The following is a 48834-nucleotide window of genomic DNA, read 5'->3' as shown; positions in this document are numbered from 1 at the left end:
ACCGCCCTACGAACTGCCCAAGCACAAGACGCGCATGACGATCAAGAGCCAGACCCACAAGGGCAAGGGGTTCAATGAACTGCGCTTCGAGGATGAGCTGGGGCAGGAGGAAGTGTTCATCCATGCGCAGAAGGACCAGAACAATGTGGTCAAGCATGATGAGACCACGCAGATCGGCCATGACCGCAACGAACAGGTCGATCACGACGAGACGATCAGCATTGGGCATGACCGTAGAGAGACCGTGGGTAATGACGAGCGAATCCGAATTGGCCAAGACGCATTCTTCGATGTTGGTCGCAACCAGACAATCACCGTTGGCAAAGATCAGACGTTGGAGGTAGGCAACAATCGTTTTGACAAAACAGCTGTGAATCACACTATCGAGATAGGTGGGCATCTGGAGCAAGTGGTTGAGGGGCACGCCCACCTGACCACAGGGGAAGAAATACACCAGCGTGCCAGGAAATTCATCCTGCAGGTTCAGGACGAGATTGTCCTGGAGGGTGTGGGCGGCACCCTTCTGATCGATGCCAATGGGATAACACTCAAAGGCGTCGGAGTACATATCCAGGCCCCGGTGTATGCCGAGCCGACGGGCGCAGGAAACAACCATGCGTTGTCCGGTACGCCCGCCCAAGGAAGCGGCCTGGACCGTGTGTGCGGCATGCGAAGCGACGGGCGCTGCACACGCTCTCCCTGCCCGTGCAGCAAGGAGAGCGCCTGATGAACGACCCGTATGTCGATGCAGGTTGGCCTCGTCAAAACGTCTCTACGGTACCTCAACCTGCCTGGCCACTGACCGATGCCGAGCCAGCTTGGCTTTTGATCAATGGCGATCTCGAGCCACGTTTGCCAGAAGACATCCGTAGCCTGTCGGGTCCCTGTGGCTATCACTGGGTGTGGCGTGGCACAGCAGCGGAATATGCCCCTCCCGGATATCAGACGGGCCCGCTGCTGACACGTCTCAATGAGCCATTACTGGAAAGGTTCATCCACGATTGGGGGCCGCGCCAAGCGGGCCTGATGCTGTTCGGCCCTGCTCAAATTTCTCCCCTGCTTCAGCAACTCAGAAGCATCACCCACCTCAGCTCTGCGGACGACAACTCGCTAGCCTTCCACTGGAGCCGCCCGCGCACGCTAGAGGAACTCTGCGAAGCGCTGCCATCACACTACCTGAGCAGGCTATTCAGCCCCATCCGGAGCATGCTCTGGCATAGCGGTCTGGAGCCGGATTCGTGGCTACGAGCCGATATACCCGCCAACCCATCCTCCTCCACGCTCGAAAGCCCGCCCCTGACATTGACGGTCAACGATGAGGCCGCTTTGAACAGGGCCTCCCACGCCTGGTTCATGCGCCGGACCTGTCATTTGATGAGCCAGGCACTTTCGACGCTCGGCGAGCAGCTCGCCCCCCTGAATCTCCGTCGCCAGCTCGCCAAATTCGATAAAGAGAGCGACCTCTGCGGCTTCCACCTGGAACGTGACCGTCGCTACTACATGGAGCTACGCCTGCTCTTTCCAGAGCATCCATTCGTAAATGACCAGCCTCTCTTCGACCTGCTGGTCCAATCGGAAATCCAGGGCCTGCAACGCCTGCACGAGATCAACGACCGACTCAACCAGATCTCTGCGCCGATACGACCGAGGAACACCCCATGACCATCACCTACAAACGCGCGTTGCAACCTGACCATCCCAGTGCCAAACGAGTCGGCGAGGCCATCTCGCCACCGCCATGCGAGCGCGGCATCCCTGTCTACCCCATGCGCTATGGCATCGCCGATCACCCCCTGGACCGCGACGCCTTCCCAACCCTGAGCGTGGACCACTACCCCGCCCTGCAAGGTGGCAAGTCCTATGGCTTGAGGCTGCTGCGCCCAGGCAGCTACCTTTACCTGTTCTATTTTCAGCACGGGCGGATGAAGACCCGCCATTACCTGGTCACCGAAGACATCCGCTTCGCCCATCTGTGGTGGACACCGACGGACTACAGCAGCCAGGCCCCCGGCAGCCATGCTCGCCCGGACATGGCGCGCGCTACCCACTATGTGCTGGCACCGGCCCCCAGCGTTGCCGATACCCTGTACCTGATGGTCAGCGAGACCCTGCTCAGCCATGCCACCTTGTGGCAGATCGAGCAGGACGAAGGTGGTCTGCGCAGCCAGCTCGCGACCACTCTCCTGCCCTCGCAGGCCCCGACGCACCCCCATGTGTTCGATTCCGCCCACGTGATCAGCGCCATGGCCGAACTCAAGATCTCCAGCCTCACCGGTGTATTCCCCACTTTCCCCGGGGCATCACAGCGGCCTGAGTTCATGCCGGTATACCGCCAGGCACTGAGCAACCTGGCCCGGCACCTGGGCCCCGGTACACGGCCCCTGGCCGTCGCGCTCCATGACCCACTCGGGGTGGTCAGTGAACTTCATCACCTGCTTACCCTGTCGGTCGAGAAGAAGACCCGTTATACCGGCCAGCATGCCCATCGGCTGCAGAGTGCCAACTTCATCGCGGGCTATTTCAATACCGCCAGCAAGGAAGCGCCACCAGGCTCCGACACGGCCAGCAGCCTCGACCGGCAACGCAAGCTGGTGGACTACCAAGGCGCCATGGACTTCCCTGGCCTCTATGCCAAGGAGGTGGCCAGGCTGGATGCAACCATTGAGGTATTGGTCCAAGACATCATCGCCTGGACCCGACTCATCGGGTCAGACCACTTGCTGGGCAAGGCGCTCGGTTGCTTTGACCTTGAGGTGACGGCAATCGCCAATGCCTACGAAGACGCAGTGTTCGACTGCATCGGCGGGTTGGTGCATTCGAAGGCGGGCCAGCAGCAGCTGGAGCAGGTGGTCATGTTGCCGCCCGGGCAGAGCCCATTCTGGCGGGCGCTGAGCAATGGCAACAAAACCCTGGCCACGCGGCTGAAAGACGCGACCGGCGATATAGCCAAGAACCTGTTCTCGGTCGTGGACAACTACCTCGAAGAGCATGTCGCGACACCTGCGACCAATGCACTGATCGGCCTGCTGCAGGCCCTGCCAGCCACTCACCAAGCCGACGTATTGGTACGCAGGCTACGCCATGTGATGGAAATCCGCTTCAACGCCACCATCGTCATGTACGACATCAGCCTGGCAGACCTGATGCGTTATTCACGGGAGTTCCAAGGGCATCAAGCGCCTAGGGGCGAGTACCTCAAGACCTGGAAGCTGCCTGAGCCCAAAGTCAGCCACATGCAATTGACTACACGGGTGCGGATCTATGATTGGGTCAAGATTGGGGAAACGACTTACCAGAAGATGGACGGTGCATCAACTGGGCAGTCCTCATTGCCGCCGAGTCGTTCTATTCAGGTAGAGGGTAACCTCTTCATCAAAATGCTAAATAAGTTGCGCTCCGCAGGAGGTTATTTATTCACCGGAGTTGGAGGATACTTAGCTATCAGCGGATTTACTAATGCGCTTCGACAGTTCCAGCGGCAGGATGAAAAGATGTTTCATCTGGGTTACCTTGCTGGAGCAACACTTTCACTTGCCAGTGCAATCATTGAAACAGGAGCGCTAGGAACTACAGCCTTCGCCACATTGCATAATAACGCAAACCTTAAAATCACTGCAAAAATACTCTCCGCAAAATTTGGAATGGCAAGATTGGCAACTGCAGGAGCAGGAGTAATTAGCTTTCTGGATGCTCTACGGGCTGCCGACTCACTTTATAATAAAAATCCCACTCAAGCGGCGATGTACTTAGGCGCAGCATTTTCTAGCGGGTTAATGGCTCTTGCCTCTTGGGGTGGGGGAACAGCGTTAGCTATAGGCCTGACCAGCGCTGCAGTTCCTGTAACAGTGCTAGGTCTCACCCCAGTGGCATGGGCAATAGTAGCTCTTGCCGCTTTTGGCCTTGGCATTGCTTTTATGGTAGGTGTAGACACAACAAAGCATGGCGCTATAGATATCTGGTTAAAACACAGCGCATGGGGAATACATCATCGCCAGTATACAAACTTACAAGAACTGGAAGCAGTTCATAGCCTATATTACCGCCCACGACTGTCAGCACAATGGAACCAAACGTTCGGATCTACAATAGGAACACTACACATTCAATGCCACCTCCCTGAAACTCAAGGAACTTTACAGGATCAATTTCAAATTCGACTCAAAGTAAAACTAGACAGTAGAAACCTCAGACAAATTAATGGCCCCATCGCCTATGCGCCAGAGGTTAGATTCATAGATTATCGATTCGAATGTATAGTCTCTAGCATCGTTCACTCTGAAAGCTTACGAAGCTGGTCGATCCAAATGCATCAAGATAGCCAGGTATCCCTTGAGTTTATGTTTATGCCGAACATAGATCAGCCTGATCTATTAATATTTCAACACGACGCCCCTACACCACTAACATTCACGTCATCCGGTTTGCTATCAGAAATCATTGACCCGGCACGCTTAGAACCAGTGAGGCCGCCCAAATGAGAGCTAAACGACTTCCTAACAAATTGAGATTGGGCGGAACGCCGCTAAGCCGACATCGAACTGACACCATCGCACCAGAGCCCGACGGTGTCAGACGTATCAACAACAAATGTATTGAACTTGAAACCTATTCAAACTTCATCTTGGGCAACAGTGCAGGATTCATCGGAATCACAATAGTGATAACGGCGTTGACAATGATTTTAGCAGCCAGCGTAAGCGACTTAAACGACCCGCAAATTATCTTAGCCATACTGGTCATAAGTCCAATAGCGCCGTGCATAGCTTGCATTCTATATTTTGCCAATGGCGCCCACCGTTGCCGTGGCACATACATCCGCATCCATCGTGGCACTCGCAAACTCTATTTCATCCCCCCCAACGATCGAAAGCGTCTTCATATAATCGACTGGGACCAGATTGAAGCAGTGGCAGGCTACATCCCTATCGTTTCGACGAGCGGCTCCGCCTCACGCCATCCGCTCTATTTGTTCGGTATTGATTACACCATGAACCCACCGATAGAAATATGCGCAGCCTGCGGCAATCTTGGTTTATACGATGGTGACCGCTCGGCTCGCTCGCTTTGGGCATACCTTCAAGCCTTCATGGCCCACGGGCCGGAAGGCTTGCCCACTCCACCTCCACTCCCTCCCCGCCTTTCCCGACGCGACGCCACTCTTCAGCCCTACCGTGACTGGTATGCGAGCCTGTGCCGCCAACTTCATAAACCTTATGGTTGGTTATGGGCCCCTATCACCATCCCCGCGTGGATCATCTGGCTGCTTATCAATGCTTACCCCGACAGCGTCGAAGCCTGGCTGCAATACAACGTTCCCTACGCCACCTTTCCTGCTGAAATCGACGTGCTATGCGGCTTCGCAGAAAAGCGCAAACCAGTGATCCGGGTGAATGGCAAACGAATTGAGCCGTGAACGAGCTCAAACTTCACGTCCGTCTCGCTGCCACTCTTACACGGCTCTTAAAATATTAATCAATCCAGCTCTCCTTGAACCTGCGAGGTCACCAGAGTGACTGAACATATTAAGCGCCTTCCCCATCGCCTAAGATTTGGAAGCACACAACTACACCACGGCCAGATTGACTCCCTCCCACAACCCGACGGTGTACGACGTATCAGCAAAAACTGTGTAGAGCTCGAAACATACACAAATTTCGGTCAAAGCGGTGCCGCTGGGTTCATTGGAATATCATTTCTAATCAGCATCATCGCAATTATCTTTGCAGCGTACATTATTGGCCCTAAAAACCTACAGGCCGAATCAATTTTTAAACTAATATTGTGGCTACCCGCACTACCGACAATAGCTTGCGTCTTTTATTTAGCAAGTGGCGCTCACCGCTGCCGTGGAGCATTTATTCGTATCCATCGCGGTACCCGTAAGCTCTATTTCATTTATCCTAACGACCGAAAACGCTTACACATCCTCGATTGGGACCGGATTGAAGCGGTCGCAGGCTACATCCCCATTGTCTCGACGGGTGTCTACACCTCACGCCATCCGCTCTATCTGTTCGGCATCGATTACGCAATGAACCCACCGACAGAAATATGCGCGGCTTGCGGTAATCTTGGCCTGCACGATGGCGATCGCTCGGCTCGCTCGCTTTGGGCATACCTTCAAGCCTTCATGGCCCACGGGCCGGAAGGCTTGCCCACTCCACCTCCACTCCCTCCCCGCCTTTCCCGACGCGACGCCACTCTTCAGCCCTACCGTGACTGGTATGCGAGCCTGTGCCGCCAACTTCATAAACCTTATGGTTGGTTATGGGCCCCTATCACCATCCCCGCGTGGATCATCTGGCTGCTTATCAATGCTTACCCCGACAGCGTCGAAGCCTGGCTGCAATACAACGTTCCCTACGCCACCTTTCCCGCTGAAATCGACGTGCTATGCGGCTTCGCCGAAAAGCGTAAACCAGTGATCCGGGTGAATGGCGAGCGTATCGATCCGTGAATGGGCTCAAGTCTTGGATGGCCATCAATCTCAAAAATCAAACACAGGTAAAAAATCAATCACCCGTTATCACTCCCACCCCGAAAACTCCTTCCCCAAAAACATTTCAAGCCAGGGAGCAAAACATGTCAGTGGTTTGGCTATTCACCCCCAACAACAAAACAGGAACAAAGCCTAAAATCTCAAGCCAAATATCCAGCATAAATAACGAGATTCTAATCCTACGCAACCCATGGGTAACCGATTCGGTCTTCATGGGCAAACTTTACACAGCGCTGACAGCAGCTCTGACACTCTTGATATATCCTGACATTTTCAACGAAGACTATCGCAACCTCGTATTAACAGACGGACACTCAATAGCGATATACATATTCACACCCCTCATCCTAACGCCCTTTCTGGCATATCGAATTTACTACATAAAGAATCTTTCAAACTTCTTCCTCAATCGAGCCACAAAAAACATCTACTATAAGCGTCTAGGAAAACTCTTCGTTTTCGATTGGCGCAACATGGGAGGCGGCCTATTCAAACGTACTGAATTCGGCGGTGCGTCCTTCAGTACCAGCTATGCACTCGCCTTCGCTCCCCGCAGAGCAGACGGCACCCTCCATCAGAAAGACTGCCTCTGGGTCGACAGCAACGAACCGACCGAACCCGACATCAAATACGTCGCCGAAGTCTGGGAATACCTCCGCCACTTCATGGACCACGGCCCTGACAAACTACCGCCCCCCGGTGAACCCAACTGGTGGTACAAGCCCCTGCATCAGATCTGCCTGACACCCGCCGAAGCCTGGCAGCACTACGCTCCCTGGCGAACCGGCGAGCCTGGTGAAATGCAGGGCAAGAAAAACTGGCAACTGCCGTTCTGGGCCGTGTTGTTCCCTTACAACCTGTCCGTTGCCCTCTGCTGGTACGTCATCTGCCGCCTCTTCAACGTCCGCGCGGCACCTCCACCTCCAGAAGCCTTCGAGGAAGATCGGTAAGCGAAGCGGCCCCAAATCACCGCTGACCGTCTTAAGTAAGCGGCATTGGGGCTTGGCGTGCTCTGGAACAAGGGTGAGCCCTTGCCATACACCGGTGGTGTCAGGCCGGTTTCATCACCAGCACGCCCAACGGCGGCAGATTCAGCGCCAGCGACAACGGCTGTCCATGGCTGGGCAACGGCTCGCTGGCCACCGCCCCCAGGTTCCCCACATTCGACCCGGCATACAGCTCGGCATCGCTGTTGAGCAACTCCGCCCAGCGCTCGCCGAACGGCACGCCGATGCGATACCCCTCCCGCGGCACGGGGGTGAAGTTGGCCACCACCAGCAACGGCTCGCCGTCGGCGCTCCAGCGCAACCAGGCGTATACGCTGTTGCGCGCATCGTCGCCGATCAGCCACTGGAAGCCCTGGGGCTGGCAGTCCTGCTCGTGCAGGGCCGGCTGCTCGCGGTACAGGCGGTTGAGGTCGCTCACCAGGCGCTGCACGCCCTGGTGCTCGGAATACTGCAGCAGGTACCAATCCAGCTGGTGGTCGTGGTTCCACTCGCGCCACTGGCCGAACTCGCAGCCCATGAACAGCAGCTTCTTGCCCGGGTGGGTCCACATGAAGGCCAGGTAGGCGCGCAGGTTGGCGAACTTCTGCCAGCGATCGCCCGGCATCTTGTCGATCAGCGAGTGCTTGCCGTGCACCACTTCGTCGTGGGAAATCGGCAGGATGAAGTGCTCGGAATAGGCATAGATCAGCCCGAAGCTCATTTCGTTGTGGTGATAGGCGCGGTGCACCGGGTCGTTCTGGATGTAGTGCAGAGTGTCGTGCATCCAGCCCATGTTCCACTTGTAGGCGAAGCCCAGGCCGCCCTGCTGCACCGGCTGGCTGACGCCGGGCCAGGCGGTGGACTCCTCGGCGATGATCAGCGCCCCTGGGGCCTCGTGGGCGGCCACGGTGTTGAGTTGGCGGATGAAGTCGATGGCCTCGAGATTCTCGCGCCCGCCATGGCGGTTGGGCACCCACTCGCCGGCCTTGCGCGAGTAGTCGCGGTAGAGCATCGAGGCCACCGCATCGACGCGCAGGCCATCGATGTGGAAGTGCTTGAGCCAGTGCAGCGCCGAGGCCAGCATGAAGCCGCGCACCTCGTTGCGGCCAAGGTTGTAGATCAGTGTGTTCCAGTCCTGGTGAAAGCCCTCCAGAGGGTTGTCGTACTCGTACAGGGCAGTGCCGTCGAAACGCGCCAGGCCATGCTCGTCGGTGGGGAAATGCGCCGGTACCCAGTCGAGGATCACGCCGATGCCACCCTGGTGGCAGGCGTCGACGAACGCGGCGAAATCCTCCGCGCTGCCGTAGCGTGAGGTGGGCGCGAACAGCGACAGCGGCTGGTAGCCCCAGGAGCCGCCGAACGGGTGCTCCATGATCGGCATCAGCTCGATATGGGTGAAGCCCAGGTCCTGCACGTAGGGCACCAGGCGTTCGGCCAGCTCGCGCCAGTCGTAGAAACGGGCGATCTCGCCGCTGTCGTCCAGCTCGCAGCGCCAGGAGCCGGCATGCAGCTCGTAGATCGCCAGCGGCGCGTTGTAGGCATGGCGCTGGGCGCGCTGGGCCATCCAGCCGTCGTCGCGCCAAGCGTGGCGCAGCGCGCCGGCCACCCTGGAGGCCGTGCTCGGCGGCAGCTCGGTGGCGCGGGCCAGCGGGTCGGCCTTGAGCGGCAGCACGCCGCCCTGGCCGAGTACTTCGAACTTGTAGGCCTCGCCGATGCCCAGGCGCGGCACGAACAGCTCCCATACCCCGGCATCGTGGCGCAGGCGCATGGGGTGGCGACGGCCGTCCCAGTTGTTGAAGTCGCCGACCACCGAGACCCGCCGGGCATTCGGTGCCCAGACCGAGAAGCACACCCCGTCGATACCGTCGGCCTGGGTGGGCTGGGCGCCGAAGCGGCCGGACAGGTCGCGGTGGTTGCCTTCGGCGAACAGGTACAAGTCCATCTCGCCCAACTGCGGGCCGAAGCTGTAGGGGTCTTCGGTGATCTGCTCGCCGCCGGCCCAGCCGATCTGCAGCAGGTAGGGATGGGCTTCGTCCAGATGCGCGGTGAACAGGCCCGGCAGGCTGCCCTGCACCATTTCGGCCAGCACGCGTCCATCATGGCGCGCCAGCACTCGCGCGCTCAGCGCGTTGGGCAGGAAGGCGCGAACGAACAGGCCGCCCGCACCATCGGCGTGCGGCCCCAGCACGGCAAAGGGATCGGCGTGCTCGGCGCGGGCCAGGGCGTCGAGGTCCCGTTGCCGAAGGCCGCCGTTTTCACGCGTGGTTGCATTCATCTATGGCTCTCCCCAGGTACTGATCAGTCCATGCAGGCCATGCAAGGGCACGGCCAGCCAGCTTGGCCGGTTCTCGGCTTCGTAGGTGATTTCGTAGGCGGCTTTTTCCAGGCAGAACAGCTCCAGCGCGGCGCGTTCGCCCTCGGCCTGCTGCCAGGCGTGGGGCATGGCGGCGGTGGCCAGGCCATAGGCTTCGACGAAGGCATGGCGCGCCTGGTGCAGGTACTGCCGGGCGACCCGCTGCCGGGCCTGACGCGCGGCGTCGGACAAGTCCACCGCCGAGGCGCTGCGCAGGATCATCGCAGCAGCATAGTCGAAGGAACGCAGCACGCCGCTGACATCCTTGTACGGGCTGTGCCTGGCCCGGCGCTCCTCTAGCGGACGTGCCGGCTCCCCTTCGAAGTCGATCAGGTAGGCATCGCCCTGCACCACCAGCACCTGGCCCAGGTGCAGGTCGCCGTGCACGCGCATCAGCAGGCCACCTTGGGCCTGGTGGGCCAGGGTGTCGATGTGCTGGGCGAGGCCCGCGCGCTGTTGCTGCAGGTCGTCGACCAGGGCCTGGCTTTCGCTGTCGAGGCTGTCGCGGTGCTGGGCCAGCAGGTCCAGGGCATGCGCCAGCTCGGCGCTGATCTGCCGGCTCCAGCGCTCGCTGTCTGCGGCCAAGCTGGGCCGTGGCTGGAAGGCTTCGTCGTCGCTGGGCGCGGCCAGCAGCAGGTGCATCTCGCCCAGGCGCTGGCCGAGCAAGGCGGCGAAGCCGGTGAGTTCGGCCAGGGCGTCGGTGTGCGCCTCCGGCTCGACGGTCGTCGGCTCCATCTCGTCGCGGATCGCCCGCTCCAGGGTGTTCTGGGTCCATGCCCAGGCATCGCCCTGGTTGTCCAGGTAGCCCTGGGCGATCATCAGCAAGTGCGGTTGCTGCTGCTCGTCGACCCGGCTGACCCACCCCAGCAACGGCGAGATGTTGGCGAAGCCGGCCGCGGTCAGGTAGGTGCTCATCTCCAGTTCCGGGTGAATGCCGGGGTTGACCCGGCGGATCAGCTTGAGCACCAGGCGCCCACCCACCACCACCGAGCTGTTGGATTGCTCGGCGCTCAGGTAGCGCACTTCGCTGTCCTCGTCCAGCGCCAGCTCGGCCAGTTGTTCGGTGCACTCGAAACGCAGCTCGCCCGCATCGCTCGGCAGCCGGGTGCGCTCCTGGCAGGCACGCAGCACGGCACGGATGAACGGCTCGAGGACGAAGGCGTCGGTGATCAGCCCCACCTGGCGGCCCCGGCGTACCCGAGACAGCGCCAGTTGCTGCGGCAAGGCGCTGTTGATCTGCTCCTCCGGCAGCAGGCCGAAAGGCAGTTGGTAGTGATCGACCACGCCGTCGCTGTGCACCTGCAGTTCGCTGAGCAGCACCGGGCTGGCCGCCGTGGCCAGGCGTACGCCGTAGCTCAGGCGCACCTGGTCGATCGGCCCTTCCTTGCCGGCGAACCAGCGCCGCTTGGGCAGGTACTGGGGCAGGATGGTCGTTTGCAGGGTGTCGCTGGAGGGCGCCTCGAGCAACTCCTCCATGCGCTTGCGCAGCACCAGGGTGGTCAGCTCCGGCAGGCCCTCGGTCGGCTCGATGTGCCAGCTGGGCATGCGATCGCGCGAGGCCAGGAGGAACCAGTAGAAGCCATAGGGCGGCAGCGTGAGCAGGAACGGCAACTGGCCGATGGGCGGGAAGGCGCTGCCGCCGAGCATTTCCACCGGCACCTTGTCGGCATACTGGGACAGCTCCAGCTCCGCGGCCTGGGCGGCGCGGGAAACGTTGGCCACGCACAGGACGATTTCGTTGTTGCCCTCGGCATCGGTGTACTCGCGTACATAGGCGAGAATGCGCCGGTTGCTCGGGGTGAGCATCTTCATGCTGCCACGGCCGAAGGCCTTCTGCTGCTTGCGCACCGCCAGCAGGCGGCGGTTCCAGTTGAGCAGCGAGTGCGGGTCGTGGGATTGGGCCTCGACGTTGACCGTCTGGTAACCGTACAGCGGGTCCATGATCGGCGGCAGCACCAGGCGCTGGGGGTCGGCGCGAGAGAAACCGCCGTTGCGGTCGGGCGACCACTGCATGGGGGTACGCACGCCGTCGCGGTCGCCCAGGTAGATGTTGTCGCCCATGCCCAGCTCGTCGCCGTAATACAGCGTCGGCGTGCCGGGCATGGACAGCAGCAGGCTGGTGAGCAGCTCGATGCGCCGACGGTCACGCTGCAGCAGCGGCGCCAGGCGCCGGCGGATGCCCAGGTTGATGCGTGCGCGGCGGTCCTCGGCGTAGTAGTTCCACAGGTAGTCGCGCTCGCGGTCGGTGACCATCTCCAGCGTGAGCTCGTCGTGGTTGCGCAGGAAGATCGCCCACTGGCAGTTGGCGGGGATCTCCGGGGTCTGGCGCAGGATGTCGGTGATCGGGAAGCGGTCCTCCATCGCCAGGGCCATGTACATGCGCGGCATCAGCGGGAAGTGGAAGGCCATGTGGCACTCGTTGCCGTCGCCCTCGCCGAAGTACGGCCGGGTGTCCTCGGGCCACTGGTTGGCCTCGGCCAGCAGCATGCGGTCGGGGTAGTTGGCGTCGATCTCGGCGCGGATCGCCTTGAGTACCTCGTGGGTCTCGGGCAGGTTCTCGTTGTTGGTGCCGTCGCGCTCGATGAGGTAGGGGATCGCGTCCAGGCGCAGGCCGTCGACACCCAGGTCGAGCCAGAAGCGCATGACCCCGATCACCGCCTTCAGCACCTGGGGGTTGTCGAAGTTCAGGTCCGGCTGGTGGGAATAGAAACGGTGCCAGAAGTATTGGCCGGCGACCGGGTCCCAGGTCCAGTTGGACTTCTCGGTATCGAGGAAGATGATCCGCGTGCCGTCGTACTTCTGGTCGTCGTCCGACCACACGTAGAAGTCCCGTGCCTTGCTGCCGCGCTTGGCACAGCGGGCGCGCTGGAACCAGGGGTGCTGGTCGGAGGTGTGGTTGATGACCAGCTCGGTGATCACCCGCAGCCCGCGCTTGTGCGCCTCGGCGATGAAACGGCGGGCATCGGCCATGCTGCCGTAGTCCGGGTGCACGGCCTTGTACTCGGCGATGTCGTAGCCGTCGTCGCGCCGTGGCGAAGGATAGAACGGCAGCAGCCAGAGGGTGTTGACGCCCAGGTCGGCGATGTAGTCGAGCTTGCCGATCAGCCCGGCGAAATCGCCGATGCCGTCGTTGTTCGAGTCGTAGAACGACTTCACGTGCAGTTGGTAGATCACCGCGTCCTTGTACCACAGCGGGTCGTCGATGAAGGCTGCCGGGCGGGAACGCTTGGCCATGTGCGACTCCTTTCTGTTCGGGTTCAGCTTGCGACGGTGTTGCCGGCGATGGGGCGCTTCGCGGCCCCCGATTCTTCGCCTAACTTGCCCGCTCGATGCGCCAGATGCCGAATGGCAGGTGCCAGGGCTCGATGCGCATCCATTGGGTCTTGCCGTGCCAGGTCCAGCGGTGGCCGTTCATCAGGTCCTCGCCGAGGGTATCGGCGCCGTCGTCCAGGCCCAGCTCCCAGAGGGGCAGTTCGAAGTGCGCTTCCTGGGCATTGTGCGGATCGAGGCTCACGGCCACCAGGATGAAGTTGTCGCGCTCGGGCGTGCGCTTGCCGAAGTACAGGATGTTGTCGTTCCAGCAGTTGTAGAACGCCACCCCCAGGTGGGTCTGCAGGGCACGGTTCTGCCGGCGGATGCGGTTGAGCTGGGCGATCTCGGCGACGATGTTGCCCGGCTGGGTGAAGTCGCGCGGACGGATCTCGTACTTCTCCGAGTCCAGGTACTCCTCCTTGCCTGGCAGCGGCGTGCCCTCGCACAGTTCAAAGCCCGAGTACATGCCCCACAGCCCCGAGCCCATGGTGGCCAGGGCGGCGCGGATCAGGAAGCCTGCACGGCCGCTGGTCTGCAGGAAATAGGGGTTGATGTCCGGCGTGTTGACGAAGAAGTTCGGCCGGTAGCAGTGGCGCCACGGCGGCTGGTTGAGTTCCTCGAAGTACTCGCGCAGTTCCTGCTTGGTGTTGCGCCAGGTGAAGTAGGTGTAGCTCTGCGCATAGCCGACCTTGCCCAGGCGCGCCATCATCGCCGGGCGAGTGAAGGCCTCGGCGAGGAAGATCACGTCCGGGTAGCGGCTGCGCACATTGGCGATCAGCCACTGCCAGAACGGCAGCGGCTTGGTGTGCGGGTTGTCGACACGGAAGGTCCGCACGCCCTCCTCGACCCAGCCGACCACCACGTCGCGCAGGGCCAGCCACAGGGAGGGCACGGCATCGGCGGCGTAGAAGTCGACGTTGACGATGTCCTGGTACTTCTTCGGCGGGTTCTCGGCGTAGCGGATGGTGCCGTCGGGGCGCCAGCTGAACCAGCCGGGATGCTCGGTCAGCCAGGGGTGGTCCTGGGAGCACTGGATGGCGAAGTCCAGGGCGATCTCCAGGCCGTGCTCGGTGGCGGCGGCCACCAGCCGGCGAAAATCCTCGCGGCTGCCCAGTTGTGGGTGGATGGCGTCGTGGCCACCCTCCGGGCTGCCGATCGCATAGGGGCTGCCCGGGTCGCCCGGCTCGGCCCGCAAGGCGTTGTTGCGGCCCTTGCGGTGCTTCATGCCGATAGGGTGGATGGGGGGGAAGTACAGCACGTCGAAGCCCATGTCGCGGATCATCGGCAGGCGCTGGTGCACGTCGTCGAAGGTGCCGTGGCGCTGGGGATCATCGGTGACCGAGCGGGGAAACAGCTCGTACCAGCTGGCGAACAGGGCGCGCTCACGGTCCACGTCCACGGGGAACTCGGCGCTGCGGGTCAGGTAGCTGCGGTGTTCGGCCGCGATCATCAGCGCGGCGGTGTCGGGGTGCAGCAACAGCGCCACCTGGTCGTCCGCTGCCAGCGTCGACAGGCGCTGCTGCAACTGTTCGAGCTGCTCGCGCAACGGGCCCTGGCTGCGCTCGGCGCCCTGGCCCAGCAACAGCCGGCCCTCCTCCAGCTCCAGCCTGACCTCGACGCCGGCGTGGTATTTCTTCTCCAGGTCGTGGCAGTAGGTGGCGAAGGGGTCGATCCAGGCTTCGATGCTGAACAGGTGCGGGCCCAGCTCGGTGGGGGTGAAGTGCGCCAGCCACAGGTCGTTGCCCGGGGAGTGCATCGCCACGCAGTGCCAGCGCCGGCTGTGGGCCTGGCGCCAGTGCAGGGTCACCGCCAGGCGGTCGTGGCCGTCGCTGTAGACCTTGCTGCTCACCTCCACCGGCTGGCCGCGCACGGCCTTGGCCGCGAAGGTGCCGGCGTCGAGCACGGGCAGGGTGTCCTCGATCACGATGCGCGGCGCCAGCAGCGCCTGGGACAGGCTGATGGCCTGGTCCGGATGGTCGTTGGCCATGGGCACGCTTTCGAAGGGCTCGTTACCAGACATCGAACCTTGCTCCCTTTTGCTGTGGCGGTAAGGGTTCAGAGCCGTCGGGGCGGCGGGGGTTCAAAAAAATGAGCGAATGGCACAGGGCCCGGTCAAAGCCTGCGACAGCACTTCATTCATCCTGCGAGGCCAGGCCATGAGCATACCCATTGCGCCAGAGGCGCCCGATCCCAACGTCGACGACCCCACCCTGCCGCCACCGGTGCCGGAGCAAGAGCCGGACGATCCGCCGATCGAGCCGACCGTGCCGCCTCCGGTGGGGGACCCGCCGAGCGAGGAGCCGCCGGTCAAAGGCAAAGGATAGACAAGGATCATGACCGGCCCAGGGTGGCTGGCCGTGGCTTTGGGGGTGCCGCCTGGGGCCATTCGCGGGCAAGCCCGCTCCCGCAGGGGCCTGGGCGCTGCATGATGGGGGGATCGACTTGGATCCTATGGGGCATCTGGGGCCGCGAAGCGGCCCCAAATACAGTTGAACGGCAAAAACTACAGTGCGATCTCGGCGATGCTGATCTCGCGCATCCGGAACTTCTGCACCTTCCCGGTCACGGTCATCGGGAACGCCTCGACGAAGCGGTAGTGCCGCGGCACCTTGAAATGGGCGATGCGTGCCTTGCACCACGCTTGCAGCGCCTCGGCGCTGGTGCTGTGCCCGGGGTGCAGCTTGATCCAGGCGACGATCTCCTCGCCATAGCGGCTGCAGGGAATGCCGATCACCTGGGCGTCGGCCACCGCCGGATGGGTGTAGAAGAACTCCTCCAGCTCGCGCGGGTAGATGTTCTCGCCGCCCCTGATGATCATGTCCTTGTTGCGCCCGACGATGCGCACGTAGCCCTGCTCGTCCATCACTGCCAGGTCGCCCGAATGCATCCAGCCGGCCGGGTCGATGGCTTCCTCGGTGGCCTGGGGGTTGTTCCAGTAGCCGAGCATCACGCTGTAGCCGCGGGTGCACAGCTCGCCGATCTCGCCACGGGCGACGATGTTGCCGTGCTCGTCCACCAGCTTGGTCTCCAACTGCGGCTGGGTACGCCCGACGGTGGTCACGCGCAACTCCAGCTCATCGTCCGGGCCGGTCTGTAGCGATACCGGGCTGGTCTCGGTCATGCCATAGGCGATCTGCACCTGGGCCATGTGCAACTGGTCGATGACCCGGCGCATCACCTCGATCGGGCAGGTGGCGCCGGCCATGATACCGCTGCGCAGGCTGGACAGGTCCAGCTCGGCCCGGCCTGGGTGGTCGAGCATGGCGATGAACATGGTCGGCACGCCGTAGAGGATGCTGGCGCGCTCCTCAGCCACCGCGCGCAAGGTCAAGGCCGGGTCGAAGGCGTCGTTGGGGTAGATCATGGTGCAACCATGGGTGACGCAGCCGAGGTTGGCCATGACCATGCCGAAGCAGTGGTACAGCGGCACCGGGATCACCATGCGGTCGGTGTCGCCCAGGCCCAGGCTCTGGCCGACCATGTAGCCATTGTTGAGGATGTTGTAGTGGCTGAGCGTCACCCCCTTGGGCGCGCCCGTGGTGCCGGAGGTGTACTGGATGTTCACCGGCTGGTCGAACTGCAGGCTGCGCTGGCGCGCGGCATAGGCCTGCAGGTCGATCTGCCCGGCCCGCTCGGCCAGGCGCGCCCAGGGCAGGAAGCCGGCCGGTGGGTTGGCCGCCAGGCTGATGACGCCCTGCAGGTCCGGCAGGCGCTCGCTGGCGAGGCGGCCCGGCGACGGGGCGGCCAGTTCGGGCACCAGCTCCAGGAGCATGGCGTGGTAGTCGGAGGTCTTGAAGACATCGGCGCAAACCAGCCAACTGCAGCCTGACTGGCGCAACACGTATTCCAACTCGCCCACCCGGTAGGCCGGGTTGATGTTGACCAGGATCGCGCCGACCTTGGCGCTGGCCAGTTGCAGGATGCACCACTGGGCGCAGTTGGGCGACCAGATGCCGACCCGGTCGCCGACCTGCACGCCCAGGGCCATGAGCGCCCTGGCGTGGCGATCGACTTGCGCGGCCAATTGCCGCCAGCTGTAGCGCAGCCCCTGGTGCCGGGCCACCAGGGCCTCGCGGTCCTGGCAGCGGGCCACGGTGGCGTCGAAGGCCTGGCCGATGGTCTGGGTCAGCAGGGGCCGGTCCTGGCGCCCACGGGTGTAGCTTGGTTGACTCATGGATATCCCTTCTTGTGGTTGTTCTGGGCATGACTGAAGCAAGCGATGGCTACTCTGGCGCAGATTTACGTTAACGTAAAGGTCATGAGTCGATTGACAGCACCCAACGCCAGGTTTACGTTAACGTAAAGGTGAAAAACGACACCCTGCCATGGCCTCGCACAGGCTCGCCGTGAAACAGCCATGAGCTACGGTGTTACCCATTTCAAGAACAAGAAGGTGCCCCCGCATGCATTACCCCACCCTGAACTTCGCCCTGGGCGAAACCATCGACATGCTCCGCGACCAGGTGCGCACCTTCGTCGCCGCCGAACTGGCCCCGCGCGCCGCGCAGATCGACCAGGACAACCTGTTCCCCGCCGACATGTGGCGCAAGTTCGGCGACATGGGCCTGCTGGGTATCACCGTGCCTGAAGAATACGGCGGTGCCGGCCTGGGTTACCTGGCCCATGTGGTGTCGATGGAGGAGATCAGCCGCGGCTCGGCCTCGGTGGCCCTGTCCTACGGCGCCCACTCCAACCTGTGCGTCAACCAGATCAACCGCAACGGCAGCCACGAACAGAAGCAGAAGTACCTGCCCAAGCTGATCAGCGGCGAGCACATCGGCGCCCTGGCCATGAGCGAGCCCAACGCCGGCTCCGACGTGGTGTCGATGAAGCTGCGCGCCGAGAAACGCGGCGACCACTACGTGCTCAACGGCAGCAAGACCTGGATCACCAACGGCCCGGACGCCAACACCTACGTGATCTATGCCAAGACCGACCTGGACAAGGGCCCGCACGGCATCACCGCGTTCATCGTCGAGCGTGACTGGAAAGGCTTCTCGCGCAGCAACAAGTTCGACAAGCTGGGCATGCGTGGCTCCAACACCTGCGAGCTGTTCTTCGACGGCGTCGAGGTGCCCGAGGAAAACATCCTCGGCCAGCTCAACGGCGGCGTGCGCGTGCTGATGAGCGGCCTGGACTACGAGCGCGTGGTGCTCTCCGGCGGCCCGACCGGGATCATGCAGGCGTGCATGGACCTGGTAGTGCCCTACATCCACGACCGCAAGCAGTTCGGCCAGAGCATCGGCGAGTTCCAGCTGATCCAGGGCAAGATCGCCGACATGTACACCCAGCTCAACGCCAGCCGCGCCTACCTGTATGCCGTGGCCCAGGCCTGCGACCGTGGCGAGACCACCCGCAAGGACGCCGCCGGGGTGATCCTCTACACCGCCGAGCGCGCCACCCAGATGGCCCTGGAGGCGATCCAGATCCTCGGCGGCAACGGCTACATCAATGAGTTCCCGGCCGGCCGCCTGCTGCGCGACGCCAAGCTGTACGAAATCGGCGCGGGCACCAGTGAGATCCGCCGGATGCTCATCGGCCGCGAGCTTTTCAACGAAACGCGCTGACGGGGGGCATGCCGAGCTGCAAGCTTCAAGCTGCAAGAAAGAGCAGTTCGTGGCGTGCTGGAGATACGCGTTCGTCACTACAACACAGATCAGCTTGCAGCTTGATGCTTGGAGCTGAAAGCGAGCTGCGCCGGGAGCAATGATGATTCTGAAGTCACAGTTAAACCCAAGATCGCCGGAATTCGTGCAGAACGCGGCCGCCATGGCGGCCCAGGTGCAAGCGCTGCGCACCCTGCTCGCCCAGGTCAGCCAGGGCGGCGGGCCCAAGGCCCAGGAGCGGCACACCTCGCGTGGCAAGCTGCTGCCGCGCGAGCGTATCGACCGCCTGCTCGACCCGGGCTCGCCGTTCCTCGAGATCGGCCAGCTCGCCGCCCATGAGGTATACGGCGAGGACGTGCCCGCCGCCGGGGTGATCGCCGGCATCGGCCGGGTCGAGGGGGTCGAATGCATGATCGTGGCCAACGACGCCACGGTGAAGGGCGGCTCCTACTACCCGCTGACGGTGAAGAAACACCTGCGCGCACAGGCCATCGCCCTGCAGAACCGCCTGCCCTGCCTCTACCTGGTGGACTCCGGTGGCGCCAACCTGCCGCGCCAGGACGAAGTCTTCCCCGACCGCGAACACTTCGGGCGGATCTTCTTCAATCAGGCCAACATGAGCGCCCTGGGTATCCCGCAGATCGCCGTGGTCATGGGCTCGTGCACCGCCGGTGGCGCCTATGTGCCGGCCATGGCCGACGAAGCGATCATGGTGCGCCAGCAGGCGACCATCTTCCTCGCCGGGCCGCCTTTGGTGAAGGCCGCCACCGGTGAAGTGGTCAGCGCCGAGGACCTCGGCGGCGCCGATGTGCACTGCCGCACCAGCGGCGTGGCCGACCACTATGCCGACAACGACGAGCACGCCCTGGCCCTGGCCCGGCGCTGCGTGGCCAACCTCAACTGGCACAAGCTCGGCAAGCTGCAGTGCCAGGCGCCGGTCGCCCCGCTCTACGACGCTCAGGAGCTGTACGGCGTGGTGCCGGCCGACGCCAAGCAACCGTTCGACGTGCGCGAGGTGATCGCACGCCTGGTCGATGGCTCGGTGTTCGACGAGTTCAAGGCGCTGTTCGGCACCACCCTGGTGTGCGGCTTCGCCCACCTGCACGGCTACCCGGTGGCGATCCTGGCCAACAATGGCATCCTCTTCGCCGAGGCGGCGCAAAAAGGCGCGCACTTCATCGAACTGGCCTGCCAGCGCGGCATCCCGCTGCTGTTCCTGCAGAACATCACCGGCTTCATGGTCGGCAAGAAGTACGAGGAAGGCGGCATCGCCAAGCACGGCGCCAAGCTGGTGACCGCAGTGGCCTGCGCCCAGGTGCCGAAGTTCACGGTGATCATCGGCGGCAGCTTCGGTGCCGGCAACTACGGCATGTGCGGCCGCGCCTACGACCCGCGCTTTTTGTGGATGTGGCCCAACGCGCGGATCGGCGTGATGGGCGCCGAACAGGCGGCGGGCGTGCTGGCCCAGGTCAAGCGCGAGCAGAGCGAGCGCGCAGGCCTGGCCTTCAGCCCCGAGGACGAGGCCAGGCTCAAGCAGCCGATCCTCGACCAGTACGAGCGCCAGGGCCACCCCTACTATTCCAGCGCAAGGCTGTGGGACGACGGCGTCATCGACCCGGCGCAGACCCGCGACGTGCTCGGCCTGGCGCTGTCCGCCGCGCTGAACGCCCCGATCGAACAGAGCCGCTTCGGCATTTTCCGGATGTGACCCATGAGCGATTTCACAACCCTCGAGTTGATCCGCGATCCCCGTGGCTTCGCCACCCTGTGGCTGAGCCGGGAAGACAAGAACAACGCCTTCAATGCGCAGATGATCCGCGAGCTGATCGTGGCCATCGACCGGCTCGCCGAGGACGCCAGCCTGCGCTTCGTCCTGCTGCGCGGTCGTGGCCGGCACTTCAGCGCCGGCGCCGACCTGGCGTGGATGCAGCAGTCGGCGCAGCTGGACTTCAACACCAACCTGGACGACGCCCATGAACTGGGCGAGCTGATGTACAGCCTGCATCGCCTGAAGGTACCGACCCTGGCCGTGGTGCAGGGTGCGGCCTTCGGCGGTGCCCTGGGCCTGATCAGTTGCTGCGACATGGCCATCGGCGCCGAGGATGCGCAACTGTGCCTGTCGGAGGTACGCATCGGCCTGGCCCCGGCGGTGATCAGCCCGTTCGTGGTCAAGGCCATCGGCGAGCGCGCCGCCCGCCGCTACGCCCTGACCGCCGAGCGCTTCAGCGGCGTGCGCGCCCGTGAGCTGGGCCTGCTGGCCGAGGTGTACCCGGCCAGCGACCTGGACGCCCAGGTCGAGGCCTGGGTGGACAACCTGCTGCAGAACAGCCCCCAGGCCCTGCGCGCCACCAAGGACCTGCTGCGCGAAGTGGATGACGGTGAACTGAGCCCCGCTCTGCGCCGCTACTGCGAGAACAGCATCGCCCGCATCCGCGTCAGCGCCGAAGGCCAGGAGGGCCTGCGCGCCTTCCTGGAAAAACGCCGCCCCGCCTGGCAAACCCTGGATAAGGACCCACGCCCATGAGCCATCCCACGCTGACCACCCTGCTGGTCGCCAACCGCGGCGAGATCGCCTGCCGGGTCATGCGCACCGCCAAGGCCATGGGCCTGACCACGGTCGCGGTGCACAGTGCCACCGACCGCGACGCCCGGCACAGCCGCGAGGCCGACATCCGTGTCGACCTGGGCGGCACCAAGGCGGCCGAGAGCTACCTGGACATCGACAAGCTGCTGGCCGCGGCCAAGGCCAGCGGTGCCCAGGCCATCCACCCCGGCTACGGCTTCCTCTCGGAGAACGCCGGCTTCGCCCGTGCCGTCGAACAGGCCGGGCTGATCTTCCTCGGCCCCCCGGCCAGCGCCATCGACGCCATGGGCAGCAAGTCGGCGGCCAAGGCCCTGATGGAAAGCGCCGGCGTGCCGCTGGTGCCCGGCTACCACGGCCAGGCCCAGGACCTGGAGACCTTCCGCGCCGCCGCCGAACGCATCGGCTACCCAGTGCTGCTCAAGGCCAGCGCCGGTGGCGGCGGCAAGGGCATGAAGGTGGTCGAGGAGGAAAGCCAGCTGGCCGACGCCCTGGCCTCGGCACAGCGTGAAGCGCAGTCGTCGTTCGGCGATGCGCGCATGCTGGTGGAGAAGTACGTGCTCAAGCCGCGCCATGTGGAGATCCAGGTGTTCGCCGACCAGCACGGCAACTGCCTGTACCTCAACGAGCGCGACTGCTCGATCCAGCGCCGCCACCAGAAGGTGGTCGAGGAGGCCCCTGCCCCGGGCCTGACCGCCGAGCTGCGCAAGGCCATGGGCGAGGCGGCGGTGCGCGCGGCCCAGGCCATCGGTTATGTCGGCGCGGGCACCGTGGAGTTCTTGCTCGATGCCCGTGGCGAGTTCTTCTTCATGGAGATGAACACCCGCCTGCAGGTGGAGCACCCGGTCACCGAGGCCATCACCGGGCTGGACCTGGTGGCCTGGCAGATCCGCGTCGCCTGCGGCGATCCCTTGCCGATCAGCCAGGCGCAGGTACCGCTGGTCGGCCATGCCATCGAGGTGCGGCTGTACGCCGAAGACCCGGCCAACGAGTTCCTGCCGGCCACCGGCACCCTGGCGCTGTATCGCGAGTCGACGCCTGGCGAGGGACGACGGGTAGACAGCGGGGTCAGCGAGGGCGACAGCGTCTCGCCGTTCTACGACCCGATGCTGGGCAAGCTGATCGCCTGGGGCGAGGACCGTGAGCAGGCGCGCCTGCGCCTTTTGGCCATGCTCGATGAATTCGCCATCGGCGGGGTGAAGACCAACATCGGTTTCCTGCGCCGTATCCTGGCCCACCCGGCCTTCGCCGCGGCCGAGCTGGACACCGGCTTCATCCCGCGCCACCAGGCCGAGCTGCTGCCGCCTGCCCAGGCGCTACCGGCGGCGTTCTGGCAGGCTGCCGCCGAGGCCTGGCTGCAGGGCAGCCCCACGCCCCGGCGCGATGATGACCCGACTTCGCCCTGGGCCAGCCGCGCGGGCTTGCGCCTGGGCCTGCCGGCGCGCAGCAGCCTGCACCTGGTGAGCGGCGGCCATGCGCAAGCCGTGGCCCTGGAGCGCACGGCGGCATCGACCCTGCGCCTGGAAGGCGAGCAGTTGTGCCATGACCTGGACGGCGTGCGCCAGCGCCACCTGGCGATTCGCCGTGGCGGCACCCTGTTCCTGCAATGGGAGGGGGAAATGCATGCCGTCGCCGCCTTCGACCCGATCGCCGAGGCCGAGGCCAGCCACAGCCATCAGGGCGGCCTGGGCGCGCCCATGAACGGCAGTATCGTGCGCGTGCTGGTCGCGCCGGGCCAGGCCGTGGAGGCCGGCACCGCGCTGGTGGTGCTGGAGGCGATGAAGATGGAACACAGCATTCGTGCGCCCCATGGCGGGACGGTGAAGGCGCTGTTCTGCCAGGAAGGGGATATGGTCAACGAGGGAGCGGTGCTGGTCGAGCTGTTGGAATGAGCTGACCGTTCAACTGCCATTTCGGGGCTGCAAAGCAGCCCCGATGCCGCTCGACTGAGCGATGGCAGCTCGCCGAAGCCCTAGAGCACCCCGTGCACCCGCACGACAACCCCCAGGAACTCGCAGCCCTCCTCACACACCAACGCCGGATAGCTGCTGTTCAACGCCTTGAGGTACTGCTGCCCACCCTCCTCGGCCAGCTCCCGGAAGATCGCCGGCTTGCCAGGCTGGCGAGCGATCACCAGGCGCCCCGGCTCCGCCGCCACCCCCGGGTCCACCAGGATGCGCATGCCCTGGGGCACGCTGCGGCCGCTGGCGGCACTCATGGCGTCGTTCTCGACCGTCAGCCAGAACGCCTTGCCCTGGGCGAAATAATCGGTCTGCTCGAAGACAGTGCCTTGCTCGGGCATCGGCGCATCCAGCTCATCCCAGCCCAGTACCGGATAACGAAAGCACACGATGTATTTCATCAGGTCGACATCGTCGTCGTCATCCACCTCGTAAAGGGCGCTGTCTTCGCCAACCTGCCCCAGCACCCGCAGCTGCAGGCGGACCTGGTAATGGGGCATGCCGAGCTCGACGAACACCCGGTTCATCGAATCGACCCTCGGCTGGCGCCGTTTGCGTAGCCAATGGCCCACGCTGCCCTGGGAAACCCCAACGCGCTCGGCGAGCTGCTCCTGGGAGATATCGAGCTCCTCGATCCGGTCACGGACGAGGGCAATCCATTTATCCATATTCATCGCTGGCACGATACGGACTGCCTTCGGGGGCTCAATAAACATTCAGTATTATTTCTCATCGAGACATCGAATACTAAAAGTATTAACTTCAGCCTGGACCTTTTTCCATTGGCCTTCGCAGGTATCAGGATGAAACCACCGAAAAAAGACGAAACAGATCTCGACAGCGAAGCGGCCCGCCGCGCCCTCGACTACTACCTCAATCCACCACCGTCCCGCCCCAGCCTGGACAACCGCATCTGGACCCTGCACGACGGCGTTTCCTCCGAGCAGGCCCACGACCATGCCGTCGCCTTGCTGCGCTGCGCCGCCGCCACCGCCCACGAGACGGCCACCCACCAGCCCCAGGGCATGACGCGGGAGATCCTGTTCGCGCTGATGCACATGATGAACATGGCCAGGGCGCTGCTGGAGCACAAGCAATCGGTACAGGTGGGGGGAGAGTAGACAACACGTGAGGCCGACGAACGGCAAAGGCCCCAATTGCCGGGGACGGGGGTGCACCGGAAAAACTTTTTTACCGGATTACTGAAAATTCATTTGACTGGCAAATGATAACGATTATTATTGCACTCAGCTGATCGCGAGATCCGCTGGATAACCTGGAGCTTAGGTCGCTCTCAGATTATCTCCTCATCAGGCTAATCACGGTTTTTGACCCGGCTTTTTGCCGGGTCATTTTTTTTGGGGCTCTTCAGGCTAATGAAGACCGGGTACCGTTTGAATGGCCGCGATGATAGCAAAGGTGTGTCATTTCGTGAACGGGTGTTACAACGTTTTGCACAATTAGCACTTGAGAATCAATCTCGTTAAGATTAAGCTGTTTGCGCATCAGGGAAGATGCCCCCTCCCCCACCCCTTTCGCGCAAGGAGCCGTCCATGACCCGTCTGCTGCTGCCCCTCGGTCATGCCACCGATGCCGACCAGGCGTCTTCCGAGGATGCCCTGCTCCACGGCCTGAAGCGCCTGCCGCGTCGAGTGCAGCAGGTGTTCCTGCTCAACCGCCTCGACCAGTTGGATTTCGCCGCTATCGCCGAACGCCTCGACCTGCCCCTGCTGGCCATCGAACGCCACATGAACCAGGCGCTGCAGACCACCCATGCGCCTGGCGATGCCCTGGCCTGCGTGGCCGGGCATTGGTATGTGCGCCTGCAAAACCCGCAGGTCACTGCCAGCGAACGCATCGACTTCCGCCGCTGGCTGGATGCCGACCCCGCACACCGGGAAGCCTTCCACGAGACCGAGCTGCGCTGGCGCAGCCTGCTGGCCCCAGCACGGCAGTTGGGGCATGACGGCTGGTACCAGCAAGGGCGTGCGGCGCTTTCGTTGGGCGGCTGCTCGATTGCGATCGGGTTGGGGATTGTGGCCCTCCTGATGTTCGGGTACTTGGCCTGAGCCCTCACCTCCAGCGCTGACAGTCAACTCGATTGGGGCCGCTTCGCGCCCCAGAAATCCAACAGCATAACCAGAGGCGTCATTCGCAACGCAGCGACCCACCCAGCGGTGTACAGTACCCCCACAACAAAAGCCACAGGAGCCAGGCAATGACCGTGACGCTGTCCCCGCTGCACATCGACTGCGATTTCGATTCCGGCAACATCCAGGTGCTGGATGCCAGCAACCCGGCCCAGGTCCACCTGGCCATCCGCCCCGACACCCACAGCGGCCACTTCCAGTGGTTCCACTTCAAGGTCAGCGGCCTCACGCGGGGGCAGGTCCATCGCTTCAGCCTGGACAACGCTTCCGAGTCTTCCTACAAGAACGCCTGGAGCGGCTACAACGCCGTGGCCTCCTACGACCAGCAGACCTGGTTCCGCGTACCCAGCCAGTTCGATGGCAAGGCGCTGGTCTTCGAAGTGAAGGCCGAGCAGGAGCAGATCTGGTTCGCCTACTTCGAGCCCTACCCTCGCGCCCGCCACAACCAGTTGATCGAGCGCGCCCGGCAGATCCCCGGCGTCGAACTGCTGGCCAGTGGGCGCAGCGTGCAGGGCCGCGACATTCCCCTGCTGCGCGCCGGCGACGGTGCGGCGGGCAAACGCAAGCTGTGGCTGATCGCCCAGCAGCACCCGGGCGAGCACATGGCCGAGTGGTTCATGGAAGGCGTGATCGATTGCCTGCAGGCCAACGAGGCGTCCGTCCGGCAACTGCTGGCCAAGGCCGACCTGTACCTGATCCCCAACATGAACCCCGACGGCGCCTTCCTCGGCCACCTGCGCACCAACTTCAAGGGCAAGGACCTCAACCGCGCCTGGCAGGACGCCAGTGTCGACTCGAGCCCGGAGGTGTTCTTCGCCCAGGCACAGATGAAGCAGTATGGGGTGGATGCGTTCATCGACGTGCATGGGGATGAGGAAATCCCCCATGTGTTCACGGCGGCCTGCGAAGGCAACCCGGGCTATACGCCGCGCCTGGCGCAACTGGAGCAGCAGTTTCGCACGATGCTGTGCAGCGTCACGCCAGACTTCCAGACCACCCATGGCTACCCCCGCGACGAACCGGGCCAGGCCAACATGACCCTGGCCTGCAATGCCGTGGGGCAGGCGTACGACTGCCTGTCGCTGACCCTGGAGATGCCGTTCAAGGACCATGACGATGCGCCCAACGCCATGACCGGCTGGTCGGGGGAGCGCTCGAAGGCGTTGGCTGGGGCGGTATTGGAAACCTTGGCGAAGATGGTCGGGGACCTGCGCTGAGGGGCATTGGGGCTGCCTTGCAGCCCCAATGGGCATGGCGCCAGCCCTATACTGAAGCGTCCACAAGGACTCTTGCGGCACACAGGATTCGTGAGCCCTGAACGGCAAGCGATGACGTGGATGCTGGCCTTCGATCGCGGCCTGGGAAGATAAATAGAAAAGAAAAAATGGCAGGGGCGGCTGGATTCGAACCAACGCATGGCAGGATCAAAACCTGCTGCCTTACCGCTTGGCGACGCCCCTGTATCGGATGCGAGCAGTGCCTGGGCACCGTCGCTCAGACTGTTCGCTGACAACGCCGCGGGGGCGCTGTGCTGGAATGCGCGGCACTTTAGCAACATTCTTTTCGGCTGGGAACCCCCAGCGTGAAAAAAATTGCCTGAAAACAGAAACTTAGTGTCCGTGCTGCAGGTATGTAAGGTTACCTGCGCCAGAAGCCCCCCGTTCCTAAGACAACGGCATGACCGCCCGTCGTTTTTTCCCCGCCTCGCTTCAACACCAGCCCGATCGCCCATTCCAATCAGGTAAGCAATGCCTGCGCATCACAAGGAGGGCCCCATGCCAGTTTCCCATGACCTCTACCAAGACCTGCACTACCCTCGCGAGATCGTCCAGCAGCGCCGCCAGCAGGACAAGGAGCTGGACCGCCTGCTGGACGAATACGTGGACATCGACAACCAGGTTCTGGCGGCCGAGTCGATCTCGGCGGGCAATGTCACCGACGATGACCTGCATCGTCTCAAGGAACGACGCCTGGCGGTGAAGTACATGATCGAGCGCCAGCTCGAACGCAAGGCCTGACCGCCGTCACTGGCCGAGCAGCCCGAGCGTGAGCGCGTCGGGCTCGCCCTGGTAGAACTGCACCAGGGCCAACTGGAACAGCGGGTTACTTGGGTCGACCTGGGCGAACAGGGTCAGGCACGAGCGCAGCTTGAGATCATCGGGGCTGCCGAGGATCTGCCGGGCGCTCTTGTCGCAGTGCTGCATCAGCGCATTGACGCAGGCCTCCAGGCGCGGCCCCAGCACGGGATGGCGCAGGTAGGCACGGGCCTCGTCGACACCTGAGAGGGCGTAGCGCTCGGCCATGGCGCTGCGGCCGAGGCCATCGAGTTGGGGGAAGACGAACCACATCCAGTGGCTGGCCTTGCGACCGGCCTGCAGTTCCTGCAGCACCCGGTCGATCACCGGGTCCTGGGCTTCGACGAAGCGGGCCAGGTGGTAGGGATCGCTCATACAGGCCTCCCGATGCGGGTGGAATGTTCCAGCCTTCCAGTGTAGCCAGGGCGAAGGGACCGATCGCCTTTCACGATGATTGCCCGGCACATTCTCGATTGATCAAAATGCCCCGGCTCGCGCAAGCTGCCCCCTACCCTGCCATCCGCCCCGAGGAGCCTTCGTCTTGCCCGCCTGGATTCCCACACCACTACGTCACCTGCGCCGGCGCCTCGACAAGGCATCGCCCGCCGGCAACGCACTGCTGGCGTTGTTCCAGGACAAGGCCGTCAGCTGCGGCTACACGCTCAGCGACGGGCAGCGCCAGGTGATCCAGTGCATGGCCCGGCAGTTGGCGGTGCTGGAACATGGCCAGGCCCGCAGCCTCTACCTGCATGGTTCGGTCGGGCGCGGCAAGAGCTGGCTGCTCGATGGGTTCTTCCAGGCCGTGCCCGTGCAGGCCAAGCGCCGCCTGCATTTCCATGACTTCTTCGCCCGCCTGCACCAGGGCATGCACCGCCACCGGGCGCTGGACGACGCCCTGGGCACGACCCTCACCGAGCTGCTGGACGACTGCCGGGTGCTGTGCTTCGACGAATTCCACGTGCATGACATCGGCGATGCCATGTTGCTCACCCGGCTGTTCAATGCCCTGTTCGACCGCGGGGTGTTCCTGCTGGTGACATCCAACTACGCGCCCGAGGGGTTGCTGCCCAACCCGCTGTACCACGAGCGGTTCCTGCCGGTGATCCGCCTGATCAACCAGCGCATGCAGGTGCTGGAGGTGGCGGGCGACACGGACTTTCGCAGCCTGCCGACCAACCGCGCGTACCAGCGCTTCACCCGTGGGCATTACCTCTGGCCGGGCGATACCGAACAGCGCCAGGCACTGGCGGTGCCGGCCGCGCAGCCGGTCATGCTGGAGGTGAACAAGCGCAGCCTGCGTGCGTTGTACAGCGAGGGACGGCAGGTGATGTTCACCTTCGACGACCTGTGCGAACGACCCACGGCGGTGATCGACTACCTGGAGCTCGCCAACCGTTATGACCGCTGGATCATCGAGGGGCTGGACGACCTGGCCGAGTGTTCGCTGGCGGCGCAGCAGCGGTTCGTCAACCTGGTGGATGTGCTCTACGACCAGGACAAGGCAGTGACCGTGATCGGGCGACGGGCCTTGGCGCACAGCCTGGGCGGGGCGATCGCCGACCTGATGCGCACACGCAGCCGGCTGGGGCAGTTGCATCAGGTTGGGCCGGGGTGAATGCTGGGGCTGCTTTGCAGCCCCCGAATGTTGAAAGCCCTGACCGATCAGCCAGCCCTGGGCAGGTCCGCCAGTACTCCCTCGATTTCCCCCAGCACCGCCGGATCATCCAGGGTCGAGGGCGGCACGTAGTCCTGCCCGTCGGCGATCTTGCGCAGCACCGCCCGCAGGATCTTCCCGGAACGGGTCTTGGGCAGCCGCTTGACCAGGCGCACCCGACTGAAACACGCCAGGGCACCGATCTGCTCACGCACGCTGGCCACCAGTTCTGCCTGCAACTGCTGCTCGGCGATGCCCTCGCCGTCCTTGAGCACCACCAGCGCCAGCGGCACCTGCCCCTTGATCTCGTCGTGCACACCGATCACCGCGCACTCGGCCACTGCCGGATGCCGTGCCACCAGGTCTTCCATCTCGCCCGTGGACAGGCGATGGCCGGAGACGTTTATCACGTCGTCGGTGCGCCCCATGATGTAGACGAAACCTTCGTCGTCCAGGTAGCCGCCATCGCCCGTGTGGTAGTAACCCGGGTACGTGCGCAGGTAGGCCTGCAAGTAACGCTCGTGGTCACCCCAGAGGGTCTGGCTGCAACCGGGCGGCAATGGCAGGGCGATGACGATGGCGCCCTGCTGGTTCGGCCCCAGGGGCCGGCCGTCATCGTCCAGCACCTGGACGTGGTAACCCGGCACCGCACGGTTGCTCGAGCCCGGTCGCGCCGCGCTGCCTTGCAGGCCCACGCAGGGCGCGGTGACCGGCCAACCGGTCTCGGTCTGCCACCAGTGGTCGTGCACCGGCTTGCCGCTGACCCGCTCCAGCCATTCGTGGGTGCTGGAGTCGAGCTTCTCCCCGGCCAGGAACAACTGGCGCAGCGAGGCCAGATCATGGCGGCGGATCAGTTCGCCGTCCGGGTCTTCCTTGCGGATCGCACGCATGGCGGTGGGCGCGCAGAACAGGCCATTGACCTTGTACTGCTCCACCACCCGCCAGTAGGCCGAGGCATCCGGGGTGCGGATCGGCTTGCCTTCGTAGAACACCGTGGTGCAACCGCACATCAAGGGGCCATAGACGATCAGCGAATGGCCGACCACCCAGCCCACGTCGGAGATCCCCCACCACACGTCCCCGGCCTGCATGCCGTAGATATGCCGCATGGCATAGCACAGGGCGACCGCGTTGCCGCCGTTCTCGCGCACGATGCCCTTGGGCTTTCCGGTGGTCCCGGAGGTGTACATGATGTACAGCGGGTCACCGGCCTCCAGCTCCACCGGTGCCACCGGCTCGGCGCTGGCCAGCGCCTCGTACCAGTCCAGGTCACGGCCCGGTTGCAGCGTGGCACGCGCCTGGGGCCGCTGCAGCACCAGCACATGGCGCGGCTGATGGCGAGCCAGTTGCAAGGCGCGGTCGACCAGCGGCTTGTACTCGATCACCCGGTCGAACTCCAGGCCGCAGGAGGCCGTCAGCAGCAGGCTCGGCCGGGCATCGTCGATACGCAGGGCCAGTTCGTTGGCGGCGAAGCCTCCGAACACCACCGAATGCACCGCGCCGATCCGTGCGCAGGCGAGCATGGCCATGGCCGCCTGGGGCACCATGGGCATGTAGATGATCACCCCGTCGCCCTTGCCCACGCCCAACTGGCGCAGCAGGCCGGCCAGGCGTGCCACCTCGTCGTGCAGTTGCTGGTAGGTGAAGGTTTGCTGCACGCCGGTCACGGGCGAGTCGTAGATCAGTGCGAGCTGCTCGCCCCGGCCCTGCTCGATCTGGTGGTCAAGGGCCAGGTAGCAACTGTTCAGGCGGCCATCGGCGAACCAGCGATGGGTGCCGTCGGGGTTGTCCTGCAGGGTCAGCGAGGGTTTGCGGTGCCAGGCCAGGCGGTCGGCCTGCTCGGCCCAGAAGGCGGCGGGGTCGGCGATGGAACGGGCGTAGCTGTGCTGGTAGCTCATGTCGATTTGCAACCCGGTACTTGTTGTTATTGAAGGGCGAACCCTGAGTATGGACCGGCACCCTACGCTCGCCATCGGACTTAAGTCGCAACCGATATGCAAGATTGCACGAGGCAGTCGCCCCATTACGGTGCAAAGGCCTAGAATAGGGCTCCCCGTCAGCCACAGAGCCGCTTCAATGGATATCGATCAGGCCCGTACCTTTCTGGAAATCGTGCGTTGCGGCAGCCTGGTCGCCGCCGCCGAACGCCTGTTCGTGTCACAGACGGCCATCACCGCACGGGTCCAGCGCCTGGAGCAACAGCTCGGCTGCCAGTTGTTCGTGCGCAGCCGCAACGGTGCCAGCCTGACCAGCGACGGCGAGGCGTTCGTCACCTACGCCAACCAACTGGTGCAGACCTGGGAAGCCGCACGCCGCGACCTGCCACTGCCCCAAGGCTGCCAGCAGGTGTTGCACGTGGGTGGCGAGGTGAGCCTGGGCAACCCGATGATGCTCGACTGGGTCAGCGCGCTGCACCACGAACTGCCCAGCCATGCCATCCGCAGCGAAGTGAGCGATGGCGAGTCGCTGCTGCGCAAGGTGGAGATGGGCCTGCTCGACGCCGCGCTGGTGTACCAGCCGACCTACGGCCCGGGGCTGCAGGTGGAGCAGTTGATGGAAGAAAAGCTGATCCGCGTGCGCCGGGTCGACCGACCCGAGCCGTACATCTACATCGACTGGGGCGAGGCGTTCCGCCGCCAGCACGATGCCGCCCTGCCCGACTGCGCACGCCCGGCGCTGAGTTTCAACCTCGGGCCGTTGGCCTTGCAGTTCATCCTCGACCAGGGCGGCAGCGGCTATTTCCGCACGCGGGTGGTCCAGGCCTACCTGGAGCGGGGCATATTCGAGCGGGTGCCGCAGGCCCCGGAGTTCACCTACCCGACCTTCCTGGTCTACGCCCGCAAGCGTGACAGCGAGGCACTGCAGCAGGCCTTCAGCGTACTGCGCCGGCTGGTGGCAGCCGGCGACAGCGATTGGTCACAGCGCTGGGACCCGGTTATCTGAGCGCTGTGCGGCGGCATTGAGCAGGTGCCGCTTGAGGCCGGCGATCAGGTCGGTCTGGGTGATCACGCCGACCAAGGTGTCACCGTCGAGCACCGGCAGGCAGTGCAGGCCCTGCTCGCTGAGCAGCGGCAGCAGGCGATCCAGCGGATGCCGGCTGCTGACGCTGATCACCCGGCGGCTCATCACCTGCTCCATGCGCACCACCTGGCGGCGGAACAGGCCGCGCCAACTGAAGCGCGCACGGGCCATGGCCGGGCCGACCAGGTCGCTGAGGCTGACGATACCCACCAGGCGGCCACCTTCCAGCACCGGCAGGGTCTTGAGGTGGTGGCTGGAGAGCATTGCCCAGGCTTGCTCGAGGGTCGTCGCAGGCGAGGCGAACTGCACGTCGCGGGACATCACCGAGGCGGCGGTGATGCCGCCCAGGCTACGCTGCAAGGCATGCTGCTCGGTGGCCAGGATGATGCGTTCGAGTTCGTCGCGGGTCACGTCGACGAACTCGCCCAGCTCTTCCAGGGCCAGGTCGAGGTCTTCGCTGCTCACCCCGACCCGCTCGCTCGGCAAGGGGTCGTGGGTGTGGTGCAGGTCCTTGCGCGGCAAGGCGCCCTTGGGGTAGCGCACGCCGGTAAGGCGGTTGTAGAGCACCGCCACCGTGACCAGGATCAGTGCATTGAGCAAGACCGGTTCGAGCAGGTGGTCGCCCAGGGCCACCAGCCCCGAATCCGCCAGCACCGCGCTCACCGCCACCCCGCCGCCCGGCGGGTGCAGGCAGCGCAGCAGGCACATCACCAGGATCGACAGCCCCAGCGCGGCGCCGGCCACCCACAGTTCGGCGCCGAAGCCCTGGCGCATGGCCAGGCCCACCGCGCAGGCGATAGCGTAGCTGCCCAGCACCGGCCAGGGCTGGGCCAGCGGCCCGGAGTGCACGGCGAACACCAGCACCGCCGAGGCCGCCAGGGGGCCGAGCAGGTGCAGGGCGATGGACGGGCCATAGGCCATGCTGCATAGCCAACCGGCGAGAAACAGGCCCAGCAGCGCACCGGTGCCGGCGCGCAGCCATTCTCTCGGAGGGATGTTCAGGGGCGCCGGAAGCAGGCGCTGCAGACGACTTTCGGGACGCGAGGCAGACATCGAAGTGATTTGATCGTAGTTTTTCTGATTAAAAAGAAAGCCCAGCGGAACCGGCCTGGGCCCTGTATTGCGGATGCAATAGCGTAATGGGCTCCGTCCATGGAGATGAAAACTGGAAAGTTTCGCGAGGGATTGTGCCGGGCGGCGGGGGACCTGGGCCAATTCAAAAAAATGCGTCTGTACTGCAATTTTATTGAAGTGGGGGGGGCTGCAAGCTTGCGGCTTGAAGCTTGCCTCTGGGCCTCAGCGGCCCCTGCGCGGCAGGTCGATGCTCACCCGCAACCCGCCGAGGGGGCTTTGCAGCAGCGATAGCCGGCCGCCCCAGGCTTCGACGATATCCCGCACGATGCCCAGCCCCAGGCCATGCCCGTCGACCTGCTCGTCCAGCCGCGAACCGCGCTCGAGCACCTGCAGGCGCTGCGCCTCGGGGATGCCAGGGCCGTCGTCATCGACCCACAGTTGGAAACCTTCGGTGGTCGGTGCGATGCCCAGGCGCACTTCGCTGTCGGCCCACTTGCAGGCGTTGTCCAGCAGGTTGCCGAGCAGCTCCAACAAGTCTTCACGATCCCAGGGCAGAAGCAATCCCGGCGGTACGTCGCGCTCGAGCAGCAGGCCTTCGCCATGGATCATGCCCAGCGTCGCGAGCAACCCCGGCAGCTCGGCATCGCAATCGAACTGGGCGCCGGGCAGCGCATCGCCGGCCAGGCGCGCGCGATTGAGCTCACGGGCCAGGCGCTGCTGGATCTGCTCCAGTTGCTCGCGCATCTGCGCCCGGACCTCGGGCAGGTCCCTGAGGCGTTCGCTGGCGGCCAGGCTGAGCAGCACGGCCAACGGCGTCTTCAACGCATGGCCGAGGTTGCCCAGGGCATTGCGCGAACGGCGCAGGCTGTCCTCGGTATGGGCCAGCAGGTGGTTGATCTGGTCCACCAATGGCTGCAGTTCGCTGGGCACCTCGGCATCCAGCTGCGAGCGCTGCCCCTGCTGCAACTGGGCGATCTGCTGGCGTGCCCGTTCCAGCGGGCGCAGCGAACGGGTCACGGTGATGCGCTGCAGCACCAGCACCAGCACCAGCGCCACCAGGCCCAGGCCCAGGCCAATCTGCTGCATGCGCCGGAAACCGTCGCGCACCGGCGAATAGTCCTGGGCGACGCTGATGGAAATGTCCTGGCCCAGCCGTCGGTAGTCGGCGCGAAACGCCAGCAGTTGCTGGCCCTCCGGTCCCAGCTCATGGCTGTCCTCCAGGCCTGGCGCTGCCGGCCTGGGCATGTCCAGGTCCCACAGCGAACGCGAACGCCAGGTGCCCTGGTCGAAATCGATACGGAAGTAGTAGCCTGAAAACGGCCGCTGGTACGCGGCGGAGATGCGCCGCTCGTCCAGCTGCAAGCCGGAAGGACCACGCACCAGCGCCACCAGCAGGTTCTCGCTTTCCTTGCGCAGGCCGGCCTCCAGGTAGCGTTGCAGGCCGACTTCGAACAGCCACAGGCTCAGTTGGGCCAGGGCCAGCCCGACCACCACCAGCACCGCGACCAGGCCAAGGCTCAGGCGCGCCTGGATCGACTTCACCCGGCGCTCCCGGCATAGACGTAACCCTGGCCGCGCCGGGTCTCGATCACACTGCGCCCGAGCTTGCGCCGCAGGTGGTTGACATGCACTTCGAGGACATTGGAGTCGCGCTCGGTCTCGCCATCGTAGAGGTGCTCGGCCAGGTGGCTCTTGGACAGCACCTGCCGTGGATGCAGCATGAAATAGCGCAGCAGGCGGAACTCGGCAGCGGTCAGCTGGATGTCGACGCCTTCGCGGGTCACGCACTGGCGGCTTTCGTCCAGGTGCAGGCCGGCAGCCTCCAGCGTCGGCTGGTTGGCCAGCCCGCGGGCGCGGCGCAACAGCGCCTGGATGCGCAGTTGCAGCTCTTCGGGATGGAAGGGTTTGCTCAAGTAGTCGTCGGCACCGGCCTTCAACCCTTCGATGCGCTCGGCCCAGGAGCCGCGGGCGGTGAGGATCAACACCGGCACGCCGAGACCACCCGCCCGCCACTGGCTCAGCACCTCCAACCCCGGCAAGCCCGGCAGGCCCAGGTCAAGGATGATCAGGTCGTACGGTTCGCTCTGGCCCTGGTATACCGCATCGCGGCCATCGGCCAGCCAGTCCACGGCATAGCCCTGGCGTTGCAGGCCGGCGATCAGTTCGTCGGCCAGGGGAACGTTGTCCTCGACAAGCAGCAGGCGCATTCAGTCGTCTTCCTCGTCTTTGAGCAGCGCGCCGTTGCGGGCGTCGAGCTTGATCTCGCGGACCACGCCGGCCGGGGTCAGCAGCTCGACCTCGTACTCGTAGCGGCCGTGCTTTTCTTCCAGCTCCGCCTCCAGCAGGCGGGCCCCGGGGTAGCGCCCCAGGGCCGATTCGAGCAGTTGTTCCAACGGCAGGATGATGCCCTTCTGGCGCAGTTCGAGGGCTTCGTCCTGGTCGAGATCACGGGCACCCGCCAGCGAACAGGCGGCCATCAGCGCAAGTGCCAGGTAGCGCGCCGTTCGCGGGAGGTCAATCATCAGTTGTCCCGTTCGTCCTTGAGCACTTCACCGGTCTTGGCGTCCAGGTCCACGTCCCATTCGACGTTCTGGGTGTCGCGCAGCTCGACCTTGTAGATGTAGCGGCCGTATTCGTTTTCCAGCTCCGAATCGGTGACGGTGGCGCCCGGGTGCTTGGCCACGGCGGCGGCCTTCAGCTCGTCCAGGGACTTGATGGTCTTGGCGTTGACCAGCTTGACCACTTCATCGGGCTGGACATCCTTGGCGAAAGCGGCGTTGGCACCCAGGGCAAGGGCGGCGGCGGCGAACAGGGCAGTCAAAGTCTTCATGGGTTCTCTCCATCGAGATGTACAAGTTGTCTACGGGGTTAAGACTAACCGGGGGTCCTTAATTCAACCTGAAGGCAGGCGGCGTCATGATAGCGCAGCCTGGGGGCCGCTTCGCGCCCCCGAACACCCTATAATGACCCGCTTGTTGCCCGCGAGATCCACCATGAGCGCCATCCACGTCAAATACCCTGCCCTGACCTTCAAGGCCGGCCATCGTGCCCTGCGGCAGATCCGCGAACGCGGCCTGCGGGCCATCGACGTGGGTGTGCTGCCAGGCGCGGCCGGTGGCCCCAAGCCGCTGGGCATCCAGGGCCTGGACCTGGCTCTGTTCGGCGAATGGCTGCCCTCGGCACCACGCCAACGCGCCCTGATCGGCGCGTCGATCGGCGCCTGGCGCTTCGCCAGCGCCTGCCTGGACGACCCGGTCGCGGGCCTGCGCCACCTGGGCGAGCTGTACACCGAGCAGGACTTCGCCAAGGGCGTGACCCCGGCCGAGGTCAGCCAGAGCTGCCAGCGCATGCTCGACGACCTGCTGCAAGGCCGCGACGGGCAGATCCTGGGCAACGCGCATTACCGCCTGAACATCATGGTGGTCAAAAGCCACGGCCTGCTCGCCGACGATCATCGGGGGCGCCTGGGCATGGGCCTGTCGTCGGTGATCGCCAGCAACCTGCTGGGCCGGCCACGGCTGGCCCGGCACTTCGAGCGGGTGATCCTGCACGATGGCCGCGCGGCACCGCCGCTGGACGAACTGACCGACTTCCCTTCGCGCTGCCTGCCCCTGGATCTGGCCAACCTGCGCCACGCCTTGCTCGCCTCGGGGTCGATCCCCATGGTCATGCAAGGCGTGCGCGACATCCCGGGCGCAGGCGCGGGCACCTACCGCGACGGCGGCCTGCTGGACTACCACCTGGACCTGCCCTATCGCGGCGACGACCTGGTGCTCTATCCGCACTTCACCGACAAGGTGGTGCCCGGCTGGTTCGACAAGGCCCTGCCCTGGCGCCGGGGCGATGCCACGCGCCTGCAGAACGTGCTGCTGGTCACGCCCTCGCCGCAGTACCTGGCCGCCCTGCCCTACGGCAAGCTGCCAGACCGCAACGACTTCAAGCGTTTCATGGGCGATGCGCCGGCGCGCAAGCGCTACTGGTACAAGGCTATCGCCGAAAGCCAGCGGCTGGGCGACGAACTGCTCGAGCTGATCGCCAGCGGGCGGCTGCACGAACGGTTGCAAGCCTTGTGACGGGCATGCCGGTAGACTTCACGCTTTTTTCACGCCCTGCCCTGCACAGTGAAGGCTCATCCGCTCCCCTACGTTAGCCCGCATAGCAGTGCGGGCTTTTTATTGCTGGCTATGCGTGATGCCCCAGGTACTCGCTAAGCGCTTTGCGGGTGAGGTCATTCAAAGAAATGTTTTGCCGGCTAGCTGCCACACTGGCCGCCAGGTGCAGGTCATGCCCGACCCTCACATTGAACGACCCCTTGCACGGAGTCTCCGGCTCCTGTCCGAGCGACACACAGGTATCCAGGTAGTCGTCCACTGCATCGCGAAACGCCTTGGTCAGCTCGGCAACCGTCTCGCCCTCATAACTGACGAGGGCGCGAATGAACTGGAGCTTGCCGAACAGGCAATCGTCTTCAGGGCTGGCCTCAATCGAGCCGTAGTAGCCCCGGTGCTGCAACATGGTGCTCATCAGATCAATCCTCCTGCTTTCAAGTGCTCTATCACCTGGCGTTTAACGTAGGCCTTCAGCTCATTGCCGGGGTGCGGCTTGTGCAGGTTGATCATCGCCTGCGGGCTACCGTTATCGAACTTCACCCGGCTGCCATCGCCCTCGATCTGGCGGTATCCAAGCCCGCGCAGCAGCGTGACCAGTTCCGACCAAGTGAACCCAGCTTGCTTGTTCAGCAGCTTTTCTTGCCTGGACATTTCGACCCCTTTCATGCAACTAATTTTAGTTGCTTTCACGGAAGGTCAATCGCCTCGAAAAGAGCACAAACACAGAAGGTATTGACCGACTGCTGCGCCTCGATGAGGTGTTGCGCGTAACAGGAATGGGTCGCAACACGGTCCACACGCGAATAAGGGAAGGCACCTTCCCAAAACAGGTTAAGATAGGACCCAACTCGGTTGCCTGGCGCCAGTCGGACATCACCCAGTGGATGACATCTTTCGGCCCCAGCGACGACCAATCAGTACATTGAGCAGTACATTGAAACATCAGTTTCCGCTCAAGCCCTTACCCCGCCAGCATTACAGGTCCACCAGTGGAAATTTTCAAAGAGTTCACATTCGAATCGGCCCACCGCCTGCCCAACGTCCCCGCCGGGCACAAGTGCGGTCGCCTGCACGGTCACTCGTTCAAGGTCGCCCTGCACCTGACCGGCCCGCTCGACCCGCACACCGGCTGGATCCGCGACTTCGCCGAGATCAAGGCGATCTTCAAGCCGATCTACGAGCAGTTGGACCACAACTACCTCAACGACATCCCCGGCCTTGAGAACCCCACCAGCGAAGTGATCGCCAAGTGGATCTGGGACCAGGTCAAGCCGCTGCTGCCGGAGCTGTCCAAGGTGCGCATCCACGAGACCTGCACCAGCGGGTGCGAATACAGCGGGGATTGAGCCAGCGCGGCGCACGACGATCGACGTGCCGGCCAGGGACAGGCCGTTCGGCCATCCGTTCCCCTGCCAGCCTGCGCCAAGCGTCCTACCCCAATGCGCCCTTGAGGAAGGACGGTGCGATGTAGCGCTGGTAATGCGCCTCCGACAACAGGAAGAACTCCCGGTCGATCGCATCGCGCAGTTGCGGCAGCTCCCAATCGCGAAACTCCGGCAGCAAGGCCATGCCGTAGGCGTCCAGGTCACGGATCATTCGGGCGCCACGGGCGATCAGCTGGTAGGCCCAGCAATATTCCGACTGATGCGCCAGGAAACGGATCGAACGCTGCTCCAGTTGCTGGCGCAGGCGGTCTTTGTCGAACACTTCCAGCTTGGCCATCATCACCTGCACCAGCAGTTGCTCCAGGCGCTGCCAGACGGCGCGCTTCTGCTCGTCGTCATAGCTGTTCCAGTGGATCACTTCGTGGTGGAAACGCTTGCAGCCGCGGCACACCGAGTCTCCATACACCGTGGAGCAGAGGCCGACGCAAGGGGTCTTGATGGACTGGTTGGACATGGAAAAACAACGGCTTGGCGGTGGAACACGGCCCCATGTTAGCCCTTTGTCTAACCAGGGTCACTCGTTAAAGTCATGCGAGCCGCCTTACCTTCTGCCTTTTTTTGCCGTAGAATCACACCGCCTTTTCAAGGCACCAATGTCCGTTGGAAGCTGTTTTCAAAGCGTCACGAGCACAGTTCATCCGGTAGAACGGCGTTGGTTCGGGTCATGCAGCCTGCATGCCCGGGCCAACCCCTCATCAGCTCTCCGTTCTACAGGCGTAAAACTTTGAAAGCAGCTTCTGTAAGGATTCCCTGCGACCCTGGCTGGGCGGCCCACAAAGCCGTGATTGCGCATGGGTGCATGGGAATGCTGGATGAGCGTCCCGGACTCCCTTTAGGGACCACTGATGAGGGTAATAACTGTGCTTGAAGCCTACCGCAAACACATCGAAGAGCGTGCCGCCCTGGGTGTCGTGCCCCAGCCGCTGAACGCCGAACAAACTGCAGGCCTGGTCGAGCTGCTGAAAAACCCGCCGGCCGGCGAAGAAGCCTTCCTCGTAGACCTGATCACCCACCGCGTTCCCCCAGGAGTCGACGAAGCCGCCTATGTCAAGGCCGCTTTCCTCTCCGCCATCGCCAAGGGCGAAGCCACCTCGCCGCTGATCGACCGCAAGCACGCCACCGAGCTGCTGGGCACCATGCAAGGCGGCTACAACATCGAGACGCTGGTCGCGCTGCTGGACGACGCCGAACTGGGCACCGTCGCGGCCGAACAGCTCAAGCACACCCTGCTGATGTTCGACGCCTTCCACGACGTGGCTGAAAAAGCCAAGGCCGGCAACGCCAATGCCAAGGCCGTCCTGGAATCCTGGGCTGCTGGCGAGTGGTTCACCGCCCGCCCGGCCATCGCCGAGAAATACACCCTGACCGTGTTCAAGGTGCCTGGCGAAACCAACACCGACGACCTGTCCCCTGCCCCGGATGCCTGGTCGCGCCCGGACATCCCGCTGCACGCCCTGGCCATGCTGAAGATGGCCCGCGACGGCATCGAGCCGGTCCAGCCAGGCTCGGTCGGCCCGCTCAAGCAGATCGAGGAAGTCAAGGCCAAGGGTCACCCGGTCGCCTACGTCGGCGACGTGGTCGGCACCGGTTCCTCGCGTAAATCCGCCACCAACTCCGTGCTGTGGTTCTTCGGCGACGACATCCCATACGTGCCGAACAAGCGCGCCGGTGGTTTCTGCTTCGGCACCAAGATCGCCCCGATCTTCTACAACACCATGGAAGACGCCGGCGCCCTGCCGATCGAATTCGACTGCACCAACCTGGCCATGGGCGACGTCATCGACGTCTACCCGTTCAAGGGCGAAGTCCGCCGCAACGGTAGCGACGAGCTGGTCACCACCTTCGAGCTCAAGACCGAAGTGCTGCTCGACGAAGTCCGCGCTGGCGGCCGTATCCCGCTGATCGTCGGCCGTGGCCTGACCGAGAAGGCCCGTGCCGAGCTGGGCCTGGGCGCTTCCGACCTGTTCAAGAAGCCCGAGCAGCCTGCCGACTCCGGCAAGGGCTTCACCCTGGCGCAGAAGATGGTCGGCCGTGCCTGCGGCCTGCCAGAAGGCCAGGGCGTACGCCCGGGCGCTTACTGCGAGCCGAAGATGACCACCGTCGGCTCCCAGGACACCACCGGCCCGATGACCCGCGACGAGCTGAAGGACCTGGCCTGCCTGGGCTTCTCCGCCGACCTGGTCATGCAGTCGTTCTGCCACACCGCGGCCTATCCGAAGCCGATCGACGTCACCACCCACCACACCCTGCCGGATTTCATCCGCACCCGTGGCGGCGTGTCCCTGCGTCCGGGCGACGGCATCATCCACAGCTGGCTGAACCGCATGCTGCTGCCTGACACCGTCGGCACCGGCGGCGACTCGCACACCCGCTTCCCGATCGGCATTTCCTTCCCGGCCGGTTCCGGCCTGGTGGCTTTCGCCGCTGCCACCGGCGTCATGCCGCTGGACATGCCAGAGTCGGTCCTGGTGCGCTTCAAGGGCAAGCTGCAGCCGGGCATCACCCTGCGTGACCTGGTCCACGCCATCCCTTACTACGCGATCCAGCAGGGCCTGCTGACGGTCGAGAAGAAGGGCAAGAAGAACATCTTCTCTGGCCGCATCCTGGAGATCGAAGGCCTCAACGACCTGACCGTCGAGCAGGCGTTCGAGCTGTCCGACGCCTCGGCCGAGCGTTCCGCCGCCGGTTGCACCATCAAGCTGCCGGAAGAGTCGATCGCCGAGTACCTGAAGTCGAACATCACCCTGCTGCGCTGGATGATCAGCGAAGGCTACGGTGATGCCCGTACCCTGGAGCGTCGCGCCCAAGCCATGGAAGCCTGGCTGGCCGACCCGCAGCTGCTGTCGGCCGACGCCGACGCCGAGTACGCCGCGGTCATCGAGATCGACCTGGCCGACGTCAAGGAGCCTGTGCTCTGCGCGCCGAACGACCCGGACGACGCCCGCCTGCTGTCGACCGTTGCCGGCGACAAGATCGACGAAGTGTTCATCGGTTCGTGCATGACCAACATCGGTCACTTCCGCGCTGCCGGCAAGCTGCTGGACAAGGTCAAAGGCGGCATCCCGACCCGCCTGTGGCTGGCGCCACCAACCAAGATGGACGCCCACCAGCTGACCGAGGAAGGCTACTACGGCATCTACGGCAAGGCCGGTGCGCGCATGGAAATGCCAGGCTGCTCGCTGTGCATGGGTAACCAGGCACGTGTGCAGACCGGCTCGACCGTGGTCTCCACCTCCACCCGTAACTTCCCGAACCGCCTGGGCGACGCCACCAACGTCTACCTGGCATCGGCTGAACTGGCCGCAGTCGCCTCGATCCTCGGCAAGCTGCCGACCGTCGAGGAATACCTGCAGTACGCCAAGGACATCGACAGCATGGCTGCCGACGTCTACCGCTACCTGAGCTTCGACCAGATCGCCGAGTTCCGCGAAGCGGCGGCCAACGCCCAGATCCCGGTGGTCCAGGCGTAAGAAGCGTCAAGCTTCGAGCTGCAAGCTACAAGAAAAAGCCCTGGCAGAGATGCCGGGGCTTTTTCGTTGGGCTTGCGGGCCCCTTCGCGGGCAAGCCCGCTCCCACATGGCCCTGCAAATCACATCCTATGTGATCGACGCAGCCCCTGGAGGAGCCAGCCAGCTTGCCGGCGATGGGCCGCAAAGGAGCCCCTTCGCGGGAGGTCAGATCACGAACAGATCGACGAACCTGTGCACCGCCGTGCCTTCCAGCCGCACCTGATCCTTGCACAGCGCGAAAATCGTCTCGCAGCGCTGCGGGGCGAAGCGCGTCGCCAGGTTTTCCCTGAACTTCGCTTCCAGCAAGGGAATCCCCTCCGCACGCCGACGCCGATGACCGATGGGGTACTCCACCACCACCTGCTCGGTCTGCGTACCGTCCTTGAAGAACACCTGCACGCCATTGGCAATGGAGCGCTTGTCCGCCTCCAGGTACTCACGGCTGAAACGCGGCTCCTCGACGATCTGCATCTTCGCCCGCAAGGCATCGATCAGCGGGTGGGCGGCATGGAAGGCATCCTCGTAGTGCTCGGCCACCAGGTTGCCGAAGATCAGCGGCACGGCGGTCATGTACTGAATGCAGTGGTCACGGTCGGCGGCGTTGGCCAGGGGGCCGACCTTGGAGATGATGCGGATCGCCGACTCATGGGTGGTGATGACGATGCGGTCGATCTCGCCCAACCGGTCGCGCACCTGCGGATGCAAGGCCACCGCCGCCTCGCAGGCGGTCTGGGCATGGAACTCGGCAGGGAAGCTGATCTTGAACAGCACGTTCTCCATCACATAGCTGCCGAACGGCTGGGGTAGCCGGAAACTGCGCTGGGCTTCGGGCTTGAGCGCGAGGTCCTTGTTGGTGTGGCTGAACAAGACATCGTAGAACCCCCACTGGGGCGCGGTCAGTACGCCGGGGATGCCCATCTCGCCACGCAGGGCGATATCGGCCAGGCGCACCCCGCGACTGGAGGCATCGCCCGCCGCCCACGACTTGCGCGAACCGGCATTGGGCGCATGGCGATAGGTGCGCAACGCCTGGCCGTCGACGAAAGCATGGGACAGCGCCGACAGCAGTTGTTCTCGGTTGGCCCCCATCAGCCGGGCGCACACCGCCGTGGAGGCGACCTTGACCAGCAACACATGGTCCAGGCCGACGCGATTGAAGGCGTTCTCCAGGGCCAGCACGCCCTGGATCTCGTGGGCCATGACCATCGCCTCGAGCACCTCGCGCAGGGTCAGCGCCGGCTCGCCATTGGCCACGCGCTTTTGCGACAGGTGATCGGCCACGGCGAGAATGCCGCCGAGGTTGTCGGACGGATGCCCCCATTCGGCGGCCAGCCAGGTGTCGTTGTAGTCCAGCCAACGCACGATACAGCCGATGTCCCAGGCTGCCTTGACCGGGTCCAGGCGGTAGGCGGTGCCAGGCACCCGGGCGCCATGGGGTACCACGGTCCCCTCCACCAGCGGCCCCAGGTGCTTGGTGCACTCGGGGAAGCGCAGCGCCAGCAGGCCGCAGCCCAGGGTATCCATCAGGCAGTTGCGCGCCGTGTCCAGCGCCTCGGCCGACTCGACCCGGTAGTCGAGCACGTAGTCGGCGATGGCTTGCAACACCCGGTCGTAGTCCGGGCGGTCGTTCAGGTCTACGTTGGCACTCATCTTCTGCTCCTTGAGAATGAGGGCTGCAAAGCAGCCCCACTACCACCGCAGGGCCTGCCCTGCGTTCTTCGAAGCCGAGCGCCAGAGGCGTGCTAGAAGCTGTCGCCAGGCACGCGTACCCAGCCCTCCATCAACACGCGGGCGCTACGGCTCATGATTGCCTTGGTCACCGTCCACTCACCGTCCACCTTGCGCGCCTGGGCACCGACCCGCAAGGTGCCAGAGGGGTGGCCGAAACGCACGGCGCTGCGCTCGCCCCCGCCGGCGGCGAGGTTCACCAGGGTGCCGGGTACGGCCGCGGCCGTGCCGATGGCGACTGCCGCGGTGCCCATCATGGCGTGGTGCAGCTTGCCCATGGACAGCGCGCGCACCAACAGGTCGATGTCAGCGCTCTCGACCACCTTGCCGCTGGACGCGGTATACGAGGTCGGCGGCGCGACGAAGGCGACCTTCGGCGTGTGCTGGCGCCCGGCGGCTTCGTCGACGTGCTCGATCAACCCCATGCGCACCGCGCCATGGGCACGGATGGCCTCGAACCGGGCCAGCGCCTCGGGGTCGCCATTGATCGCATCCTGCAGCTCCGTGCCGCTGTAGCCGATCTCGGCGGCATTGACGAAGATGGTCGGGATGCCGGCATTGATCAGGGTCGCCTTGAGGGTCCCGACACCGGGGACCTCCAGGTCGTCCACCAGGTTGCCGGTGGGGAACATGGCGCCCCCGTCGCCGTCTTCGTCGGCGGCCGGATCGAGGAACTCCAGTTGCACTTCGGCCGCCGGGAAGGTCACGCCGTCGAGCTCGAAGTCGCCGGTCTCCTGCACCTCGCCTTCGCTGATCGGCACATGGGCGATGATGGTCTTGCCGATGTTGGCCTGCCAGATGCGCACGGTGGCGGTGCCGTTGCGCGGAATGCGCGCAGGGTCCACCAGGCCGCCGCTGATGGCGAAGGCGCCGACCGCGGCGGAGAGGTTGCCGCAGTTGCCGCTCCAGTCGACGAAGGCCTTGTCGATGGCGACCTGACCGAACAGGTAGTCGACATCATGGTCCGGGCGGGTGCTGCGCGCGAGGATCACCGTCTTGCTGGTGCTGGAGGTGGCGCCGCCCATGCCATCGATCTGCTTGCCATAGGGATCGGGGCTACCGATCACCCGCAGCAGCAGCGCATCACGGGCAGGGCCCGCAACCTGGGCGCGCTCGGGCAGGTCCTGCAGGCGGAAGAACACGCCCTTGCTGGTGCCGCCACGGATATAGGTGGCGGGGATTCTGATCTGGGGTACATGTGCCATTGCTGTGCTGTCCTGATTGTTTCGTTCCGGCGAAAACCTGGGGCTGCTGCGCAGCCCTTTCGCGACGCAAGGCCGCCCCGGCAGGAGCGGCCCGCTTCACTCAGGCGGTCGCTTCCAGGAAGTCCTGGGCGAAGCGCTGCAACACCCCGCCGGCCTCGTAGATCGACACTTCCTCGGCGGTATCCAGGCGGCAGGTCACCGGCACCTCGACCCGCTCGCCATTGCGCCGGGTCACCACCAGGGTCAGGGTCGCCCGCGGCGTGCGCTCGCCGAGCACGTCGTAGGTCTCGCTGCCATCGAGGTCCAGGGTCTTGCGGTTGGTGCCTGGCTGGAACTCCAGCGGCAACACGCCCATGCCCACCAGGTTGGTGCGGTGGATGCGCTCGAAGCCTTCGGCGACGATCGCCTCCACGCCCGCCAGGCGCACGCCCTTGGCCGCCCAGTCGCGGGACGAGCCCTGGCCATAGTCGGCACCGGCGACGATGATCAGCGGCTGCTTGCGCTCCATGTAGGTCTCGATCGCCTCCCACATGCGGGTCACCTTGCCCTCCGGCTCGATGCGCGCCAGCGAGCCCTGCTTCACGCTGCCATCCTCGTTGCGCACCATCTCGTTGAACAGCTTGGGGTTGGCGAAGGTGGCGCGTTGTGCGGTCAGGTGGTCGCCACGGTGCGTCGCGTAGGAGTTGAAGTCCTCTTCCGGCAGGCCCATCTTCGCCAGGTACTCGCCCGCGGCACTGTTGGCCAGGATGGCGTTGGACGGCGACAGGTGGTCGGTGGTGATGTTGTCCGGCAGCACCGCCAGCGGGCGCATGCCACGCAGGCTGCGCTCGCCGGCCAGGGCACCTTCCCAGTACGGCGGGCGACGGATGTAGGTGCTCATCGGCCGCCATTGATACAGCGGCGCGACCTTCGGCCCCTTGTCCTGCTCGATGGCGAACATCGGGATGTACACCTGGCGGAACTGCTCTGGCTTGACCGCGGCACGCACCACGGCGTCGATTTCCTCGTCGCTCGGCCAGATGTCCTTGAGGCGGATCTCCCGGCCATCGACCACGCCCAGCACGTCCTTCTCGATGTCGAAGCGGATGGTGCCGGCGATGGCGTAGGCCACCACCAGAGGTGGCGAGGCGAGGAACGCCTGCTTGGCGTACGGGTGGATACGCCCGTCGAAGTTACGGTTGCCCGACAGCACCGCGGTGGCGTACAGGTCGCGGTCGATGATCTCCTGCTGGATCTTCGGGTCCAGGGCGCCGGACATGCCGTTGCAGGTGGTGCAGGCGAAGGCGACGATGCCAAAGCCCAGTTGCTCGAGCTCCTGCTCCAGCCCCGCTTCCTGCAGGTACAGCTGCACAGCCTTGGAGCCGGGGGCCAGGGAGGACTTCACCCAGGGCTTGCGCGCCAGGCCGAGCTTGTTGGCATTGCGCGCCAGGAGGCCTGCGGCGATCACGTTGCGCGGGTTGCTGGTGTTGGTGCAACTGGTGATGGCGGCGATGATCACCGCGCCGTCGGGCATCTGCCCCGGTACCTCTTCCCAGGCGCCAGCGATGCCCTTGGCGGCCAGGTCGGCGGTGGCGACACGGGCGTGCGGGTTGGACGGGCCGGCCATGTTGCGCACCACGCTGGACAGGTCGAAGCGCAGCACCCGCTCGTACTCGGCCTTGGCCAGGCTGTCGGCCCACAGGCCGGCGGCCTTGGCGTAGGTTTCCACCAGCTTGACCTGCTGGTCTTCGCGGCCGGTCAGCCGCAGGTAATCGATGGTCTGTTGGTCGATGGCGAACATCGCCGCGGTGGCGCCGTACTCCGGGGCCATGTTGGAGATGGTGGCGCGGTCGCCCAGGGTCAGGGCACGGGCGCCTTCGCCGTGGAACTCGAGGTAGGCGCCGACCACTTTCTGCTTGCGCAGGAATTCGGTCAGGGCCAGCACCAGGTCGGTGGCGGTGATGTTCGGCGCGAGCCGGCCGCTCAGCTCGACGCCGACGATCTCTGGCAGGCGCATCCAGGAGGCCCGGCCGAGCATGACGTTCTCGGCCTCCAGGCCACCGACGCCGATGGCGATCACGCCCAAGGCATCGACGTGCGGGGTGTGGCTGTCGGTGCCGACACAGGTGTCCGGGTAGGCCACGCCGCGGTCGTTGTGGATCACCGGCGACATCTTCTCCAGGTTGATCTGGTGCATGATGCCGTTGCCTGGCTGGATCACGTCGACGTTCTTGAACGCCTTCTTGGTCCAGTTGATGAAATGGAAACGGTCTTCGTTGCGACGGTCCTCGATGGCGCGGTTCTTCTCGAACGCCTGCGGATCGAAACCACCGCACTCCACCGCCAGCGAGTGGTCGACGATCAGTTGCACCGGCACCACCGGGTTGACCTGGGCCGGGTCACCGCCTTTGTCGGCAATGGCGTCACGCAGGCCAGCCAGGTCGACCAGGGCGGTCTGGCCGAGGATGTCGTGGCACACCACCCGCGCCGGGAACCAGGGGAAGTCGAGGTCGCGCTTGCGCTCGATCAACTGCTCCAGGGAGGCGTTGAGGGTCGCCGGGTCGCAGCGTCGCACCAGGTTCTCGGCGAGCACGCGGGAGGTATAAGGCAGGCCATCGTAGGCGCCGGGCTTGATCGCCTCGACCGCCGCGCGGGCGTCGAAGTAGTCCAGGTCGGTGCCTGGCAGGGCTTTGCGGTATGCAGTGTTCATCATTCAGGCTCGGTCACAGGATTCGGAAGGCTCCACCGGCCCTGTGGGAGCGGGCTTGCCCGCGAATGCGTCAGCAGGCGCACATGGGTAGGCCGGTCGGGCGCATTCGCGGGCAAGCCCGCTCCCACAGGGGAAACGGGTTGCCTCTCTATTTCTATTCAGCGCTGCTCGATCGGCACGAACTGGCGCTGTTCGACACCGATGTACTCGGCGCTTGGGCGGATGATGCGGTTGTTGGCGCGTTGCTCGAAGACGTGCGCCGCCCAGCCGGTCAGGCGCGAGCAGACGAAGATCGGGGTGAACAGCTTGGTCGGGATGCCCATGAAGTGGTACGCCGAGGCATGGTAGAAGTCGGCGTTGGGGAACAGGCGCTTCTGCTCCCACATGGTCTTGTCGATGGCTTCGGAGACCGGGTACAGCACCTTGTCGCCCACCTCGTCGGCAAGCTGCCGGGACCAGCCCTTGATCACCTCGTTACGCGGGTCGGACTCCTTGTAGATGGCATGGCCGAAGCCCATGATCTTGTCCTTGCGCTCGAGCATCTTGAGCAGCTCGGCGACCGCCTCCTGCGGGCTCTGGAAGCGCTCGATCAGTTCCATCGCCGCTTCGTTGGCGCCCCCGTGCAGCGGGCCGCGTAGCGTGCCGATGGCGGCGGTGACGCAGGAGTACAGGTCCGACAGGGTCGAGGCGCAGACCCGGGCGGTGAAGGTCGAGGCGTTGAACTCGTGCTCGGCGTAGAGGATCAGCGAGACGTTCATCACCTTGACGTGCAGCGGGCTCGGCTGCTTGCCGTGCAGCAGGTGCAGGAAGTGACCGCCAAGGGTGTCCTCGTCGCTGGTGCAGTCGATGCGCACGCCATGGTGGGAGAAGCGGTACC

At 64.4% G+C, this 48834-nt stretch carries 40 protein-coding genes and 1 tRNA gene (1 of these 41 cut by a window edge); 21 read left to right on the top strand and 20 right to left on the bottom strand.

What is annotated here, in order from left to right:
- The 6 genes from NJF35_RS18510 to NJF35_RS18485 all read left to right on the top strand — a co-directional run.
- On the top strand, positions 1 to 727 hold a 727-nt coding region (locus tag NJF35_RS18510), incomplete at its 5' end, for a bacteriophage T4 gp5 trimerisation domain-containing protein (RefSeq protein WP_410900315.1).
- Entirely contained in the window at positions 727 to 1662 is a 936-nt protein-coding gene (locus NJF35_RS18505) for a DUF4123 domain-containing protein (protein WP_253091366.1), read from the top strand. The genes NJF35_RS18510 and NJF35_RS18505, both read left to right, overlap by 1 nt.
- Positions 1659 to 4478 carry a toxin VasX gene (locus tag NJF35_RS18500; protein WP_253091365.1) on the top strand — a complete coding sequence of 940 codons (2820 nt, stop codon included), beginning with the start codon at positions 1659 to 1661 and terminating at the stop codon, positions 4476 to 4478. The genes NJF35_RS18505 and NJF35_RS18500 overlap by 4 nt, the downstream gene beginning before the upstream one ends.
- The gene (locus NJF35_RS18495; protein WP_253091364.1) at positions 4475 to 5413 is read left to right on the top strand and encodes a DUF6708 domain-containing protein; all 939 of its coding nucleotides are present in this window, start codon (positions 4475 to 4477) and stop codon (positions 5411 to 5413) included. Before NJF35_RS18500 ends, NJF35_RS18495 begins: the two co-directional genes overlap by 4 nt.
- A 96-nt stretch (positions 5414 to 5509) precedes the next feature.
- Positions 5510 to 6457, top strand: coding sequence for a DUF6708 domain-containing protein (locus tag NJF35_RS18490; RefSeq protein ID WP_253091363.1), 948 nt, complete (start codon positions 5510 to 5512; stop codon positions 6455 to 6457).
- Between the two features lie 125 nt (positions 6458 to 6582).
- Positions 6583 to 7449 carry a hypothetical protein gene (locus tag NJF35_RS18485; RefSeq protein WP_225790217.1) on the top strand — a complete coding sequence of 289 codons (867 nt, stop codon included), beginning with the start codon at positions 6583 to 6585 and terminating at the stop codon, positions 7447 to 7449.
- A gap of 100 nt (positions 7450 to 7549) precedes the next feature.
- On the opposite strand, the gene glgB is transcribed toward NJF35_RS18485, so the two are convergent.
- The 3 genes from glgB to NJF35_RS18470 form a co-directional block, all read right to left on the bottom strand.
- The gene (gene glgB, locus NJF35_RS18480) at positions 7550 to 9760 is read right to left on the bottom strand and encodes a 1,4-alpha-glucan branching protein GlgB (protein ID WP_225790211.1); all 2211 of its coding nucleotides are present in this window, start codon (positions 9758 to 9760) and stop codon (positions 7550 to 7552) included.
- Positions 9761 to 13072: a maltose alpha-D-glucosyltransferase gene (treS, locus tag NJF35_RS18475; protein ID WP_225790210.1), complete on the bottom strand. Its 3312-nt coding sequence runs from the start codon at positions 13070 to 13072 to the stop codon at positions 9761 to 9763.
- Positions 13073 to 13151: 79 nt separating this feature from the next.
- A complete protein-coding gene (locus NJF35_RS18470) occupies positions 13152 to 15170 on the bottom strand; it encodes an alpha-1,4-glucan--maltose-1-phosphate maltosyltransferase (RefSeq protein ID WP_225790209.1) in 2019 nt (672 codons plus the stop codon).
- Positions 15171 to 15306: 136 nt separating this feature from the next.
- Between NJF35_RS18470 and NJF35_RS18465 the strand changes: the two genes are divergently transcribed.
- Complete coding sequence (locus tag NJF35_RS18465; RefSeq protein WP_225790208.1) at positions 15307 to 15474, top strand: hypothetical protein; 168 nt, start codon at positions 15307 to 15309, stop codon at positions 15472 to 15474.
- A 179-nt stretch (positions 15475 to 15653) separates the two neighbouring features.
- On the opposite strand, the gene NJF35_RS18460 is transcribed toward NJF35_RS18465, so the two are convergent.
- The gene (locus NJF35_RS18460; protein ID WP_225790207.1) at positions 15654 to 17324 is read right to left on the bottom strand and encodes an AMP-binding protein; all 1671 of its coding nucleotides are present in this window, start codon (positions 17322 to 17324) and stop codon (positions 15654 to 15656) included.
- Positions 17325 to 17553: 229 nt separating this feature from the next.
- Here NJF35_RS18460 and NJF35_RS18455 point away from each other — a divergent pair, with 229 nt between their 5' ends.
- The 4 genes from NJF35_RS18455 (at position 17554) to NJF35_RS18440 (ending at position 23229) form a co-directional block, all read left to right on the top strand.
- Positions 17554 to 18717, top strand: a complete 1164-nt coding sequence (locus NJF35_RS18455) for an isovaleryl-CoA dehydrogenase (RefSeq protein ID WP_253081422.1) — start codon at positions 17554 to 17556, stop codon at positions 18715 to 18717.
- A gap of 139 nt (positions 18718 to 18856) precedes the next feature.
- Entirely contained in the window at positions 18857 to 20464 is a 1608-nt protein-coding gene (locus NJF35_RS18450; protein ID WP_253091362.1) for a carboxyl transferase domain-containing protein, read from the top strand.
- A gap of 3 nt (positions 20465 to 20467) precedes the next feature.
- Complete coding sequence (locus NJF35_RS18445; protein WP_253091361.1) at positions 20468 to 21280, top strand: gamma-carboxygeranoyl-CoA hydratase; 813 nt, start codon at positions 20468 to 20470, stop codon at positions 21278 to 21280.
- Positions 21277 to 23229 (top strand): acetyl/propionyl/methylcrotonyl-CoA carboxylase subunit alpha, encoded by a 1953-nt coding sequence (locus tag NJF35_RS18440; RefSeq protein ID WP_253091360.1) that lies wholly within the window; start codon positions 21277 to 21279, stop codon positions 23227 to 23229. The genes NJF35_RS18445 and NJF35_RS18440 overlap by 4 nt, the downstream gene beginning before the upstream one ends.
- Before the next feature lie 80 nt (positions 23230 to 23309).
- On the opposite strand, the gene NJF35_RS18435 is transcribed toward NJF35_RS18440, so the two are convergent.
- On the bottom strand, positions 23310 to 24014 hold the full coding sequence (locus NJF35_RS18435; RefSeq protein WP_253091359.1) for an XRE family transcriptional regulator: 705 nt from the start codon (positions 24012 to 24014) through the stop codon (positions 23310 to 23312).
- 87 nt (positions 24015 to 24101) lie between these two features.
- On the opposite strand from NJF35_RS18435, the gene NJF35_RS18430 reads away from it, so the two are divergent.
- The 3 genes from NJF35_RS18430 to NJF35_RS18420 all read left to right on the top strand — a co-directional run bounded on the left by NJF35_RS18430 (position 24102) and on the right by NJF35_RS18420 (position 26665).
- Complete coding sequence (locus tag NJF35_RS18430; protein ID WP_225790201.1) at positions 24102 to 24419, top strand: hypothetical protein; 318 nt, start codon at positions 24102 to 24104, stop codon at positions 24417 to 24419.
- Between the two features lie 432 nt (positions 24420 to 24851).
- A complete protein-coding gene (locus tag NJF35_RS18425) occupies positions 24852 to 25367 on the top strand; it encodes a DUF4880 domain-containing protein (protein WP_253091358.1) in 516 nt (171 codons plus the stop codon).
- A gap of 149 nt (positions 25368 to 25516) precedes the next feature.
- Complete coding sequence (locus tag NJF35_RS18420; RefSeq protein WP_253091357.1) at positions 25517 to 26665, top strand: M14-type cytosolic carboxypeptidase; 1149 nt, start codon at positions 25517 to 25519, stop codon at positions 26663 to 26665.
- Positions 26666 to 26833: 168 nt separating this feature from the next.
- Here the strand turns inward: NJF35_RS18420 and NJF35_RS18415 are convergent.
- Positions 26834 to 26908 (bottom strand) — tRNA-Gln (locus NJF35_RS18415).
- Positions 26909 to 27223: 315 nt separating this feature from the next.
- On the opposite strand from NJF35_RS18415, the gene NJF35_RS18410 reads away from it, so the two are divergent.
- The gene (locus NJF35_RS18410) at positions 27224 to 27466 is read left to right on the top strand and encodes a DUF465 domain-containing protein (protein WP_225790198.1); all 243 of its coding nucleotides are present in this window, start codon (positions 27224 to 27226) and stop codon (positions 27464 to 27466) included.
- 6 nt (positions 27467 to 27472) lie between these two features.
- Here NJF35_RS18410 and NJF35_RS18405 read toward each other — a convergent pair whose 3' ends face one another.
- Positions 27473 to 27898: a DUF1810 domain-containing protein gene (locus NJF35_RS18405; RefSeq protein ID WP_225790197.1), complete on the bottom strand. Its 426-nt coding sequence runs from the start codon at positions 27896 to 27898 to the stop codon at positions 27473 to 27475.
- Between the two features lie 166 nt (positions 27899 to 28064).
- On the opposite strand from NJF35_RS18405, the gene zapE reads away from it, so the two are divergent.
- Complete coding sequence (zapE, locus tag NJF35_RS18400) at positions 28065 to 29138, top strand: cell division protein ZapE (RefSeq protein ID WP_253091356.1); 1074 nt, start codon at positions 28065 to 28067, stop codon at positions 29136 to 29138.
- 47 nt (positions 29139 to 29185) lie between these two features.
- Here the strand turns inward: zapE and NJF35_RS18395 are convergent, their stop codons facing one another.
- A complete protein-coding gene (locus NJF35_RS18395) occupies positions 29186 to 31075 on the bottom strand; it encodes a propionyl-CoA synthetase (protein WP_253091355.1) in 1890 nt (629 codons plus the stop codon).
- A gap of 178 nt (positions 31076 to 31253) precedes the next feature.
- On the opposite strand from NJF35_RS18395, the gene NJF35_RS18390 reads away from it, so the two are divergent.
- On the top strand, positions 31254 to 32120 hold the full coding sequence (locus tag NJF35_RS18390) for a LysR family transcriptional regulator (protein WP_225790194.1): 867 nt from the start codon (positions 31254 to 31256) through the stop codon (positions 32118 to 32120).
- Here the strand turns inward: NJF35_RS18390 and NJF35_RS18385 are convergent.
- The 5 genes from NJF35_RS18385 to NJF35_RS18365 all read right to left on the bottom strand — a co-directional run bounded on the left by NJF35_RS18385 (position 32094) and on the right by NJF35_RS18365 (position 36102).
- Positions 32094 to 33251: an HPP family protein gene (locus tag NJF35_RS18385; protein WP_225790193.1), complete on the bottom strand. Its 1158-nt coding sequence runs from the start codon at positions 33249 to 33251 to the stop codon at positions 32094 to 32096. The genes NJF35_RS18390 and NJF35_RS18385 overlap by 27 nt on opposite strands.
- Positions 33252 to 33494: 243 nt before the next feature.
- Positions 33495 to 34814, bottom strand: coding sequence for a sensor histidine kinase (locus tag NJF35_RS18380; protein WP_225790192.1), 1320 nt, complete (start codon positions 34812 to 34814; stop codon positions 33495 to 33497).
- Positions 34811 to 35479 (bottom strand): response regulator transcription factor, encoded by a 669-nt coding sequence (locus NJF35_RS18375; protein WP_225790191.1) that lies wholly within the window; start codon positions 35477 to 35479, stop codon positions 34811 to 34813. Before NJF35_RS18375 ends, NJF35_RS18380 begins: the two co-directional genes overlap by 4 nt.
- A complete protein-coding gene (locus NJF35_RS18370; RefSeq protein WP_225790190.1) occupies positions 35480 to 35794 on the bottom strand; it encodes a PepSY domain-containing protein in 315 nt (104 codons plus the stop codon).
- Positions 35794 to 36102 (bottom strand): PepSY domain-containing protein, encoded by a 309-nt coding sequence (locus NJF35_RS18365; RefSeq protein ID WP_225790189.1) that lies wholly within the window; start codon positions 36100 to 36102, stop codon positions 35794 to 35796. The genes NJF35_RS18370 and NJF35_RS18365 overlap by 1 nt, the downstream gene beginning before the upstream one ends.
- Before the next feature lie 163 nt (positions 36103 to 36265).
- Between NJF35_RS18365 and NJF35_RS18360 the strand changes: the two genes are divergently transcribed.
- On the top strand, positions 36266 to 37345 hold the full coding sequence (locus NJF35_RS18360; RefSeq protein ID WP_225790188.1) for a patatin-like phospholipase family protein: 1080 nt from the start codon (positions 36266 to 36268) through the stop codon (positions 37343 to 37345).
- A gap of 109 nt (positions 37346 to 37454) precedes the next feature.
- Here NJF35_RS18360 and NJF35_RS18355 read toward each other — a convergent pair whose 3' ends face one another.
- Positions 37455 to 37796: a type II toxin-antitoxin system HicB family antitoxin gene (locus NJF35_RS18355; RefSeq protein WP_225790187.1), complete on the bottom strand. Its 342-nt coding sequence runs from the start codon at positions 37794 to 37796 to the stop codon at positions 37455 to 37457.
- Positions 37796 to 38032, bottom strand: coding sequence for a type II toxin-antitoxin system HicA family toxin (locus NJF35_RS18350; RefSeq protein WP_225790186.1), 237 nt, complete (start codon positions 38030 to 38032; stop codon positions 37796 to 37798). Before NJF35_RS18350 ends, NJF35_RS18355 begins: the two co-directional genes overlap by 1 nt.
- Positions 38033 to 38061: 29 nt before the next feature.
- Between NJF35_RS18350 and NJF35_RS24680 the strand changes: the two genes are divergently transcribed.
- Positions 38062 to 38307: a helix-turn-helix transcriptional regulator gene (locus NJF35_RS24680; protein WP_225790185.1), complete on the top strand. Its 246-nt coding sequence runs from the start codon at positions 38062 to 38064 to the stop codon at positions 38305 to 38307.
- A gap of 63 nt (positions 38308 to 38370) precedes the next feature.
- On the top strand, positions 38371 to 38727 hold the full coding sequence (queD, locus tag NJF35_RS18340; protein ID WP_225790184.1) for a 6-carboxytetrahydropterin synthase QueD: 357 nt from the start codon (positions 38371 to 38373) through the stop codon (positions 38725 to 38727).
- A gap of 85 nt (positions 38728 to 38812) precedes the next feature.
- Here queD and NJF35_RS18335 read toward each other — a convergent pair whose 3' ends face one another.
- Positions 38813 to 39280 carry a DUF1289 domain-containing protein gene (locus NJF35_RS18335; protein WP_253081429.1) on the bottom strand — a complete coding sequence of 156 codons (468 nt, stop codon included), beginning with the start codon at positions 39278 to 39280 and terminating at the stop codon, positions 38813 to 38815.
- Between the two features lie 406 nt (positions 39281 to 39686).
- Between NJF35_RS18335 and acnB the strand changes: the two genes are divergently transcribed.
- Positions 39687 to 42296, top strand: a complete 2610-nt coding sequence (gene acnB / locus NJF35_RS18330; protein ID WP_225790216.1) for a bifunctional aconitate hydratase 2/2-methylisocitrate dehydratase — start codon at positions 39687 to 39689, stop codon at positions 42294 to 42296.
- Positions 42297 to 42500: 204 nt separating this feature from the next.
- Here the strand turns inward: acnB and prpD are convergent, their stop codons facing one another.
- The 4 genes from prpD to prpC all read right to left on the bottom strand — a co-directional run.
- The gene (gene prpD, locus NJF35_RS18325; protein WP_225790182.1) at positions 42501 to 43985 is read right to left on the bottom strand and encodes a 2-methylcitrate dehydratase; all 1485 of its coding nucleotides are present in this window, start codon (positions 43983 to 43985) and stop codon (positions 42501 to 42503) included.
- Positions 43986 to 44077: 92 nt separating this feature from the next.
- Entirely contained in the window at positions 44078 to 45268 is a 1191-nt protein-coding gene (gene prpF / locus NJF35_RS18320; protein ID WP_225790181.1) for a 2-methylaconitate cis-trans isomerase PrpF, read from the bottom strand.
- A gap of 100 nt (positions 45269 to 45368) precedes the next feature.
- Complete coding sequence (gene acnD, locus NJF35_RS18315) at positions 45369 to 47957, bottom strand: Fe/S-dependent 2-methylisocitrate dehydratase AcnD (protein WP_225790215.1); 2589 nt, start codon at positions 47955 to 47957, stop codon at positions 45369 to 45371.
- Between the two features lie 158 nt (positions 47958 to 48115).
- Positions 48116 to 48834: the 3' portion of a 2-methylcitrate synthase gene (prpC, locus tag NJF35_RS18310; protein ID WP_225790180.1), read on the bottom strand. 409 nt of this gene lie beyond the right edge of the window; the window shows 719 of its 1128 coding nt (coding positions 410-1128); its start codon lies off the right edge, out of view — the gene reads right to left on this strand; it ends in the stop codon at positions 48116 to 48118.

It is taken from the genome of Pseudomonas guariconensis, assembly GCF_024127895.1.
In the GTDB taxonomy this organism is placed as follows: Bacteria; Pseudomonadota; Gammaproteobacteria; order Pseudomonadales; family Pseudomonadaceae; genus Aquipseudomonas; species Aquipseudomonas guariconensis_B.
The sequence above is the reverse complement of the archived record's forward strand: the minus strand, read 5'-3'. Positions and strand labels throughout refer to the sequence as shown.

Coding starts and splice junctions, on each gene's coding strand:
- NJF35_RS18460 (WP_225790207.1), bottom strand. CDS start 17,324: ATGAGTCAACCAAGCTACACCCGTGGGCGCCAGGACCGGCCCCTGCTG.
- NJF35_RS18425 (WP_253091358.1), top strand. CDS start 24,852: ATGACCCGTCTGCTGCTGCCCCTCGGTCATGCCACCGATGCCGACCAG.
- NJF35_RS18435 (WP_253091359.1), bottom strand. CDS start 24,014: ATGTTTATTGAGCCCCCGAAGGCAGTCCGTATCGTGCCAGCGATGAAT.
- NJF35_RS18370 (WP_225790190.1), bottom strand. CDS start 35,794: ATGATTGACCTCCCGCGAACGGCGCGCTACCTGGCACTTGCGCTGATG.
- NJF35_RS18465 (WP_225790208.1), top strand. CDS start 15,307: ATGAGCATACCCATTGCGCCAGAGGCGCCCGATCCCAACGTCGACGAC.
- NJF35_RS18410 (WP_225790198.1), top strand. CDS start 27,224: ATGCCAGTTTCCCATGACCTCTACCAAGACCTGCACTACCCTCGCGAG.
- NJF35_RS18420 (WP_253091357.1), top strand. CDS start 25,517: ATGACCGTGACGCTGTCCCCGCTGCACATCGACTGCGATTTCGATTCC.
- prpF (WP_225790181.1), bottom strand. CDS start 45,268: ATGGCACATGTACCCCAGATCAGAATCCCCGCCACCTATATCCGTGGC.
- NJF35_RS18430 (WP_225790201.1), top strand. CDS start 24,102: ATGAAACCACCGAAAAAAGACGAAACAGATCTCGACAGCGAAGCGGCC.
- acnD (WP_225790215.1), bottom strand. CDS start 47,957: ATGAACACTGCATACCGCAAAGCCCTGCCAGGCACCGACCTGGACTAC.
- prpD (WP_225790182.1), bottom strand. CDS start 43,985: ATGAGTGCCAACGTAGACCTGAACGACCGCCCGGACTACGACCGGGTG.
- NJF35_RS18500 (WP_253091365.1), top strand. CDS start 1,659: ATGACCATCACCTACAAACGCGCGTTGCAACCTGACCATCCCAGTGCC.
- NJF35_RS18335 (WP_253081429.1), bottom strand. CDS start 39,280: ATGTCCAACCAGTCCATCAAGACCCCTTGCGTCGGCCTCTGCTCCACG.
- NJF35_RS18440 (WP_253091360.1), top strand. CDS start 21,277: ATGAGCCATCCCACGCTGACCACCCTGCTGGTCGCCAACCGCGGCGAG.
- NJF35_RS18385 (WP_225790193.1), bottom strand. CDS start 33,251: ATGTCTGCCTCGCGTCCCGAAAGTCGTCTGCAGCGCCTGCTTCCGGCG.
- NJF35_RS18395 (WP_253091355.1), bottom strand. CDS start 31,075: ATGAGCTACCAGCACAGCTACGCCCGTTCCATCGCCGACCCCGCCGCC.
- NJF35_RS18365 (WP_225790189.1), bottom strand. CDS start 36,102: ATGAAGACTTTGACTGCCCTGTTCGCCGCCGCCGCCCTTGCCCTGGGT.
- NJF35_RS18495 (WP_253091364.1), top strand. CDS start 4,475: ATGAGAGCTAAACGACTTCCTAACAAATTGAGATTGGGCGGAACGCCG.
- NJF35_RS18405 (WP_225790197.1), bottom strand. CDS start 27,898: ATGAGCGATCCCTACCACCTGGCCCGCTTCGTCGAAGCCCAGGACCCG.
- NJF35_RS18485 (WP_225790217.1), top strand. CDS start 6,583: ATGTCAGTGGTTTGGCTATTCACCCCCAACAACAAAACAGGAACAAAG.
- NJF35_RS18360 (WP_225790188.1), top strand. CDS start 36,266: ATGAGCGCCATCCACGTCAAATACCCTGCCCTGACCTTCAAGGCCGGC.
- NJF35_RS18445 (WP_253091361.1), top strand. CDS start 20,468: ATGAGCGATTTCACAACCCTCGAGTTGATCCGCGATCCCCGTGGCTTC.
- NJF35_RS18450 (WP_253091362.1), top strand. CDS start 18,857: ATGATGATTCTGAAGTCACAGTTAAACCCAAGATCGCCGGAATTCGTG.
- NJF35_RS18470 (WP_225790209.1), bottom strand. CDS start 15,170: ATGTCTGGTAACGAGCCCTTCGAAAGCGTGCCCATGGCCAACGACCAT.
- NJF35_RS18375 (WP_225790191.1), bottom strand. CDS start 35,479: ATGCGCCTGCTGCTTGTCGAGGACAACGTTCCCCTGGCCGACGAACTG.
- NJF35_RS18505 (WP_253091366.1), top strand. CDS start 727: ATGAACGACCCGTATGTCGATGCAGGTTGGCCTCGTCAAAACGTCTCT.
- NJF35_RS18455 (WP_253081422.1), top strand. CDS start 17,554: ATGCATTACCCCACCCTGAACTTCGCCCTGGGCGAAACCATCGACATG.
- glgB (WP_225790211.1), bottom strand. CDS start 9,760: ATGAATGCAACCACGCGTGAAAACGGCGGCCTTCGGCAACGGGACCTC.
- NJF35_RS18355 (WP_225790187.1), bottom strand. CDS start 37,796: ATGAGCACCATGTTGCAGCACCGGGGCTACTACGGCTCGATTGAGGCC.
- NJF35_RS18350 (WP_225790186.1), bottom strand. CDS start 38,032: ATGTCCAGGCAAGAAAAGCTGCTGAACAAGCAAGCTGGGTTCACTTGG.
- NJF35_RS18390 (WP_225790194.1), top strand. CDS start 31,254: ATGGATATCGATCAGGCCCGTACCTTTCTGGAAATCGTGCGTTGCGGC.
- treS (WP_225790210.1), bottom strand. CDS start 13,072: ATGGCCAAGCGTTCCCGCCCGGCAGCCTTCATCGACGACCCGCTGTGG.